42 protein-coding genes and 2 tRNA genes (2 of these 44 cut by a window edge) are annotated in these 57,671 nt (G+C 71.3%); 22 read left to right on the forward strand and 22 right to left on the reverse strand.

Going from position 1 to position 57,671, the window contains the following annotated elements; genetic code table 11:
* Nucleotides 1–1,140, reverse strand: the 5' portion of a protein-coding gene (gene galK / locus QNO26_RS01795; protein ID WP_257531862.1) for a galactokinase. The gene continues 69 nt to the left of window position 1, outside the view; only the first 1,140 of its 1,209 coding nucleotides appear in the window; its start codon is at nt 1,138–1,140; its stop codon lies off the left edge, out of view.
* Nucleotides 1,137–2,321 carry a galactose-1-phosphate uridylyltransferase gene (gene galT / locus QNO26_RS01800; RefSeq protein ID WP_257531864.1) on the reverse strand — a complete coding sequence of 395 codons (1,185 nt, stop codon included), beginning with the start codon at nt 2,319–2,321 and terminating at the stop codon, nt 1,137–1,139. Before galT ends, galK begins: the two co-directional genes overlap by 4 nt.
* A 207-nt stretch (nt 2,322–2,528) precedes the next feature.
* On the opposite strand from galT, the gene QNO26_RS01805 reads away from it, so the two are divergent.
* Complete coding sequence (locus QNO26_RS01805; RefSeq protein ID WP_257638724.1) at nt 2,529–3,497, forward strand: LacI family DNA-binding transcriptional regulator; 969 nt, start codon at nt 2,529–2,531, stop codon at nt 3,495–3,497.
* Nucleotides 3,498–3,568: 71 nt separating this feature from the next.
* Here QNO26_RS01805 and galE read toward each other — a convergent pair whose 3' ends face one another.
* Both galE and QNO26_RS01815 read right to left on the reverse strand, forming a co-directional pair.
* Nucleotides 3,569–4,546 carry a UDP-glucose 4-epimerase GalE gene (gene galE, locus QNO26_RS01810; RefSeq protein ID WP_257531866.1) on the reverse strand — a complete coding sequence of 326 codons (978 nt, stop codon included), beginning with the start codon at nt 4,544–4,546 and terminating at the stop codon, nt 3,569–3,571.
* Between the two features lie 90 nt (nt 4,547–4,636).
* The gene (locus QNO26_RS01815) at nt 4,637–5,479 is read right to left on the reverse strand and encodes a DUF1295 domain-containing protein (RefSeq protein WP_257638695.1); all 843 of its coding nucleotides are present in this window, start codon (nt 5,477–5,479) and stop codon (nt 4,637–4,639) included.
* 169 nt (nt 5,480–5,648) lie between these two features.
* On the opposite strand from QNO26_RS01815, the gene QNO26_RS01820 reads away from it, so the two are divergent.
* Complete coding sequence (locus tag QNO26_RS01820; RefSeq protein WP_257532387.1) at nt 5,649–6,761, forward strand: glycerate kinase; 1,113 nt, start codon at nt 5,649–5,651, stop codon at nt 6,759–6,761.
* Between the two features lie 13 nt (nt 6,762–6,774).
* Here the strand turns inward: QNO26_RS01820 and QNO26_RS01825 are convergent, their stop codons facing one another.
* From QNO26_RS01825 to QNO26_RS01845, 5 genes are all read right to left on the reverse strand, one after another.
* On the reverse strand, nt 6,775–7,773 hold the full coding sequence (locus QNO26_RS01825) for a magnesium and cobalt transport protein CorA (protein WP_257531870.1): 999 nt from the start codon (nt 7,771–7,773) through the stop codon (nt 6,775–6,777).
* Between the two features lie 91 nt (nt 7,774–7,864).
* Nucleotides 7,865–9,376 (reverse strand): arabinosylfuranosidase ArfA, encoded by a 1,512-nt coding sequence (gene arfA, locus QNO26_RS01830; protein WP_257531872.1) that lies wholly within the window; start codon nt 9,374–9,376, stop codon nt 7,865–7,867.
* A gap of 52 nt (nt 9,377–9,428) precedes the next feature.
* Nucleotides 9,429–10,313 (reverse strand): carbohydrate ABC transporter permease, encoded by an 885-nt coding sequence (locus QNO26_RS01835; protein WP_257531874.1) that lies wholly within the window; start codon nt 10,311–10,313, stop codon nt 9,429–9,431.
* Nucleotides 10,310–11,254: a carbohydrate ABC transporter permease gene (locus QNO26_RS01840; RefSeq protein ID WP_257531876.1), complete on the reverse strand. Its 945-nt coding sequence runs from the start codon at nt 11,252–11,254 to the stop codon at nt 10,310–10,312. Before QNO26_RS01840 ends, QNO26_RS01835 begins: the two co-directional genes overlap by 4 nt.
* A gap of 76 nt (nt 11,255–11,330) precedes the next feature.
* On the reverse strand, nt 11,331–12,686 hold the full coding sequence (locus QNO26_RS01845) for an ABC transporter substrate-binding protein (RefSeq protein WP_285181715.1): 1,356 nt from the start codon (nt 12,684–12,686) through the stop codon (nt 11,331–11,333).
* 230 nt (nt 12,687–12,916) lie between these two features.
* Here QNO26_RS01845 and QNO26_RS01850 point away from each other — a divergent pair, with 230 nt between their 5' ends.
* Nucleotides 12,917–13,918 (forward strand): LacI family DNA-binding transcriptional regulator, encoded by a 1,002-nt coding sequence (locus QNO26_RS01850; protein WP_257526324.1) that lies wholly within the window; start codon nt 12,917–12,919, stop codon nt 13,916–13,918.
* 172 nt (nt 13,919–14,090) lie between these two features.
* On the opposite strand, the gene QNO26_RS01855 is transcribed toward QNO26_RS01850, so the two are convergent.
* From QNO26_RS01855 to pgm, 3 genes are all read right to left on the reverse strand, one after another.
* Nucleotides 14,091–15,308, reverse strand: a complete 1,218-nt coding sequence (locus tag QNO26_RS01855) for a COG1470 family protein (RefSeq protein WP_257526323.1) — start codon at nt 15,306–15,308, stop codon at nt 14,091–14,093.
* A gap of 67 nt (nt 15,309–15,375) precedes the next feature.
* On the reverse strand, nt 15,376–18,012 hold the full coding sequence (locus tag QNO26_RS01860; protein ID WP_285181716.1) for an alpha/beta hydrolase: 2,637 nt from the start codon (nt 18,010–18,012) through the stop codon (nt 15,376–15,378).
* Nucleotides 18,013–18,481: 469 nt separating this feature from the next.
* Nucleotides 18,482–20,122 (reverse strand): phosphoglucomutase (alpha-D-glucose-1,6-bisphosphate-dependent), encoded by a 1,641-nt coding sequence (gene pgm / locus QNO26_RS01865; protein WP_257526321.1) that lies wholly within the window; start codon nt 20,120–20,122, stop codon nt 18,482–18,484.
* 78 nt (nt 20,123–20,200) lie between these two features.
* Here pgm and pheA point away from each other — a divergent pair, with 78 nt between their 5' ends.
* Nucleotides 20,201–21,157, forward strand: a complete 957-nt coding sequence (pheA, locus tag QNO26_RS01870; protein ID WP_257526320.1) for a prephenate dehydratase — start codon at nt 20,201–20,203, stop codon at nt 21,155–21,157.
* A 27-nt stretch (nt 21,158–21,184) separates the two neighbouring features.
* Here the strand turns inward: pheA and QNO26_RS01875 are convergent, their stop codons facing one another.
* Together QNO26_RS01875 and QNO26_RS01880 are read right to left on the reverse strand one after the other, a co-directional pair.
* On the reverse strand, nt 21,185–22,243 hold the full coding sequence (locus QNO26_RS01875) for an LLM class flavin-dependent oxidoreductase (protein ID WP_257526319.1): 1,059 nt from the start codon (nt 22,241–22,243) through the stop codon (nt 21,185–21,187).
* 45 nt (nt 22,244–22,288) lie between these two features.
* On the reverse strand, nt 22,289–23,305 hold the full coding sequence (locus tag QNO26_RS01880; protein ID WP_257526318.1) for a LacI family DNA-binding transcriptional regulator: 1,017 nt from the start codon (nt 23,303–23,305) through the stop codon (nt 22,289–22,291).
* Between the two features lie 144 nt (nt 23,306–23,449).
* On the opposite strand from QNO26_RS01880, the gene QNO26_RS01885 reads away from it, so the two are divergent.
* From QNO26_RS01885 to QNO26_RS01900, 4 genes are read left to right on the forward strand one after another with little or no spacing between them, the layout of a single operon-like run.
* Nucleotides 23,450–25,468, forward strand: coding sequence for a beta-galactosidase (locus QNO26_RS01885; RefSeq protein WP_257526317.1), 2,019 nt, complete (start codon nt 23,450–23,452; stop codon nt 25,466–25,468).
* Nucleotides 25,465–26,403, forward strand: coding sequence for a carbohydrate ABC transporter permease (locus QNO26_RS01890; RefSeq protein WP_257526316.1), 939 nt, complete (start codon nt 25,465–25,467; stop codon nt 26,401–26,403). The genes QNO26_RS01885 and QNO26_RS01890 overlap by 4 nt, the downstream gene beginning before the upstream one ends.
* Nucleotides 26,400–27,305, forward strand: a complete 906-nt coding sequence (locus QNO26_RS01895; RefSeq protein ID WP_257526315.1) for a carbohydrate ABC transporter permease — start codon at nt 26,400–26,402, stop codon at nt 27,303–27,305. Before QNO26_RS01890 ends, QNO26_RS01895 begins: the two co-directional genes overlap by 4 nt.
* 59 nt (nt 27,306–27,364) lie before the next feature.
* Complete coding sequence (locus tag QNO26_RS01900; protein WP_257526314.1) at nt 27,365–28,696, forward strand: ABC transporter substrate-binding protein; 1,332 nt, start codon at nt 27,365–27,367, stop codon at nt 28,694–28,696.
* A 49-nt stretch (nt 28,697–28,745) separates the two neighbouring features.
* Here the strand turns inward: QNO26_RS01900 and QNO26_RS01905 are convergent, their stop codons facing one another.
* Nucleotides 28,746–30,083 (reverse strand): cryptochrome/photolyase family protein, encoded by a 1,338-nt coding sequence (locus tag QNO26_RS01905; RefSeq protein ID WP_257526313.1) that lies wholly within the window; start codon nt 30,081–30,083, stop codon nt 28,746–28,748.
* A gap of 65 nt (nt 30,084–30,148) precedes the next feature.
* Complete coding sequence (locus QNO26_RS01910; RefSeq protein ID WP_257526312.1) at nt 30,149–31,165, reverse strand: diacylglycerol/lipid kinase family protein; 1,017 nt, start codon at nt 31,163–31,165, stop codon at nt 30,149–30,151.
* A 51-nt stretch (nt 31,166–31,216) separates the two neighbouring features.
* Between QNO26_RS01910 and serS the strand changes: the two genes are divergently transcribed.
* From serS to QNO26_RS01940, 6 genes are all read left to right on the forward strand, one after another.
* Complete coding sequence (serS, locus tag QNO26_RS01915; RefSeq protein WP_257526311.1) at nt 31,217–32,482, forward strand: serine--tRNA ligase; 1,266 nt, start codon at nt 31,217–31,219, stop codon at nt 32,480–32,482.
* The gene (locus QNO26_RS01920) at nt 32,479–33,387 is read left to right on the forward strand and encodes an HAD family hydrolase (protein ID WP_257526310.1); all 909 of its coding nucleotides are present in this window, start codon (nt 32,479–32,481) and stop codon (nt 33,385–33,387) included. Before serS ends, QNO26_RS01920 begins: the two co-directional genes overlap by 4 nt.
* A 133-nt stretch (nt 33,388–33,520) precedes the next feature.
* Nucleotides 33,521–33,605, forward strand: a tRNA-Ser gene (locus tag QNO26_RS01925).
* A 51-nt stretch (nt 33,606–33,656) separates the two neighbouring features.
* A complete protein-coding gene (locus tag QNO26_RS01930; RefSeq protein ID WP_257526309.1) occupies nt 33,657–34,967 on the forward strand; it encodes an LCP family protein in 1,311 nt (436 codons plus the stop codon).
* Nucleotides 34,964–36,277: an LCP family protein gene (locus QNO26_RS01935; protein WP_257526308.1), complete on the forward strand. Its 1,314-nt coding sequence runs from the start codon at nt 34,964–34,966 to the stop codon at nt 36,275–36,277. Before QNO26_RS01930 ends, QNO26_RS01935 begins: the two co-directional genes overlap by 4 nt.
* A gap of 71 nt (nt 36,278–36,348) precedes the next feature.
* Nucleotides 36,349–36,437: transfer RNA gene (locus QNO26_RS01940), tRNA-Ser, on the forward strand.
* Between the two features lie 96 nt (nt 36,438–36,533).
* Here QNO26_RS01940 and QNO26_RS01945 read toward each other — a convergent pair.
* On the reverse strand, nt 36,534–37,994 hold the full coding sequence (locus tag QNO26_RS01945; protein ID WP_257526307.1) for a LuxR C-terminal-related transcriptional regulator: 1,461 nt from the start codon (nt 37,992–37,994) through the stop codon (nt 36,534–36,536).
* Between the two features lie 314 nt (nt 37,995–38,308).
* On the opposite strand from QNO26_RS01945, the gene QNO26_RS01950 reads away from it, so the two are divergent.
* Nucleotides 38,309–47,053 carry an isopeptide-forming domain-containing fimbrial protein gene (locus QNO26_RS01950; RefSeq protein ID WP_257526306.1) on the forward strand — a complete coding sequence of 2,915 codons (8,745 nt, stop codon included), beginning with the start codon at nt 38,309–38,311 and terminating at the stop codon, nt 47,051–47,053.
* 234 nt (nt 47,054–47,287) lie between these two features.
* On the forward strand, nt 47,288–48,049 hold the full coding sequence (locus QNO26_RS01955; RefSeq protein ID WP_257526305.1) for an SDR family NAD(P)-dependent oxidoreductase: 762 nt from the start codon (nt 47,288–47,290) through the stop codon (nt 48,047–48,049).
* Nucleotides 48,050–48,089: 40 nt separating this feature from the next.
* On the opposite strand, the gene QNO26_RS01960 is transcribed toward QNO26_RS01955, so the two are convergent.
* A complete protein-coding gene (locus QNO26_RS01960; RefSeq protein WP_257526304.1) occupies nt 48,090–49,295 on the reverse strand; it encodes an NAD(P)/FAD-dependent oxidoreductase in 1,206 nt (401 codons plus the stop codon).
* 61 nt (nt 49,296–49,356) lie between these two features.
* Nucleotides 49,357–49,947 carry a TetR/AcrR family transcriptional regulator gene (locus QNO26_RS01965; protein WP_257526303.1) on the reverse strand — a complete coding sequence of 197 codons (591 nt, stop codon included), beginning with the start codon at nt 49,945–49,947 and terminating at the stop codon, nt 49,357–49,359.
* Nucleotides 49,948–50,072: 125 nt separating this feature from the next.
* Between QNO26_RS01965 and QNO26_RS01970 the strand changes: the two genes are divergently transcribed.
* Nucleotides 50,073–50,807 carry an SDR family NAD(P)-dependent oxidoreductase gene (locus QNO26_RS01970; protein ID WP_257526302.1) on the forward strand — a complete coding sequence of 245 codons (735 nt, stop codon included), beginning with the start codon at nt 50,073–50,075 and terminating at the stop codon, nt 50,805–50,807.
* A 3-nt stretch (nt 50,808–50,810) separates the two neighbouring features.
* On the opposite strand, the gene QNO26_RS01975 is transcribed toward QNO26_RS01970, so the two are convergent.
* A complete protein-coding gene (locus QNO26_RS01975) occupies nt 50,811–51,593 on the reverse strand; it encodes an EI24 domain-containing protein (protein WP_257526301.1) in 783 nt (260 codons plus the stop codon).
* 145 nt (nt 51,594–51,738) lie between these two features.
* Between QNO26_RS01975 and QNO26_RS01980 the strand changes: the two genes are divergently transcribed.
* Nucleotides 51,739–52,824 (forward strand): YihY/virulence factor BrkB family protein, encoded by a 1,086-nt coding sequence (locus QNO26_RS01980; RefSeq protein WP_374679342.1) that lies wholly within the window; start codon nt 51,739–51,741, stop codon nt 52,822–52,824.
* Nucleotides 52,825–53,209: 385 nt separating this feature from the next.
* Nucleotides 53,210–53,602 carry a DUF7882 family protein gene (locus tag QNO26_RS01985; RefSeq protein ID WP_257526299.1) on the forward strand — a complete coding sequence of 131 codons (393 nt, stop codon included), beginning with the start codon at nt 53,210–53,212 and terminating at the stop codon, nt 53,600–53,602.
* A gap of 5 nt (nt 53,603–53,607) precedes the next feature.
* Here the strand turns inward: QNO26_RS01985 and QNO26_RS01990 are convergent, their stop codons facing one another.
* Entirely contained in the window at nt 53,608–53,961 is a 354-nt protein-coding gene (locus QNO26_RS01990) for a hypothetical protein (RefSeq protein WP_257526298.1), read from the reverse strand.
* A 113-nt stretch (nt 53,962–54,074) separates the two neighbouring features.
* Between QNO26_RS01990 and QNO26_RS01995 the strand changes: the two genes are divergently transcribed.
* Nucleotides 54,075–54,407: a DUF7882 family protein gene (locus tag QNO26_RS01995; protein ID WP_257526297.1), complete on the forward strand. Its 333-nt coding sequence runs from the start codon at nt 54,075–54,077 to the stop codon at nt 54,405–54,407.
* A complete protein-coding gene (locus tag QNO26_RS02000) occupies nt 54,394–54,618 on the forward strand; it encodes a hypothetical protein (RefSeq protein WP_257526296.1) in 225 nt (74 codons plus the stop codon). Before QNO26_RS01995 ends, QNO26_RS02000 begins: the two co-directional genes overlap by 14 nt.
* Nucleotides 54,619–54,637: 19 nt before the next feature.
* On the opposite strand, the gene QNO26_RS02005 is transcribed toward QNO26_RS02000, so the two are convergent.
* Nucleotides 54,638–56,167, reverse strand: a complete 1,530-nt coding sequence (locus QNO26_RS02005; RefSeq protein WP_257526295.1) for a beta-N-acetylhexosaminidase — start codon at nt 56,165–56,167, stop codon at nt 54,638–54,640.
* A 229-nt stretch (nt 56,168–56,396) separates the two neighbouring features.
* Here QNO26_RS02005 and QNO26_RS02010 point away from each other — a divergent pair, with 229 nt between their 5' ends.
* Nucleotides 56,397–57,671: the 5' portion of an ABC transporter substrate-binding protein gene (locus QNO26_RS02010; protein ID WP_257526294.1), read on the forward strand. It continues 45 nt past the right edge of the window; 1,275 of the gene's 1,320 nt are visible here — the first part of the coding sequence; the start codon lies at nt 56,397–56,399; its stop codon lies off the right edge, out of view.

The following is a 57,671-nucleotide window of genomic DNA, read 5'->3' on the forward strand; positions in this document are numbered from 1 at the left end:
GGCGAAGGCGGCCGTCACGGCATCCGTCACCGCGCCGACCTTGTCGTGGTCGACCAGCGCGATGGCCGCGCCGCCGAACCCGCCGCCGGTCATGCGGGCGCCGATCGCTCCGGCGGCCACAGCGGTCTCGACCGCCGTGTCGAGCTCGGGGACAGAGATCTCGAAGTCGTCGCGCATCGAGGCGTGCGAGGCGTCGAGCAGGCCGCCGATCGCGCGCGGGCCCTCGCTGTCGAGCGTCGCGACGGTGTCGAGCACCCGCTGGTTCTCGGTGACGACGTGGCGCACGCGGCGGAACGTCACATCGTCCATCAGCGCCTGGGCCCGGTCGAGGTCGGCGACCGCGACGTCGCGCAGCGACGGCACGCCCATGATCTCGGCGCCGCGCTCGCACGCCGCACGCCGCTCGCCGTAGCCGCCGGTGGAGTGGGCGTGCTTCACGCGGGTGTCGATGACGACGAGTTCGAGGCCGGCCGCGGCGAAGCCGAGATCGACGATGCGGGTCTCGAGCGTACGGCAGTCGAGGAAGGTGGCGGCATCTGTCTGTCCGAGCATGGACGCCATCTGGTCCATGATCCCGGTGGGGGCGCCGACGGCCTCGTTCTCGGCGCGGCGGCCGATCTGGGCCAGGGTCACCCGATCGAGCGGCGTGCCCCAGGTGTCGGCGAGCGCCGTGGCGGTGGCCCCCTCGATGGCGGCGGACGATGAGAGACCGGCGCCCACGGGGACGTCGGAGGCGAACGCGAGGTCGACGCCGGTGACGTCGCCGGCGCTCAGGCCCGCCGCGTGCAGCAGCGCCCACGCCACCCCGAGGGGATACGCCGACCACTCCGGCACGCGCAGGGCGCCTTCGCTCGGGAAGAGGGCGTCGAGGTCGGCCAGCGGAACCTCGACGGGGACCGGGTCGAACGTCGAGACCACGCGGATGCGGCCGTCGTCGCGCGTGCCCAGCGCCACATGGGTGCGGTGGGGCGTGGCGAAGGGCAGCACGAAGCCGTCGTTGTAGTCGGTGTGCTCGCCGATGAGGTTCACGCGACCGGGTGCCGACCAGGTGCCGATCGGCTCGTGGCCGGTGAGCGTGGCGAACAGGTCGCGCGCGGCGGCGGCGGTCGCGGCGGAGCCGGGAGCGGCGGGGGTGGTCACAGGGTCACTCCTTCGACGGCGGCGCGCAGCCGTTCGGCGGCGGCCTCGGGGGTCACATCGCCGATCCAGGCGCCCATGGCGGCCTCGCTGCCGGCGAGGAACTTGAGCTTGTCGGCGGCGCGGCGGGGGCTGGTGAGCTGCAGGTTCAGGCGCACGGTGTCGCGCCCGTGGCGCACCGGAGCCTGGTGCCAGGCGGCGATGTAGGGGGTGGGCGAGTCGTAGAGCGCGTCGACGCCGCGCAGCAGGCGCAGGTAGAGGGGTGCGAGCTCGTCGCGCTCGGCATCGGTCGTCTCGGCGAAGTCGGCGACCTGGCGGTGGGGGAGCAGGTGCACCTCGATCGGCCAGCGCGCCGCGAAGGGCACGAAGGCCGTCCAGTGCTCGCCGGAGAGGATGACGCGCGGGCCGGAGCGCTCGAAGTCGAGGATGCGCTCGAACAGGTCGGGGGCGGTGCGATCGATCGAGTCCAGCAGGCGGGTCGTGCGGGGTGTGATGTACGGGTAGGCGTAGATCTGGCCGTGCGGATGCGGCAGGGTGACGCCGATGGCCTCGCCCCGGTTCTCGAACGGGAAGACCTGCTCCACGCCCGGCAGCGCCGAGAGAGCGGCGGTGCGGTCGGCCCACGCCTCGATGACGGTGCGGGCGCGGGTGACGCTCAGCGTGCCGAACGACCCGGCGTGCTCGGGGCTGAAGCAGACCACCTCGCAGCGGCCGACCGAGGTGCGTGTGCGGCCGAGGCCCAGGTGCTCGAGGTCTTCGACGCCGCGGGGCGGGTCGCCGGCGGCAGGCGCATCACCGAAGGCCTCGGCGAGGGCGGGACCGAACGAGGGCGACTTGTTCTCGAAGACCGCGACGTCGTAGCGCGACGGGATCTCCGACGGGTTGGTGGGCGTCTGCGGCGCGAGCGGGTCGAGCTCCGCCGGCGGCAGGAAGGCGCGGTTCTGCCGCGCTGCCGCGATGGAGATCCAGTCGCCGGTCAGCACGTCCTGCCGCATCGTGGCCGTCGCGGGGCGAGGGTCGAGCGTGCGCGCGTCGACGGCGCGCTCCGCGCCGAGCGTCGTGTCGGGGTCGTCGAAGTAGAACAGCTCGCGGCCGTCGGCCAGGCGTGTGGAGCGCTTCACGACGCCGGCGCCGAGGGTGACGGGTTCGGGGGTTTCGGGTGTACCGAACTCAGCAATGTTCACGTCAACATGGTACGGCCGTGCTGTGTTATCGTCAACACGGCCGCCGGGATGAGGAGGAAGCGGATGGCTCGCGACCCCATGAACCACCTCGACCGGCTCGAGCGCGGCGGCGCCTCCGACTCCCCCGCCGAGGCGGACGCTCGCGCTGCCCCGGCCCCTGCCCCTGCCCCTGCCCCGGCCCCTGCCCCTGGGGCGAAGCGTGTGTCGATGCTCGACGTCGCCGCCCGCGCCGGGGTCTCCGGGCAGACGGTGTCGCGCGTGGTCAACGGCAGCCCGCGGGTCGACCCGGTCACGCGCGCACGGGTCGAAGAGGCGATGGCGCAGCTCGGCTATCGCCCCCACCGCGCGGCCCGCGCGTTGCGCACCGGACGCACCCACACGATCGGACTCGTCGCCACGACGCTGGCCACCATCGGCAACTCCCGCATGCTGCAGGCCGTCGTCGATGCGGCCACCGTCCGCGGCTACGCCGTGGTGGTGGTGACGCTGGATGCGGCATCCGGCATCGCCGACGCCTTCGCCCGGCTGCGCGACCAGGGGGTGGACGGCGCCATCGTGCTGAACGAGGCGACGGCGGTGGTGCGTGACGCCGTCGCGCCGGCCGGTCTCGCGCTCGTCGTGGTGGACTCGCCCCCCGACGAGCGCTTCGCCGTCGTGCAGACCGACCACGCCGCGGGTGCCCGCGCGGCGACCGAGCACCTGCTGGGCCTCGGTCACGCCGCCGTCTGGCACCTCGCCGGTCCCGAGGGCTCGTTCGCCGCCGCAGAGCGTGAGCGTGGGTGGCGCGCCGCGCTGGTCGAGGCGGGGCGGCAGGTGCCGGCACCCGTGCGCGGCGACTGGACCGCGGCATCCGGTCACGCGCTCGCCGGTGCCCTGCCGAGCGAGGCGACGGCCGTGTTCGCCGCGAACGACCAGATGGCCCTGGGCGCTCTGCGCGCCCTCGCCGACGCCGGTCGGCGGGTGCCCGAGGACGTCAGCGTGGTCGGCTTCGACGACGTGACGGATGCCGCCGACTACCGGCCTCCGCTGACCACCGTGCGGCAGGACTTCGATGCGCTGGGAGCCGCGGCCCTCGCCGCGCTCGTCGCCGCGATCGAGGGTGATGACCAGCGGCCCGTGCTGCTGCCGGCGCCGCTGGTCATGCGCGCCAGCACCGGGCCTGCCCCGCGCGCGTAGCCCGACGGCGGAGCACCCCCGCCGTCCGTTGCGCGCTGCCCGTTGCGTGCTGCCCTTGCCCGCTGCGCGGGTCAGCCCGCGGCGCGGCGGGCCTCCCACCCGGTGCGCACCATCTCGTCGACGCTGTAGCGGTTCTCCCACTGCAGGTCGCGGGCGGCGAGTTCGCCGGTCGCCACGATGCGGTCGGGGTCGCCGGCGCGGCGCGGTCCGATCTCGGGCGTGAAGTCGACGCCGGTGACGCGGGCCATGGCATCCATGATCTGCCGCACCGACAGGCCGTTCTGGGAACCGAGGTTGTATGCCGGCTCCACGGGCTCGCCGGCGGTCAGCCGCTGCGCGGCCACGACGTGGGCCGCGGCGATGTCCGCCACGTGCACGTAGTCGCGCACGTTGGTGCCGTCGGGGGTGGCGTAGTCGTCGCCGTTGATGCGGGGCGTCCGGCCCTCGATGAGCGCCTCGAACACCAGCGGGAACAGGTTGTGCGGGCTGCTGTCGTACACGGCGAGGTCGCCCGACCCCACGACGTTGAAGTACCGCAGCGACGTGTGGCGCAGCGGCGCCGCGGCGTCGGCCGTCGCGACCGCCTGGTCGCGGATCAGCCACTCGCCGATCAGCTTGGACTCGCCATAGGGCGACGCCGGGCGCTTGGGGAGATCCTCGGTGACGAGCTCGACGTCGGGGGTGCCGTACACGGCGGCCGACGAGGAGAAGACCAGCTTGTCCACACCGGCATCCGCCATCGCCTGCAGCACCACGCGGGTGCCCTCGACGTTCTGCTCGTACGTGTGCAGGGGCCGCGTCACCGACACCCCGGCGTACTTGAAGCCGGCGACGTGGATGACGCCCTCCACGGCGTGCTCGCGCAGCGTCTGCTCCACCAGTGCGCGGTCCAGGATCGTCCCCTGCACGAAGGGCACCCCCTCGGGCACGAACGACGCATGGCCGCTGGAGAGGTCGTCGATCACGACGGGGCTGAGCCCCGCGGAGCCGAGTGCGCGGACGATGTGGGCGCCGATGTAGCCGGCGCCGCCGGTGACAAGCCAGGACATGTCTCCATCCTGCCTGATGCGCGATGGTGAGCCGACGGGGGCAGGCCTCGTGCCCGCATCCTCAGGGCAGGCGGTCGCCTGACGGAGCGGTCAGGCGCGACGGGGCGCCGCCGTGCGCCGCGGCGGCAGCGGCACGAGCATGGACGTGCGCCGCTGGTAGTCGGCGTAGGCGGGATACTTCGACGAGCTGATCGACTCGGTGAAGATCGTGGAGCCGATGAACAGCACCGTCAGCAGCACGGCGCCCACGATCGTCGGGTTGATCAGGCCGCCCCAGAAGCCGAGACCCGCCGAGACCGCGGCGACGGCGCCGATGAAGTAGAACACCCACCACTGGGCTTGCTCGAAGAAGAAGTTCGGATGCCGGCTGAGGCGGAACAGCCCCGTCATGGCGAAGCCCGGCTCGAGCGTGCCGCCGGCACGCTTCTTGGCCTGGTGGAAGTCCCACTGCTCCTGGTCGGCGACGGTCTCCCCGACGAGGAACGCCAGGAACAGGGCGGCCAGAGCGATGTCCCAGCCGGTGAGCGGTGTGGGGTGCTCCCACGCCATGAGGGCAGGCAGGCTGATGAGCACGAGCAGGGCGTTCTGGTACAGCACGATGAAGAACAGGTTGAATAGCTGGAACTGCACGGGACTCATCCGCCTGCGCAGGATCGCCCAGCGGTAGTCCTCCATGCCCGAGTAGCCGCCCTTGCGGGCGAAGTTGAAGGTCAGACGCGCGCCCCAGAGCGTGACGAGCGCCGCCATCAGTACGGAGCGCGCGGCGTCACCGCCGGAGGTGATCACGGCGATCGCGAAGATCCAGGTGTAGGCGATGGGCACGATCGACCAGATCCGGTCGACCCACGAGGTGTCCTTCGTGACGAGCGAGAGGATCCAGCAGGCCGCGGATGTCACGGCCGCCAGCAGCAGGACGAGCAGCACGGGGTCCATGGGGCTCAGGTTAGCGAGGTGACAGCCGCTGTCCAGGGGGTGATCGGCGTGCCCGGCGCCGACGGCGGGTCGAACGGCCGGCCCGCCTAGACTCTGGATCGTGACCGGAGCCAACGAAGGCCGGCTGTCCCTCGCGGGTGCACCCGCGAGTGCGCACGCCGCCGGCGACATGACCGTCGTCGTCGCGCTCGACAGCTTCAAAGGCTCGATCGGCGCCGCCGACGCCGCACGGGCGCTCGCCGCGGGGTGGCGCGACGCCGACCCGGGGGCTGCGGTCGAGCTTCGCCCCATGGCCGATGGCGGGGAAGGCACCCTCGAGGCGTTCGCCGCCGCGGTCGCGGGAGCCGCGAGGATGCCGGTGCAGGTGACCGGGCCCGACGGCGCCGCGGTCGATGCGTCGTGGCTGCTGCTGCCGCCGACCTCCGACGCGCCCGACGGCACGGGGGTGGTCGAGCTGGCCTCCACCTCGGGGATCGAGCTGCTCGGCGACCGCCGGCTGCCGTGGGACGCCGACACCACGGGGTTCGGCCAGGCCATCGCCGCGGCGCTCGATCACGGCGTCTCGCGCCTCGTGCTCGGCATCGGATCCAGCGCCTCCACCGACGGCGGGGTGGGGATGCTCCGCGCGCTCGGCGCGGTGGTCACCGATATCGCCGGGCTGCCGATCGCCGCGGGGGCCCGGGGGCTGGCCGCGGCCGTTGGTATCGACCTCTCGCGGCTTCGGCCGCCGCCGCCGGCGGGCGCCCTCGTGCTGACCGATGTCACGAATCCGCTTCTCGGCCCCACCGGGGCCGCAGCCGTCTTCGGCCCGCAGAAGGGGTTGGATGCCGCCGGCGTCGTGAGCGCCGATGCCGGACTTGCGTGCCTGGCCGCGCTGGTCGACGCCGATCCCACCACGTCGGGCACGGGGGCTGCGGGCGGCACCGGCTTCGGTCTCGTCGTCTGGGGCGCGCACCTCGTGCCCGGGGCGCCGGAGGTGGCCGAGCTGATCGGGCTGCGCGAAGCGATCGCCGCCGCCGATCTCGTCGTGACCGGGGAGGGCTCGTTCGACGGGCAGTCCGCCGCCGGCAAGGTGCCCACGTTCGTCTCGGCGGTCGCCGCGGAGGCGGGCGTGCCGGTGGCGCTGGTCGCCGGCCGGATCGCTGCCGACGCCGACGCCGGCGCGTTCGCGGCATCCGTCTCGCTCACCGATCTCGCGGGGAGCCCGGAGGCCTCCTTTGCCGAGCCTGCCCGCTGGCTGCGTGCTGCCGGCGCTGCGCTCGCCCGCCGCAGCGCGCCCTAGGGGCGCGCGGTGGTCACATCCAGCGCCGGGATTTGAAGACGAGGTACAGCACGCCGGAGGTCGCCGCCATCGCGAGCAGTGCGAGCGGGTAGCCCCACTGCCATTCCAGTTCCGGCATATAGCGGAAGTTCATTCCATAGATGGTGCCGACCAGGGTCGGCCCGAACAGGATCGCCGCCCAGCCGGAGATCTTCTTGACCTGCTCGCTCTGCTCGAGCGCGGCGTCGGTCTGGCGGTGGGTGACGAGGGTGGCGTTGACGGTGAGTGCGTTCTCGAGGATGGCGCGCAGCGCCGCGATCTTCTCCGTCATGCGGATGACGTGGTCCTGCACATTGCGCAGCTCGCGCTGCAGCTCGATGTCCACGCCGTACTTCCCGGCGCCCCGCAGCACGGCGTCGAGCATCTCGGTCAACGGCTCCGTGGCCCGCTGGAAGAGGATGACCTCGCGGGAAAGCTCGTAGATGCGGCGGGACAGTTCAGAGCCGCTCTCGCTGAACAGCGCGTCCTCGATCTCGTCCACGTCGTTCTGCAGGCCGGCGGTGACGGGCGCGTAGTCGTCCACGACCTCATCGAGGATGGCGGCGAGCACGACGTGGGGACCCTTCGCCAGCGTGGCCGGCTGCTGCTCGAGGCGGCGACGGACCACCGCGAGGTCGGGGACGTCGGCGTGGCGGATCGTGACGACGAAGTCGGGTCCGACGAACACGTGCAGTTCGCCGAACTCCACCGTCTCGGTCCCGTCGTTGTAGCGGGCCGGGCGCAGCACGGTGAACAGGATCTCGCCGTAGCGTTCGATCTTCGGCCGCTGGTGCCCGGTGAAGGCGTCTTCGACGGCCAGCGGATGCAGCGAGAACTCGGCCGCCACCTGCTGCAACTCCTCGGGGGTCGGCCGCAGCAGCCCGATCCAGGCCATCCCGTGGTTGTCCTTCATGTGCTCGAAGGTCTGCTGAAGGGTGGCGGGGTCGCGGATCCGCTCCCCCTCCACGTACACGGCGTTGTCGATGATCGGCATCCCGCCAGTCTGCCCGTCCGCTCCGCCCGCCGCGCCGCCGCGCCGCCGCGCCGCCGAAACCGGCGGCGTCAGCGGCGGGCGTGCGCAAACGTCAGCGCAGCGAGAGCGCGGTCCAGGACACCGGCGGCAGTGTCACCGAGAGGATGCCGTCGGCGATCGTCGCCGAGTCGTTCGGACGCACCCCCACCCGCTCCGGGTTCTCGAGCGTGTTCGCGGCGTGCATGTCCTCGTCGTGCAGGAGGTGCGATTCCGCCACGACGACTGCGCCGAGGTGGGCGACATCGATCTCTACCGAGATCGGCTCGGTGAGGCTGCGATTGACCAGGAACACCGCGGTGCCGCCGGTGGCCGCGTCGTGCGTCGCGACGGCGTCGACGACGGGCACCGCGCCGAAGCGCTCGGTGTCGTACGTGGGCGACTCGACGGCGACCTCCAGGGCGACACCCTGCGCCAGGCGCGAGGTGATCGAGAACGGGAAGAACGTCGTCTGCCGCCAGGCGATGCCGCCGGGCTCGGTCATGATCGGCGCGATGACGTTGACCAGCTGGGCCAGGCTCGCGGCGGTCACCCGGTCGGCGTGGCGCAGCAGCGAGATCATGAGGCTGCCGAAGACGACGGCATCCACCACCGTGTATGCGTCCTCCAGCAGGCGCGGCGCGACCGGCCACACCTCGGGGTCGGTGATCTTGTCCACCTCGTTGTAGCGGGTCTGGTACCAGACGTTCCACTCGTCGAACGAGATCATCATCGTCTTGTCGCTGCGTCGCAGCGCCTTGACGTGGTCGGCCGTCGCGGCGACCGAATCGATGAACCGGTCCATGTCCACCGCCGAGGCGAGGAACCCGGCGTAGTCGTCGCCGTCGGGCTCGTAGTACGCATGGCACGAGATGAAGTCGACGTGGTCGTACGTCTCCGAGAGCACGACCCGCTCCCACTCGCCGAAGGTGGGCATGCCTGCCCCCGAGCTGCCGCAGACCACCAGCTCCAGGTCGGGGTCGACCTGCCGCATCGCGCTGGCGGTCTTGCGGGCCAGGCGGGCGTACTCGTCGGCGGTGCCGTGCCCGAGCTGCCAGGGGCCGTCCATCTCGTTGCCCAGGCACCACATGCGGATGCCGTGGGGCTCGGGGCTGCCGTTGGCCACGCGTGCGTCGGACAGTGCGGTGCCCGAGCGGTGGTTGGCGTACTCCAGCACGTCGAGCGCCTCCAGCACGCCGCGCGTGCCGAGGTTGACCGCGTACATCAGCTCTGCGCCCACCTCGCGCGACCAGTGGGCGAACTCGTCCAGTCCCACCTCGTTGGTCTCGGTGGAGTGCCAGGCCAGATCCAGCCGCCGCGGACGCTCCTCCCGCGGCCCGACGCCGTCTTCCCACCGATAGCCGGAGACGAAGTTGCCCCCGGGGTAGCGGATCGTGCTGACCCCGAGCTCGGTCACCAGGGCGGCGACGTCGCGACGGAACCCGTGCTCGTCGGCATCCGCGTGCGAGGGCTCGTAGATGCCGTCGTACACGCACCGGCCGAGGTGCTCCACGAAGGAGCCGAACAGGCGGCGGTGAACCGGGCCGATGGCCAGGCGGGGGTCGATGGTCAAGCGTGCGTTACTCATGGTCCTTCTCGGGTAGGCGTGCGGGTGGGGGAGGGGGCGGATGAGGGTCAGGTCACTTCAGGCTTCCGATCGAGAGTCCACCCTGCCAGTACCGCTGCAGGGTGAGGAAGGCGATCACCAGCGGGATCACGGAGACCAGGGAGCCGAGGATGATGATGCTCCACAGTGACGTGCCGCCGGCGTTGTTGGCCGATGCGATGCCCTGCCACAGGCCGATCCCCACCGTCACGGGGAAGAGCCGGTTGTCGGAGAGCATCGCCAGGGGCAGGAAGTAGTTGTTCCACGACGCGACGATCGACAGCAACAGCACCGTGACGATCGCCGGACGCAGCATCGGCAGCGCCACCTGCACGAAGATGCGGAACTCGCTCGCCCCGTCCACGCGCCCCGCGTCGAGCAGCTCGTCCGGAACGGCGTCCCGCGCGTACACGTGCATGAGGTACACGCCGAAGGGGTTGAGCAGTGTGGGGAGGATGACCGCCCAGATCGTGTTCGTGATGCCGAGCTCGGCGAACAGGATGAAGGTCGGGATCACCAGCGCCGTGGTGGGCACCATGACCGAGCCGAGCAGGATCGCGAAGCTCAGCTGGCGCCCGGCGAAGCGGTACTTCGCGAACCCGTAGCCGGCGGCGACGGCGAGGACGGTGGCGCCGAGCCCGCCGACGAAGGCGTACAGCGCGGAGTTGCCCAGCCACCGCAGGTAGATGCCGTCCTGGAACGTGAACAGCTGTGAGAAGTTGCCCACGTAGTCGACGACGTCGGCGAACCACAGTGCGCTGCCGCCGCCGAACAGTCCCGCAGCGGTCTTCGAGCTGTTGACGATGACCCACCAGAACGGGATGAGGAAGTAGACGACGAGGAAGCCGAGCAGGATCTGCATCGGCAGATACCGGCGCCGTGCGGCCGCGCGACGGGACCGGTCGAGGGCGACGGTCATGACAGGAAGCTCCCTCGCTTGCGCGTGATGAACAGGAAGATGTAGACGCACACGAAGACCACCGCGCCGAGGGCGAACGAGATCGCGCTGCCGTAGTTGTAGTTGGCCAGCGCGAAAGCCTGCTGATACGCGTACATGTTCGGTGTGAAGTCCGCCGGGATGGCGCCCGCGGCGAGATATCGCAGGATCTGGGGTTCGTTGAAGAACTGCAGGGTGCCGATCAGGGCGAACACGAGGATCAGCACGAGGGCCGGGGCGATGAGGGGGATCTTGATGCGCAGCACGATCTGCCACTGGCTCGCACCGTCGATGCGCGCCGCTTCGTACAGCGTCGGATCGATGCCCTGCAGCGCCGCGTACAGGATGATCATGTAGTACCCGGCCCACTGCCACGTCACGATGTTGAGCAGGCCGAAGAAGATCAGGTTGCGGCTGAGGAAGTCGGGCCCGACCAACCCGAACATCCCGAACAGCTCGGCGACGGGGCCGAAGCTCTTGCTGTACAGGAACCCCCACATGAGCGCCCCGATGACGGCGGGGATCGCATAGGGCAGGAAGATCATCAGCCGGGAGAAGCGCGCGAAGGCGCCGGTGACGACGTCGAGGATGAGCGCCACGGTGAGCGAGACGGCCATCTGCAGCGGGATCAGCACCAGCGAGAACCGCAGGACGAACCAGATTCCATCGAGGAAGTTGGGGTCGGTGAACGCCTTGGCGTAGTTGGCGATGCCGACGAAGCGGGTGCCGCCGATCAGCTGGTTCTGGAACAGGCTCAGGTACAGCGCGAACAGCAGCGGCGCGACGAGGAACGCCAGGAAGACGACGGCGAACGGGGCGACGAACCCCCAGCCCACGAGGCTCTGGCGGCGAGGGCTGCGGCGACGGCGGGGCGGGGGCGCGGCGGCGACGGCCGGGGCGCTCTGGGCGAGGTCAACGGTCATGGAATCCTCCGAGGAACGGGCGACGGATGCCGGGGAGCGTGGGCCGGTCCCCCCGGACCGGCCCACGCGGCGGGATTCACTCGACGGTGAAGCCCTGCTCCTCGGCGTAGGCGACCACGTCCGCCTGCAGTCGCTCGGCCGCCTCGGAGCCCGTGACCGAGCCCTCGTTGATGGCCGCCAGCTGCTCGGTGAAGGCATCGAAGTAGTACTGCCCGAACGGGGTGTAGGTCATGCCGGTGTAGGCGTTGGCCGCCGGGACGTACACCTCTTTGTTGGCCTGCTGCCCACCGAAGAACGGCACCTCGTAGTCGACGAAGTCCGTCGAGTTCAAGGCGGTGAGGTTCAGCGGGAAGATGACCTGGTTCTGCCAGCCGTCCAGCAGCGACGCGTCATCGGCGTACACGCCGAATGCGACCTTCGCGGCCAGCTCGGGATCGCTCGCCTGGCTCGTGACCGAGAACGCCGAGCCGCCCCAGTTGACCGACACGGGGTTCGCGGCATCCCACTGCGGCAGCGGGGCGACCTTCCACACTCCCGCGTCATCACCCTCGCCCACGCCGGCGCCGGTCAGATATCCCGGTGCCCACGCGGCGGAGATGTAGGTGGCGTAGTCGCCGCCGATGACGCCGGAGATGTACTCGGGGGTGAACTGGTCCTGCGTGCCCACGAGGCCCTTCTCCACCAGGCCCGCCCAGTAGTCGAGCACCTCCTTCGAAGCATTGTCGTCGAGCGCGATGCCGATCGACTCGGGGGTCGCCGAGTCGTAGGTGAAGGGCTGTGCGCCGTTCTGGTACTGCAGCGCCATCATGACCGCCGGCACGTTGGCGCCGAGGTCGCCGAACAGCGGCCCGCCCGCATCCTTCACCGTCTGGGCGGCCGTCTCGTACTCCGCCCAGGTGGTGGGCGGGGTGATCCCGTACTGCTCGAAGACGTCCGCGCGGTAGATCATGCCCATCGGGCCGCCGTCGACGGGAGCGCCGTACACGCCGTCTCCGACCGAGACGTCCTTCCACGCGCCCTCGCTGTAGTCGTCCTTGACGTCCTCGTAGCCGTAGTCGCTGATGTCGACGATCGCCTCCTGGATCTGGAAGGTCGGGATGCGGTCGGCCTCGATCATGATGACGTCGGGGGCGCCGGTGCCCGCGGTGATCGCCGTCTGGAACTTGTCGTACTCGTCGCCGCCCTGACCGACGTTGGTCCAGCACACCTGCACGTCGTCGCTCTGCTCGTTGAAGTTGTCGACGACCAGCTCCATGTTCGGGTACCAGGCCCACATGGTCACCACGGGCAGATCGGTCTTGGGGATGGTGTTGGTGCAGTTGGTGGCGTCGTTGCCTCCGGAGGCGGTGCCTCCCTGCTGCTCCGAGCACGACACGAGGGTGCCGGCCAGGACGATGGTCGCTGCCGCGGCCAAGACTTTCGTGGTCTTCACGGGGGTCTTCCTTTCGGTGCGGGACGGCTGTGTCGAATCGGCACCGCGGCGGGATTCCGCCGCACGATCCGCTGCTCATCATTGAGTCGTCGGGATGGGTGTACAACGTTGTATATCAACGTGTGGAAAGTAGCTTCCCAGCGCACTCCGGTGATGTCAACAGTCGGTTGGCCCGGCGCTAGAGTTGCGTGGCGGGCGGTGCGAGAACGGGGCAGGCGATGGGTTCGACGATGCACGACGTTGCCCGGCTCGCGGGGGTGTCGATCAAGACCGTCTCCAACGTCATCAACGATTATCCGCACGTGCGACCCGAGACCCGATCCCGCGTGCAGGCGGCGATCGACGAGCTCGACTATCACCCGAACCTGTCGGCGCGTGGACTGCGGTCGGGCAAGACCGGGGTCATCGGACTGGCGGTGCCGGCGCTGCGAGAGAACTACTTCGCCGAGCTCGCCGACGCCATCATCCGCGCGGCGGAGAAGCGCGGCCTGGGGGTCGTCGTGGAGCAGACCAGCGGCGACCGCGACACCGAGCTCGCCGCCGTTTCCGGTCGCCGCCAGCGGTTCATGGACGGGCTGTTGTTCAGCCCCGTCGCCCTCGGCCAGCAGGACGCGCACGTGCTCGACGCACCATTCCCGCTCGTGCTGCTGGGCGAGCGCATCTTCGGCGGTCCCACCGACCACGTCGCGATGCACAACGTCTCGGCAGCCGAGGCTGCGGTTGCGCATCTCATCGACACCGGGCGGCGCCGCATCGCCGTGGTGGGCGCGGCGGCCGAGGACGAGGACGGCGAGGCGAGTTCAGCGAGCCTGCGGCTGCGCGGCTACCGCCGGGCGCTCGAGGCGGCCGGCATCCCGTTCGACCGTCGGCTCGTGCGCCCGGCCGAGGGGTGGAACCGGCAGTCCGGAGCGGCGGCGCTGCACGGTCTCGTGGCCGACGGGGTGGCGTTCGACGCCGTGTTCGCGCTGAACGACACGCTCGGGCTGGGGGTGTTGCGGGCGCTCGGTGAGGAGCACATCGCCGTACCCGAGCACGTCGCCGTCATCGGATTCGACGACATCGACGAGGCGCGGTTCTCGGTGCCGTCGCTGTCGAGCGTCGAGACGGGCCGCGAGCAGATCGCCGAGATCGCGGTGCGGCTGCTCGTCGAGCGGATCGCCGAGAAGGACGACCGCCTGCCGCCCCGCACGATCAAGCCCGACTTCACGGTCGTTCGTCGCGAGTCGTCCTGACGCGGGTCGCGCGTCCCGTCGGTGTCCTTCCGCTGCAACCGCACCTGACCGCTGCGACCTCACCTCACGGCCGAGACCGCAGCTGACGGCCGAGACCGCAGCTGACGGTGAGACCTCATCTGAGGGCCGAGACCGTGGGTGAAATCCGCTGTCTCGGCCGCCGGCTGTCGTCTCACGGGCGGGGCGGGGCGGCGGCGGGCTCGGTGTCGGCAGCGACGTGCGCGGTGTCGGTGGCGGCGGCCGGCGCCGCATCGGCGTCCGCAGCCGGTGGGGCCGGCGTGCCCTCGGTGGCCTTCGCCGCGGCGACGGCGGCGTCGATGCGGGCCTGCACGCGCGCGGCAGACCGGGCCCGCAATGCGCGGATGGCGAAGAAACCGCCCACCAGCAGGGCGAGGAGCGCGAGCTGCGACCACGGGATGGTCCAGACGGTGAACTCCGCGGTGGTCGCGGCCAGCGCGGCATCCACCTCGTCTTCTCCGACGACCAGCGGGGTGGCCGTGACGGTGCCCCAGCTGAAGAACGTCGGCCACACCGGCACCTCCACCGTGGTGGACTGGGCCTGGCCGGGGAGGATCTCGCGGCTCTCGGTCGCAGCAGACGCGGCCAGGATGCCGAAGGGGCCGCTCACCGCGGTGTCGGTCTCGGCACCCAGCCGCACGTTGCCGTCGTTGGACAGCGCATAGGTCACCGTCACGGTGCCCGGAGCGAAGGGGTTCCAGGAGGGCGTGTAGGTGGCTGTCGTTCCGTCGGGAACGACGGATGCCACGATGTCGCCGCTGACCCGGAGGTGAGCGCGCACCCCCACCCGGGAGGCCAGCTGCACCGCGTCGGAGTCGGCGGGGACGAGTTCGGCCACGATACCGGCCGGGTGGTCGCCCGGGGTGGCGTTGGCGGGCACCTCGACGCGCACCGGGATCGTCACGGTGGTCTCGGCGGGGACCTCGAGCACGATGCCGCCACCGTCGCGCGCTGTCGCGCCGTCGACGCTTCCCACGGTGATCCAGGCGCCTCCGCCGGTCGCCGGCTCGTCGGCGGGAGCGAGGTCGAAATTGCCGTCGGCGCTGACGGTGCCGTCGCCTGGGTAGACGGCGTAGGTTGCCGGCTGCGGGCCGAAGTTGGTCAGCGCGACGAGGTCGTCCACGGCCGCCCCGCCGTCGATGGTGTGCCGCAGCGACACCCGGCCGTCGGGGCCTTCCGCGCCGGCGGGCTGCAGCGCCCACGTCGTGCCGGTCTCGCCGGTGGTGTCGTCTGCGGCCGCCGTGGCGACGGCGGCGGCGACCCCGGCCGTGCCAGTCGTCCCGGCGGATGTCACGGCGGTCGCCGCAGCCGCAGTGGGGGCGGCGACGAGGGCAGCGGCCACGGCGAGGGCGAGGGGCAGTCGGGAGGTCATGTGTCTCCTGAGGGTGGCGCGGCCGGCCGGTGTGTGTCGGCCGGCCGCGCCCGGGTCGGTCCTCGTCTCAGTCGACGGGGAACAGCGAGATGGTGAGTGTTCCGGTGTAGGTGCCGGGCTGGGTGTCCACGGGGACTTCCAGCACGAGTCCTGCGCCGAGTATGGCCGAACCGAACCGTCCTTCGGCAGTGGCCGAGGCCAGTTCACCGGGAGTGTCCAGGCCCGGGCCGCCGGCGAGCACGGTGGCGACGGGGTCGCCGGCGCTGAGCCCGGGGCGGGGGGTGAGCACGCGGGGTGTCCATCCGAAGTGGTCGGCGGTGACCGTTTGGCCGGCGGAGGTGAACGCGTCGGCGTGGCCGGAGACGGCCCAGCCTCCGACGCCTGCCTGCTGCGCGGTGCGGGAGTCGGTGACGGTCACCTCGGGCAGTTCGCCGGTGAACCGCAGGCGGTTTCCGGCGTTGTCCGGGCCGGCCAAGGCGATGCCGTCGCCGTAGTCGGCGACCGTCAGGGCCAGGGAGCCGTTCTCGCCTTCCGGGACGACAGCGGTGACGGGGATGCCATCACTGGTGTCCGCAGCGAACAGACGCGGCAGGAAATCGATCAGCGACTTCTGCCATACATCCCAGCTGTGCGGGCCAGGAATCAGGGGCGCGAACTCGTGCGCGATTCCCCGATCCTCCAGCGCGGCGATGAGGCCCAACGTCGGCTGGTAGGTGAAGTCCTGGATGTCGCCGCTGTAGATGCGCAGCAGCTTGGTCCCCGCGTTGATGGCTTCGACATCCGCGCTGGCGGGCGGCGCGCTGAACGCCGAGAACGCTCCGATATAGCCGAACTCGCCGGGGTGGGCGTAGAGCGTGCTCAACGCGTGCCCCGAACCCATCGAGAGACCTGCCAGTGCCCGCTGGTCGGGCTCGGCGCTGACGTTGTACTGCTCCTCGGCCGTCGGCGCGATGCGCTGGAGCATCTCGTTGGGGAAGTTCACCCCGTTGCCGTTGGCCATCACCACCACCATCGGCACGATCGTCCCGCGCAGGTAATGGTTGTCGAGGATCTGCGCGGCCCGACCGACCTCGATCCAGTCCGACCAGGTCTGCCCGCCGCCGTGCTGCAGATACAGCACGGGGTAGGCCTCCGCGCGCTCGGCGTCGAACCCCGGCGGGGTCCACACGTACGCGGAGCGGTCGGCTTCGCCGGCCGTGCTGCGGTAGGTCATCGTCGTGACGGCACCGCGATCCGCCTCGGGGACATCGCCGGTGTACTCGGCGCGCAGCCCCTCGCCGGCCACGTAGAACGTGCTCCAGTTCGGTTCGATCGTCACCTTCGTGGGGTTGCTGAGGTCCTTGTGGTCCACGCCGTCGACGACGAACTTGTAGTAGTACGAGCCGCCGTCGAGGGGCCCGACCGTCACCCGCCAGCGATCGCCCACCTTCGTCATCGGAAGGCGCGGCCAACTGCCGCCGGCGCCCCAGTTGCCCCAGACCGTCACGTTCTTCGCGTCGGCGAACTGGGTGCCGGTCTCGAAGGTGATGATGCCGTTGTCGTCGATCCAGGGGGTGGGGGTGGTGCCGGGTGCGGGCAGGGAGTGCGGTCCCTCGACGGGGAGGTGCCCGTTGCTCGGCCCGCCGTCGGTGGTGTCTTGGAACACGCGGGAGGCGAAGTCGCGCAGGTTCTCCTGCCAGCTCTCCCAGGTGCCGCCGCTGTCGGGGTTGGCGCCGTCCATCTCGTATTCGACGCCGGCCGCGCTCAACTTGTCCGCGAGGCTCACGGTCTGGTTGTACGCGCGGTCGGTGGTGTTGCCGACGTACAGGCGCACCAGGTCGGTGCCCGCGTTGATCTGCGCCGCCTTCGCGGCGCTGACCGATGCGGTCAGGCGCCCGGAGAACGACCCGACCTGGGAGAACTCCCCGGGGTCGGTGACCATGAGGGTCAGCGCCTGCGACGCGCCGCGGCCGATGCCGGCGATGGCCTGGTCGGCGGGGTCGGACGACACGTTGAAGCCGTCCCGGGCGGCGGGCAGGAGGTTGTCGAGTACCTCGGTGCGCGCTTCGGACGAGTCGCCATCACCCATGACGACCACCATCGGCTCCAGGTCGCCTTCGACGGCGAGGTTGTCGAGGATCTGCGCGGCGCGCCCAAGTTCGCTCCACTCGGCAGGGCTCTGCCCGGCATCCTGCAGCAGGTAGAGCACCGGGTACGGCTCGGCGCGGTCGGCGTCGTAGCCGGGCGGCGTCCACACGTACGCGGAGCGTTCCTCCTCGGCGACCGTGCTGTCGTAGGTCAGGGTCTCGATCTGCCCACCTGCGGGCACATCGGCCATCCAGGCGACCTCGTCACCGGGGACGAAGAACGTGTTCCACGCCGGCTTGGACGTCACCGCCTGCGGGCTGTCGGGGTTGCGGAACCCGACCTTTTCGCCGGAGGCCAGCGTCGCCGTGTACTGGTAGTAGTACAGACCGGGCTCCAGCGGGCCGATCGTCGAGGTCCAGCTGCCGCCGGAGAGTCCGGAGTTCAGCTGCGCCCACTGCTTGTTCTGCGCGAGGTTCCCCTCCACCGCGATCGCGGCGGGGGTGGCGCCCACGGCGGCATCCGCTGCGGCCGCCGGAACCGTGAAGCGATGCACGCCGTCCGCGGGCATCGAGAGCCACGGGTCTTCGCCCGGGGCGGCCATCGCGGGCTGCGCCACCAGCGCGCCGCCCAGTCCCACGGCCGCAGCGGTGCCGAGTGCGATCCACCTGCGGTGGCTTCGCTCGGCACCTCCCCGGCCTCTGATCGTCTTGCCTGACATCATCGTCGTCTCCGATCGCCGAGCGCACGGCAGCGTGCGCGGATGAGGCTCGAGGAACCAGCTGTCCAGCAGTGATCGGGGCGAGCCGTCGCGGAGCCCGATCACCCGTACGCCGCGCGCCCGGATGGGGTTTTACAACGTAGTAAAGCCTCCGCACGGATATGTTGTCGATCCCCCCAAGCCCTGTCAATACCCCGCGTGTTCCCGCGCCCCACTCGCCGCGGCATCCGCCGCTCCCTCGACGCTGAAACGAATGCCGACAGCCGAGACCATGGGGAATACCCACTGTCTCGGCGGTCAGGATTCGTCTCAGCGCTGACGCGGCGCCGACGCGGCGGCGCGGCGCGCGCCGGCGGCGGCGCCGGCGGCGGGCAGCGGCGCGCGCCGGTCAGTCGCCGAGAGCGGCGGCGACCACGGCGCGGGCCTCGGCCTGCACCTCGCGCAAGTGGTCCGGGCCGCGCAAAGACTCGGCGTAGAGCTTGTACACGTCTTCGGTGCCGGAGGGGCGGGCGGCGAACCACGCGTGCTCGGTCTGCACCTTCAGCCCGCCGATGGCGGCGCCGTTGCCCGGCGCATGCGACAGCTTCGCGGTGATGGGTTCGCCGGCCAGCTCGGTGGCCGTGACGGCCTCGGGCGACAGCTTGGCCAGCGTCGCCTTCTGCGCGGGCGTCGCGGGGGCGTCGACGCGCTCGTACGCCGACGCGCCGAACTCGGCCTCGAGCTCCGCATAGCGCTGCGACGGCGTCTTGCCCGTGACGGCCAGGATCTCGGCGGCCAGCAGGCACAGCAGGATGCCGTCCTTGTCGGTGGTCCAGACGGTGCCGTCCTTGCGCAGGAACGACGCCCCGGCCGACTCCTCGCCGCCGAAGGCGACCGACCCGTCGAGCAGCCCGGGGACGAACCACTTGAATCCGACCGGCACCTCCAGCAGACGCCGGCCCAGGGACTCGGCGACGCGGTCGATGATCATCGACGACACCAGCGTCTTGCCCACGGCGGCATCCGCCGGCCACCCCTCACGGTTGCGGAAGAGGTAGTCGATCGCGACGGCGAGGTAGTGGTTGGGGTTCATCAGCCCGGCGTCGGGGGTGACGATGCCGTGGCGGTCGGCGTCGGCGTCGTTGCCGGTGAGGATGTCGTACTGGTCGCGCCGGGCCACGAGCGAAGCCATCGCCGACGGCGACGACGGGTCCATGCGGATCTTCTCGTCCCAGTCGAGCGTCATGAAGCGCCAGGTCGGGTCGACGTCGGGGTTCACGACGGTGAGGTCGAGACCGTACACCTCGGCGATGAGCGCCCAGTATTCCACCGAGGCCCCGCCGAGCGGGTCGGCGCCGATGCGCACACCGGCGGAGCGGATCGCGTCGATGTCGATGATGCTCGCGAGGTCGCGCACATACGCGTCGCGGAAGTCGTAGCTGCCCAGCGCGTCGGCGTCGATGTCGGCGAACCGGGTGCGGCGCACCCCGTCGAGGCCCGCGGCGATGAGGGCGTTGGCGCGCTCGGCGATCCACCCGGTCGCATCGGTGTCGGCGGGTCCGCCGTGGGGCGGGTTGTACTTGAAGCCGCCGTCGCGCGGCGGGTTGTGCGAGGGCGTGACGACGATGCCGTCGGCGCGGCCGGGGTCACCGGCATCCCTGCCCCGGTTGTGGGTGAGGATCGCCAGGCTCAGCGCCGGCGTCGGCACCCAGGCGTCACGGGAGTCCACCCGCACGTCCACGCCGTTGCCGACGAGCACCTCGATGGCGCTGCGTTCGGCCGGGCGCGAGAGGCCGTGGGTGTCGCGGCCGAGGAAGAGCGGACCGGTGATGCCCTGCGCGGCGCGGTAATCGACGATCGCCTGCGTGGTGGCGAGGATGTGGTCTTCGTTGAAGCTCGTCGACAGCGACGAGCCTCGATGGCCGCTCGTGCCGAACGCGACGCGCTGCTCGGGGATCGAGGCGTCGGGCTTGCGGTCGTAGTAGGCGTTGACCAGTTCGTCGATGTCGACGAGGTCGGAGGCTTCGGCGGGCTGTCCTGCGCGGCTCATTCGCTCAGTCTGTCACTTGATCCGCCCGCGTGCCCAGGCATCGGGACGCGGCGGGACACGCGACTAGGCTTGCTCCCCGTGACCACCGATCCGTCCACCACCCGCCGCACCTACAGCTATCTGGGTCCGGCAGGCACCTTCACCGAGGCGGCGCTGGCGCAGGTGCCCGAGGCCCGTGACCAGGTGTGGCGCCCGGTGCGCAACGTCGGCGAGGCGCTCTCCGACGTCGTCGACGGGCGCTCGGATGCCGCGATGATCGCGATCGAGAACTCCGTCGACGGCGGTGTCTCCACCGCGCAGGACGCCCTGGCCACCATGCCGGGCCTGCGCATCGTGGGCGAATACCTCGTGCCGGTGAACTTCGTGCTCGTCGGCCGCCCCGGCACCCGGATCGAGGACGTCTCCCTGGTCGCCGCCCACCCCGTCGCCTACGCCCAGTGCCTGCGGTGGCTCTCGGGGGCGCTCCCGGCGCACGCGCACCTGCCGGCCGCCAGCAACGTCGCCGCGGCGGTGGACATGCTCGACGGCACCAGTCGAGCCGATGCCGCCATCGCCCCTCCCGGCATCCTGGAGCACCACGATCTCGAGCTGCTCGCCGAGTCGATCGGAGACAACCCCAACGCCGTGACGCGGTTCGTGCTGGTGAGCCGGCCGGGCACGCCGCCCACCCCGACCGGCGCCGACAAGACTTCGCTGGTCGCCGAGCTGCCCGAGGACCACCCCGGGGCGCTGCTGGAGCTGCTGGAGCAGTTCTCGACCCGGGGGATCAATCTGTCGCTCATCGAATCGCGCCCGATCGGCGACGCGCTGGGCCGCTACCGTTTCGTCATCGACGCCGACGGCCACATCCAGGACGAGCGCATGGCCGACGCCCTCATGGGGCTGCGCCGCTTCAGCCCGCGCGTCATCTTCCTCGGCTCGTACCCCCGGGCCGATCGCGCCATCGTGCGCTACCCCGACCGCTACTCCGACGAGGTGTTCGTCGAGGCGCGCGACTGGCTGCGGGGGCTGCTGTCGGGCGAGCCCGCCGACTGACCGCCGCCTCCCCGCGGGCGCGGCCGGTCAGCCGGCGATGGCGGCGGCCAGCAGCTCCAGCGTGCGGTCGCGACCGGTGGGGGCATCCATCGGCTCGTCCTCGCGGGCGGCCGCGATGGGGGAGACCATGATCTCGTCGACGTCGTGGGTGCGTGCGAGGGTGCGCAGGTCGGATGCCGCCTGCTCGCCCGTGCCGATGATCCAGCGTTCCCGCATCGCCTGGATGAGCGGCGTCATCGCGTCATCGGGCGCGGCCGCGAGTGCCGCCTCGACCGTCTCCATCGGTCCCATCGGGCGGTTCAGCCGAAGGCGGGCCATCGCCCGCAGCTGGGGGAGTGCGCGCGCCTCGGCCTCGTCGGCGGTGTCGGCGGCGACGACGTTGGCGGTGAGGAATGTCACCGGCTCCGGGTGCGCCTCGCTCGGGCGGTACTGCCCGCGGTACAGCCCCAGCGCCCGCTCGAGCCCTTCGCCGGAGAAGTGGTTCGCGAAGACGTAGGGCAGGCCGAGGGATGCCGCCAGCTGCGCCGAGTAGTCGCTCGACCCCAGCAGCCACACCTGCGGCGTGCCGGTGGCCGCGGGCGTCGCGTGCACGTCGTAGGTGCCGCCCGAGGTGAACTGCAGCGTCGCCCCCTCGGGGGAGACGAGCGCGAGGATGTCCTGCACGTGCTGCGGGAAGCGCTCGACGTCGCTGGAGGTGCCCGACATGCGCAGCAGCTGCGTGATGACGGGGTCGCTGCCGGGCGCACGGCCAATGCCCAGGTCGACGCGGCCCGGTGCCAGCGCTTCGAGCGCGGCGAACTGCTCGGCCACGACGAGCGGGGAGTGGTTGGGGAGCATCACGCCGCCGGAGCCGACGCGGATGCGGGACGTGCGTGCTGCGGCGGCGGCGATGAGCACGGGGGGAGTGGTCGAGCCCACCGACGGCATGTTGTGGTGCTCGGCGAACCAGTACCGCCGCAGTCCCAGTCGGTCGGCGGTCTCGGCCAGCGACAGCGCTGCTGCGACGGCTTGGGCGCTGCTCTGCCCGGTGCGGACCGGGACGAGGTCGAGGACGGAGAGGGCCGGGGCGGGGGTGGGGGTGCTCATCACTTCGTGCAACCGGACGCGGGCTCCAGGCATTCCAGCCGACGGCTACGCCGAATCGCGCCAGACGATCGGGCACTCCAGCAGCTGCCGACCGCCATCGCCCTCGCCGCGCAGCTGGCGCAGCACGGCCTCGGCGGCGGCGCGGCCGAGTTCCGTGGCGGGCTGGTGCACGGTCGACAGCGGCGGGTCGCACCGCAGCGCCCACGAGCTGTCGTCGAAGCCGACGACCCCGACGTCGCCGGGAACGGAGCGTCCGGCCGCCTGCAGAACGTCGAGGGCGCCGGCGGCGACGGCGTCGCTCGAGGCGAACACACCGTCGATGTCGGGGTGGCGCTCCAGCAGGGCCCGCATGCCGTCCTGGCCGCACGAGAACGAGTAGAGCGGGACGCTCTGCACGAGCTGCGGGTCGAACCGGTGCCCGAGTGCGTCGACGAAGCCCGCGAGGCGGTCCGATCCGGAGTCGCGGTCCAGCGCCGCCGCGATCATCCCGATGCGACGGCGCCCCGTCGCGGCCAGCCGAGTGGTGATCTCGCGGGCAGCGGCCCGGTTGTCGATCGCGACGTAGGCGGCATCGCCGATGTCGCGCGGGTGCCCCACGAACGCCGCCGGCAGCTGCAATTGCGCCACGGCGCGCGTGATGGGGTCGCCGACCCGCGCGGAGACGATGATGACGCCGTCGATGAGTCCGGCGCCCAGGTAGTGCGACAGGCGCTCGATGTCGCGGGGGGAGTCGGCGATGAGGCAGGCCATCTGGTAGTCCGCCTCGGAGAGGGCGGCATTGGCGCCCAGCAGGATCGACCCGATGTTGGGGTCCTCCACGAACAGTGAATGCGGCTCGTGCACGATGAGCCCGATCGCCTGGGAGCTCTGGACCACGAGGCTGCGCGCGGCTCGATTCGGCACGAATCCGACTTTCGTGATGGCGGCGTCGATCGCCGCACGCGCCTCGGCGGAGACGTAGGGCTGACCGTTGAGCACGCGGCTGACCGTGCCGCGGGACACCCCGGCCTCGAGTGCCACGTCCTTGACCGTTGCCCGGCGTCGTCGCCCCGTCGCTTCCACGCTCACATCGTATGTGCACGCGCACACCCCGGGGTGCACGTGTTGACAGCGATGGGTGCCGCTCATAATGTGTTCACGTTCACAGGTTCTCAATGCGGAGAAAAGTCGCATCGGGCTGTGCACGTTCACAGATCCGAGGAGACAATGACGCCCCCCGCCCGCCGACCCTTCGCGCACGACGGCATCGCGTTCGGCTGCGATTACAACCCCGAGCAATGGACGCCCGACGTCTGGGACGAGGACATCGCCCTCATGGCCGAGGCGAAGGTCGATCTCGTCGCGATCAACATCTTCGGCTGGTCGCACATCGAGCCGCGCGCGGGGGAGTACGACTTCACCCGCCTCGACGACATCGTCGCGCGGCTGCACGCCGCCGGCATCCGCATCAACCTCGGCACCGGCACCGCGTCGCCGCCCGCCTGGCTCACCCGCAGCCACCCCGAGATGCTGCCGATGGCCGCGGACGGCACGCGCCGGTACCCGGGCGGCCGGCAGGCGTTCTGCCCGAGCTCGCCTGTCTTCCGCGAGGCCGCCGTGCGCCTGACGACCGAGGTCGCGCGCCGCTACGGCGACCACCCCGCGGTGGCCCTGTGGCACGTGTCGAACGAGCTGGGATGCCACAACGCGCTGTGCTACTGCGACGTCAGCGCCGGCGCCTTCCGCCGCTGGCTGCGCGAGCGCTACGCCACGATCGACGCGCTCAACACCGCGTGGGGCACCGCGTTCTGGAGCCAGAGCTACCGCGACTGGGACGAGATCCTGCCGCCGCGCACGACCCTCTCGACGGGCAACCCGTCGCAGATGCTCGATTTCCACCGCTTCAGCTCCGACGAGCTGCGCGGGCTGTACCGGGCCGAGGCCGATGCCATCCGGGCCCTCAGCGACCGGTCCGTCACCACGAACTTCATGGTCACGGCCCACATCGAGAACATGGACTACTGGTCGTGGGCCGCCGACATGGACGTGATCGCGAACGACCACTACCTGGACGGACGGCTGGCCGACCCGGTCTCGGAGCTCGCCTTCGCCGCCGACCTCTCACGGGGCCTCGGCGACGGGGCGCCGTGGCTGCTGATGGAGCACTCCACCGGCGCGGTCAACTGGCAGCCGCTGAACACCCCGAAGGCGCCCGGCCAGATCATCCGCAATTCGCTCACCCATGTCGCCCGCGGCGCGGACGGCGTGTGCTTCTTCCAGTGGCGCGCCTCAGTGCAGGGCAGCGAGAAGTTCCACTCCGCGATGCTGCCGCACGCGGGCACCGACTCCGCGCTGTGGCGCGAGGTGACCGAGCTGGGCGGGATCGTCGAGCGCATCTCCGAGGTCGCCGGATCCCGCGTGGTCGCCGATGTCGCGGTGGTGTTCTCGTGGGAGGCGTGGTGGGCGACGCAGACGGAGTCCCGACCCAGCCAGGCGCTCGGCTACCTCGACCAGGTGCACGCCGCCTACGGGGCGGCCCATGCCCTCGGCCTCACCGTCGACGTCGTGCGGCCGGGGGCCGACCTATCGGGTCACCGGCTGGTCATCGTGCCCGGTCTGCACCTCGTGCGTGCCGACGAGGCCGCCGCGATCACCGACTGGGTGGCGGCGGGCGGCACTGCGCTGGTCACGTTCAACAGCGGCATCGTCGACGCCGAGGACCGGGTGTGGACGGGCGGCTACACCGGCCCCTTCCGTGAGGCGCTGGGCGTGCGCATCGAGGAGTTCGCTCCTGTCGCCGCCGACGACGTCATGCATCTCACCGACGGCACGACGGCACGGCTGTGGAGCGAGCGGGGACAGGCCGACACGGCCGAGGTCGTGGCATCCTTCGCCGCCGGGCCCGCCGCCGGGCACCCCGCGCTCACCCGCAACGCCTGGGGCGACGGTGTCGCCTGGTATCTGGCGACGCTGCCCGACGAGGCCGCCTACCGGGACCTCATCGCGCGCCTCGCCGCCGACGCGGGCGTGCGCCCGCCCGCGCACGTGCACGGCGATCTCGCCCAGCTCGAACTGGTGCGCCGCCGGGGGCCGCAGGCGTCGTATCTGTTCATCGTCAACCACGCGACGGATGCCGCGAGCGTCGAGGCCGACGGCGTCGAACTCATCACGGGCGACCCGGTGCGCGGTCGCGTCGACGTTCCCGGCGGTGCGGTGCGCATCGTCAGAGAGGAGGCGGCAGCATGACCGCCACAGAGGCCATCACCCGCGCCCCCGACGCCGCACGCCGCTCCCGGCCGCGTCGCGGCGAGCGCCGCAAGGTGCAGCACAAGGGCGCGATCGCGATCTTCACCGGCCCGTTCGGGGTGCTGTTCCTGCTGTTCTACCTGATCCCCATCGGCTACGCGGTGTGGAAGTCGCTCCAGGTGGTCCAGCGCGAGGGCACGTACGGGGCGCCGCAGGAGGTCTTCGGAGGGCTGACGCAGTATGCGCTGGTGTTCCAGAACGGCCCTTTCTGGGAGTCCGTCGGCCGCGTGCTGCTGTTCGGCGTGGTGCAGGTGCCGATCATGCTCGGGCTGGCGCTGCTGTTCGCGCTGCTGCTGGATTCGCCCGCGTTGAAGGGCAAGCGGTTCTTCCGCCTCGCCTTCTTCGCCCCCTATGCCGTCCCCGGTGTCATCGCTGCGATCATGTGGGGCTTCCTCTACTCCCCGAACCTGTCGCCGTTCACCGATGTGACGCGCACGATCAACTTCCTCTCGCCCGAGATGGTGCTGTGGTCCATCGCGAACGTCGTGACCTGGGTGTTCGTCGGCTACAACATGCTCATCATCTACTCGGCCCTGCTGGCGATCCCGTCGGAGGTGTACGAGGCGGCGCGCCTGGACGGCGCCGGGCAGATCCGCATCGCGTGGTCGATCAAGATCCCGATGGTCGCCCCGGCGATCGTGCTCACGGCGGTCTTCTCCATCATCGGCACGCTGCAGCTGCTGGCAGAGCCTCAGGTGTTCCGCTCCTTCAGCTCCGCGGTCTCGTCCGGGTTCACCCCGAACATGCTCATCTACGCCACCAGCTCCGTCCCCAACACCCAGCTGGCGGCGGCGTTCTCGGTCGTGCTCGCGCTGGCGACGTTCGCCCTGTCGTTCACGTTCCTCAAGTCCACCCAGCGGAAGGCAGCGCAATGAGCATGCTCACCCGTACCCGCGGAGCCACCGCGGACGATCTCGCCCCCGCCCGTTCGCGCGGTGCGCGCGAGAGCATCTTCTCCCGGGGCGCGGCACTGCTGGTGATGGGGGTCTTCACCCTCTACTTCCTGGTGCCCATCTGGTGGCTGTTCATCGCATCCACCAAGGACCGCGGCGACCTGCTCACCACGCCCGCCCTCTGGTTCGCGGAGTGGAACTTCTTCACCAACGTCGGCGACCTCATCTCCTACGGCGACGGGATCTACTTCCGCTGGCTGCTCAACAGCATCGGCTACGCCGTCGTCGGCGCGCTGCTGGCGACCGTGTTCGCGGGCATGTGCGGCTACGCGCTGGCCAAGTACCGCTTCCCCGGCAGGGAGCTGTTCTTCAACGTGGTGCTCGGCGGCGTGCTGGTGCCGGCGACCGCGCTCGCGCTGCCGCTGTTCCTGCTGTTCAGCCAGGTGAACCTGACCAACACCTACTGGGCCGTGCTGCTGCCGAGCATCGTGAGCCCGTTCGGCGTCTACCTGAGTCGCATCTACGCCGCGTCGTCGGTGCCCGACGAGCTCATCGAAGCCGGGCGCATCGACGGGGCCGGCGAGGTGCGCACTTTCTTCACCGTGTCGGTGCGACTGATGACCCCGGCGCTGGTGACGGTGTTCCTGTTCCAGTTCGTGTCGATCTGGAACAACTTCTTCCTGCCGCTGATCATGCTGCGCAGCGCGGAGCTGTTCCCGATCACGTACGGGCTCTACTCCTGGAACACCCAGCTCAATCAGATCCCCGAACTGCGCACCTACGTGCTCACCGGCTCGTTCCTGTCGATCGTGCCGCTCATCGTCGCTTTCCTGCTGCTCCAGCGGTTCTGGCGCAACGGACTGGGCAGCGGCTCGGTCAAATGACCTCCGGAGGGCTGCGGCCCTCCGGTTCCCTGTAACACCACCACCGAGTAAGGAAGATCATGCAGCACAACAAGAGGGCAGTCGCCACCGGCGTCGCACTGCTCAGCGCGATCGCGCTGGCCGGATGCTCCGCGGGAGGCACCACTGACAGCGGCACGGATGCCGCCGCCTGCGCGCCGTCGGAGGGTGACGTCACGCTGGAGTTCACGTCGTGGATCCCGGGCATCGAAGACGTCGTCGACATGTGGAACGAGGAGAACCCCGACATCCAGGTCGCGGTGCAGACCGGGCCCAACGGCAACTCCGGCACGTACAAGAGCTTCTTCAGCCAGCTCGAGGCGGGCAACGCCCCCGACCTCGGTCAGATCGAGTACGACGCGCTGTCGAGCTTCCGCGTGCAGGACGGCCTCGAGAACCTCGCCGCGTGCGAGGACGTCGTCGCCGCCGAGGCCGACTTCATCCCGTGGACCTGGGGTCAGGTGACGCTGGGCACGTCCGACGGCGTCTTCGGCATTCCGCAGGACTCCGGGCCCATGGCGCTGTTCTACCGCTCCGACCTGTTCGAGCAGAACGGCATCGAGGTTCCGACCACGTGGGAGGAGTTCAAGGAGGCCGCGGTGAAGGTGCGCGAGGCCGGCGGCTACATCACCAACTTCTCCACCGGTGACATCAACCAGTTCGCGGGCTTCGTGTGGCAGGCCAACGGCGACTGGTTCACCAATGACGGCGATGCCTGGACGGTCGACCTCACCGCAGGCCCGTCGACGCAGGTCGCCGACTACTGGCAGGAGCTGCTCGACGAGGATCTCGTCTCGACCTACCCGGCGTGGACCGAGGAGTGGAACAACGCCTACAACTCCGGCGCGGTGTGGGGATGGAACTCCGCGGTCTGGGGTGCCAACTCCATCTCGAGCGGCGCCCCTGACACGGCCGGCAAGTGGTCGGTCGCGCCCGCCCCGCAGTGGGAGGCCGGCGGGCAGAGCTCGGGCAACTGGGGCGGCTCGTCGATCGCGGTGTTCAAGGGCACCGACCACCTCTACGAGGCGACGAAGTTCGCCCTGTGGCTGAACACCTCGGAAGAGGCGCTGACGGCGCTGAACACGTCGGCGAACATCTACCCGGCCACGACCGAGGGGCTGTCGCTGCCGTCGCTGCAGGAGGGCGTGGAGTTCTACGGCGGGCAGAAGATCTACGACGTGTTCGCCGAGGCGGCCGAGCAGGTCAACCCCGACTTCGTGTGGGGGCCGACCATGACGCAGACCTACGCCGACGTCTCCGACGGCTTCCAGAAAGCCGTGACCGGTCAGGGCACCCTGCTCGAGGCGCTCGAGAAGGCGCAGGCGTCGACCATCTCCACGCTCGAGGCTCAGGGCATCCCCGTCGCCGAATGATGACCGCGGCGTGAGCCGCCGTGACCCCGTGCGCTGCGTGCGCGCGGGGTCACGCGCGTTTCACGGACTCGAAGGCGTCGAGCGCCGCCTGGCGCGACAGCTTGAGATCGACCAGCGGCTCGCGGGCACCGGCATCCGGCGCCCATCGGCCGGAGTAGGTGCCGTCGGGGTCGAACTTCTCGCGCTGCAGCTCGGGGTTGAAGATGCGGAAGTACGGCGCCGCGTCGGCGCCGGAGCCGGCGACCCACTGCCAGTTGAACGGATTGCTGGCGTCGTCGGCGTCGACGAGGGTGTCCCAGAACCACTGCTCGCCGTGCCGCCAGTCGATGAGCAGGTTCTTCACCAGGAACGACGCCGTCACCATGCGCACGCGGTTGTGCATGTACCCGGTGCGCCACAGTTCCATCATTCCGGCGTCGACGAGGGGGATGCCGGTGCGCCCGCGCTGCCACGCCTGCAGGTGCGCCCCGTTCAGCCGGGGCCAGGGGAAGGCGTCGAACTGGGGGCGCAGGTTCTTCGTGGCGAGGTCGGGGAAGTGGAACAGGGTGTGCCAGGCGAACTCGCGCCAGCCCAGCTCGGAGAGGAATCTGCCGGCGCCGGACGTCTGCGTGGCCGCGTGCCACACCATGAACGGGCTGATCTCACCCCACCGCAGCCGCGGCGACAGTCGAGAGGTCGCCCCCGCCGCGGGGGAGTCGCGGGCGCGGTCGTAGCGCCCGAGATCGTCGGCGAGGAACTCCCGCAGCCGCGCGCGGGCTCCCGGCTCGCCCGGCTCCCACGTCTCGCGCAGACCGCCCGCCCAGTCCGGCCGGGTGGGCAGCAGGTCCCAGTCGCCGAGCGCGTCGGATGCCGCGGCGCGCTTGGCGGCGGTGAGCCTGCGCGGTTCGGGGAGCGGCGCGCGGGGAGCGGGGAGCGAGAGGCACGCCCGCCAGAACGGTGAGAACACCGAGAACGGGGTGCCGCCGCCGGTCCGCACCGTCCACGGCTCGAACAGCAGCGACCCCGCGAACGAGGCCACCTCCACGCCGTCGGCGCGCAGCGCGGTCTTCAGCTGCGCATCCACCTCCCGCGCCGCGCCACCGTAGCGGCGGTTCCAGAACACCGCCCCGGCGCCGACATCGCTCACCGCCTCGCGCACGACACGGTCTGCCGGTCCTCGGCGCAGCAGCAGGGTGCCGCCGCGCTCGGCGAGGCGTTCGGACAGCGAGGCGAGGCTGTGATGCAGCCACCAGCGGGCGGCGCCGCCGTGGGGGCGCAGCCCCGGCGACTCCTCGTCGAGCACGTACAGCGCGATGACCGGCTCGTCGCGGTCCACCGCCGCGCGCAGCGCCGGATTGTCCGCCAGACGGAGGTCGTCGCGCAACCAGACCAGCGAGGGTGAGCCCATCACCCCATGCTGAAGGCGCGGTCGCCGCCCCGCGCGGGCTTGACAGCAGGCATCCGCCGCCGGCGTCAGCCCCGCGTCCGCCGCCGCGGCGGCGGCGGGGTGAGGGTGTGGCCCGTCGGCACCGCCACCAGCAGCGACCCCTTCTCGACGCGGGCGCGCACGTGCACCGCCTCGCCGAACTCGTCGCCGTCCAGCTGCACCGGCTGCGGGCCGGCCGGGGCCAGCTCCAGTGCAGGGCCGCGGGCGTAGCGCACCGCGGTGTCCGGGGTGCGCAGGGCCAGCACGTCGCGGCCGGCGCGGAACCGGCGCAGCACGCTGTTGTCCCACGCGACCCGCCGCCACACGAACAGCCACCCGAACGGTCCCTTGGGCTGGAAGACGACGATGTCCAGCAGCCCGTCGGCCACCGACGCCTCGGGGATCAGCTCCAACCCGGCCGGCAGCGAGCCGCAGTTGGCGAACAGCACGCTGTGCGCCCGAGCCGAATGCATGCGGTGTCCGGCCACCTGGTAGACCACGCGGTACGGCTTGGCGCCCACGAGGGAGCGTGCGGCCCCGTCGACGTAGGCGATCCAGCCCACCGATCGCTTCAGCTGGGGGCTGGTCCGCGCGATCATCGCAGCATCCAGCCCCATGCCGCCCATCACGACGAACGCGTGCTCATCGACGTCGCCCTCCGGGCGGCGCAGCTGCACGAAGCCGACGTCGATTGCGTGCCGCTCGCCGGTGAAGGTGGCGCGGATCATGGCCTCGGGGTCGGTCAGCGGCAGGCGCAGATTGCGCGCCAGCAGGTTGCCCGTGCCGACGGGGACGATCGTCAGCGGCACGCCGCTGCCGCTGACCGCGCCGGCGACGGCGCGCACGGTGCCGTCGCCGCCGGCCACGAGCACGGCGTCGACCCCCAGTCCCAGCGCCTCGCGGGCGGCCACGTCGCCCAGGTCGTCGAGGGTGGTGCCGAACAGCAGCGGCTCGTCCCACCCCGCCTCCGCCGACAGTCGCTGCACGGCCGTGCGCAGCGCGGCGGCATCGGTCTTGATGGGGTTGTAGACCAGGGCGGCGCGCGGCGCGGCGGACGAGGTCATGCCCTCACGATAGCCGGGGCCCGGTGGTGGCTCCTGTGCGAGGATTGTGGGGTGATCGATCCCTCCCTCCTTCGCGACCAGCCCGACCTGGTGAAGCGCTCGCAGCAGGCCCGCGGCGAGTCGCCCGAGACGGTCGACGCCGCCGTCGCGGCCGACCGCGATCGGCGCGCCGCGATCACCGCGTTCGAGGAGCTGCGCGCCGCGCAGAACGCCCACGGAAAGCGGGTCGCGCAGGCGCCCAAGGAGGAGAAGGCCGAGCTCGTCGCGCAGGCCAAGCAGCTCAGCGAGCAGGTCAAGGCCGCCCAGCGCGCCGTCGTCGAGTCCGAAGCCGCCGCCGAGGCCGCGTTCGCCCGGCTCGAGAACATCGTGCTCGACGGTGTGCCCGCCGGCGGCGAGGAGAACTTCGTCACCCTGCGCACGAACGGCGAGATCCCGACCTTCGATTTCGAGCCCCGCGACCACCTCGCCCTCGGCGAGATGCTCGGAGCCATCGACATGGAGCGCGGCACCAAGGTGTCCGGTGCCCGGTTCTACTTCCTCACCGGCATCGGCGCCCGGCTCGAGCTGGCGCTCATGACGCTGGGACTCGACCGCGCGCTGCAGGCCGGGTTCACCCCGATCATCCCCCCGACCCTCGTGCGTCCCGAGGTCATGCGCGGCACCGGATTCCTCGGCCAGCACGCCGACGAGGTCTACCACCTCGCCGAGGAGGACCTCTACCTCGTCGGCACCAGCGAGGTGCCGCTGGCCGGCTACCACATGGACGAGATCCTCGATCTCTCCGCCGGCCCCAAGCGCTACGCCGGCTGGTCCACGTGCTACCGCAGCGAGGCGGGCTCGCACGGCAAGGACACCCGCGGCATCATCCGCGTGCACCAGTTCAACAAGCTGGAGATGTTCGTCTACACGACCCCCGAGGACTCCGAGCGCGAGCACGAGCGGCTCGTGGAGATGCAGGAGGGGATGCTGCGCGAACTGGGCCTGAGCTATCGCGTCATCGACGTCGCCGCCGGCGACCTGGGATCCTCCGCCGCGCGCAAGTACGACATCGAGGCGTGGGTGCCCACGCAGGACGCCTATCGCGAGCTCACCAGCACGAGCAACTGCACGACCTATCAGGCGCGGCGACTGAACATCCGTCACCGCCCGGACGGCGGCAAGACCACACCCGTGGCGACCCTCAACGGCACGCTGGCGACCACCCGCTGGATCGTCGCGCTGCTGGAGACCCACCAGCGCGCCGACGGTTCGGTGGCGGTGCCCGAGGTGCTGCGGCCGTACCTCGGCGGGCTCGAGATCCTGGAGCCGATCGCGTGAGCCGTGCCCATCTGCCCCCCGCCGGAGAGGTGGAGGTCACCGACCCCGCCGACGCCGCCGAGATCGTCGAGGACATCGCAGCGGATGCCGAGAACCCCGCGGTCCGCACTGAACGTCTGCTGATCGTGCTCGACATCGACGGCACCATCCTGCTCGAGGACGAATCGCTCAGCCCCGGCGTGGTCGAGGCCGTCGCCCACGCGCAGCAGGCCGGGCATGAGGTCATGCTCGCGACCGGACGCAGCTGGGAGAGCACGAGGGGCATCCTGCGCGTGCTGGAGATCTCCCCGACGTATGTGGTGTGCTCCAACGGCGCCGTCATCATGAAGCGGGTCAAGGGCGATGAGGTGCGCTACGAGCGCTTCCACACCGAGACGTTCGACCCCGCCGAGGTGCTGACGCTGCTGCGCGAGCACCTGCCGAACGCCCGCTACATGGTCGAGCTTCCCGACGGCCGACGGCTGTACACCGAGGAGCTCGACGACTGGAACCTGCAGGGTGCCCGCCGGGTGTCGTTCGAGGAGCTCTCGGCCCAGCCGGCCTCCCGCGTCGTCGTGGTCTCCCCCGACGAGACCGAGCAGGACTTCGTCGACCTCGTCGCGCGCATCGGCCTGAATGAGGTGTCGTACGCGGTCGGATGGACCGCCTGGCTCGACATCGCCCCCCGCGGCGTCGACAAGTCCAGTGCGCTGGCGCTGGTCTGCGACTGGCTCGGCGTCGAGCCGTCGCATGTGATCGTCATCGGCGACGGACGCAATGACATCGGAATGTTCCGGTGGGCGCGGGAGAACGGCGGTCGCGCGGTCGCGATGGCACAGGGCGTCGACGAAGTGCGCTCGGTGGCCGGCGAGACCACGGGCTCGGTGCAGGCCGGCGGTGTCGCCGAGGTGCTGCGGGCCCTCTGACACACCCGCCGTCGCCGGTCATCACGGTGCTGCGCGCCGTACAGCGGCTGCCCAGCCGTCCCGGCGAGAATGGGCACTGGCGCCGTCGACTAGACTCGGGGCCTGTTCGACGGATGCCGTGAGGCGTTCGCCGGGAGGGTTGTCCGAGCGGCCGATGGACCTGGTCTTGAAAACCAGTGGGCAGCAATGTCCCGTGGGTTCGAATCCCACACCCTCCGCAGACGCGTCCCGGGTGTGGCGGCACGGCCCGCCCCACCGAGAGGACACCCGTGACCGACGCACCCGAACCCGGCCGCGCGCCCACCGCGCGCTCCGGTCGGCGTCCGCTGGCGCGCCACGGCGTGCAATCATCGCCCGGTCCCGTCGCGCAGCTGATGAAGGCGGTCGCGATCGTGCTGGCCGTCGTGCTCGTGTCGGGGGTCGGTGTCGCGGCCTACACCTGGTTCACGCTGGCGTCCACGTTCGCCGACGGCTCGGTCGATCTCGATGGGCAGGAATCGGTGCCGCCGGACATCGGCGCGATCGAGGGCGGAGTGAACCTGCTGCTGGCGGGCACCGACGCCTGCGAGCCCGAGTACGCGCAGTATTTCGGCGACCGGTGCACCGGAGCGGATGCCGAGGCCGAGCTCAACGACGTCAACATGCTCGTGCACATCTCGGATGAGCCCCGGCGCGTCACCGTCATCTCCTTCCCGCGCGACCTGATGGTCCCGATCCCGTCGTGCACGCACTCCGACGGCACGGTGACCTCCGCGATGAGCAAGCGCCCGCTGAACTCCGCCTACACGAACGGCGGCGACGCCGGCCTGGCCTGCGTCGTCTCGACGATCGCCGCGCTCACCGGCCAGGACATCCCGTTCGCCGCCAAAGTGACGTGGGGCGGGGTGATCGAGGTGACCAACGCCGTGGGCGGCGTGGAGGTGTGCATCGCCAACGGCATCCGCGACCACCACACCGGAATCGACTGGGAGGCGGGCAACCGCACCATCGCCGGGCTCGAGGCCTTGCAGTTCCTGCGCACCCGCCACGGCGTCGGCAACGGCGGCGACCTCGGGCGTATCTCCAACCAGCAGCAGTACATGTCGCGGCTGGCCCGCAAGCTCATCAGCGACGAGGTGCTGACCAACCCGGCGACCCTGTACTCGCTGGCGTCGACCGCGGTCGAGAACGTCACGCCCAGCAAGAGCCTCACGAACCCCCTGACGCTCATGCAGATCGCTCTGGCGGTGAAGGACGTTCCCTTCGAGGAGATCGTGTTCCTGCAGTACCCCGTGGTGGAGGACCCCGACGACCCGAACAAGGTCGTCCCCGACGAGGCGGCCGCGGCGGCGCTGTGGGCGGCTCTCGAGGCGAACCAGCCGATCATGCTGAGCGGCGAGGCCAGCCAGGGCGACGGCGTGGTCGTTGTCGAGCCGGAGACCCCGCAGGAGGCCACGCCCGAGGAGCCGGCGACCCCGGCGGACCCCGGCGAGACCGCCGCGCCGGGGGAGACCCCGGGCACCGTGACGACGCTGCCGGAATCGATCACCGGGCAGACCGCTGCGCAGGAGACCTGCTCGAACGGTAACCTCGGAGGATGACCTCGCGCGGCACCCGGACGCACGGGCGACGCCTTCCGGTGGCACGCCACGGAAAACTGCGTTCCCCGCACCCCCTCACCCAGGCCCTGACCGTCCTCGGCGTCATCGTGGCGGTCGTCGCGGTGTCGGGCGCGACGGTCGCCGGCTACGCCGCCGTCGGCCTCGTCTCGGACTTCGCCCAGAACTCGGTCGCACTCGATGACGCCCCGGCGCAGCCGCCCAGCCTCGGCCCGCTCGACGGTCCGATCACGATGGTGGTGACGGGCACCGACGAGTGCGAGGCAGAGATCGCGGAGTGGTTCGGCGATCGTTGCACGGGCAAGGATGCCGGTGGCCAGCTGAACGACGTCAACATGCTGCTGCACATCTCCGACGCCCCCCGTCGGGTCACGGTCGTGTCGTTCCCGCGCGACCTGATGGTGCCGATCCCTTCGTGCACGGGCGAGGACGGCCGCCAGACGTGGGCCATGAGCAAGCAGCCCCTGAACTCGGCGTACTCCTACGGGGGCCTCGGCTGCGTCGTGAACACGCTGTCGGATCTCAGCGGCATGAGCGTGCCCTACGCCGCGAAGGTCAGCTTCGGCAACGTCATCAACATCACCGACGCGATCGGCGGCGTGGAGGTCTGCATCGCCGGCGGCATCCGCGACCCCTACACCGGCATCGACTGGCCGGCCGGCACGCGCACCGTCGCGGGCTACGACGCGCTGCAGTTCCTGCGCACCCGGCACGGCGTCGGCGACGGCTCGGACCTCGGGCGCATCAGCAACCAGCAGCAGTACATGTCGCGTCTCGTGAAGAAGCTCGTCAGCGAAGAGGTGCTCACCGACGTCGGCACGCTGGGCTCGCTCGCGGGCACCGCGGTGAAGAACGTCACGCCCAGCGAGTCGCTCACCAACCCGATGCGCATGGTGCAGATCGCCCTCGCGGCCAAGGATGTCGCGTTCGAGGACATCACCTTCCTGCAGTACCCGACCCTCACCGACCCGTACGACGTCAACAAGGTCGTCCCCGACCACGCTGCAGCCGACCTGATGTGGGACGCGCTGCGCGCGAACCAGCCGCTCGAGCTGAGCGGCGAGGCCGGCAAGAACGACGCCGTCGTCGTTGTCGAGCCGCCGGCGGATGCCGCGCCGGCCGATCCCGCGGCGCCGGCCGCGCCGCCCGTGGGCGAGGGGGAGGGCCCTGCGGAGACCGAGGCCCCGGTCGAAGACGCCACCGTCTCCGACGGCACCGTGGTGCTGCCGCGGTCGATCACGGGCTCCACCGCCGCCCAGGAGACCTGCTCGGTCGGCAACGTCCGCGGGTGAGCGTGTTCTTCGGAGGGCCCGCGACCAGGTTATGATGGCTGAGCGCATCCGTCGCTCGTCGTCGGATGCCTGGAGACGTCGCATAGTCAGGCCTAGTGCACCACCCTGCTAAGGTGGAGTCCCCTTATGGGGACCGAGGGTTCAAATCCCTCCGTCTCCGCTCCAATAATGACTCGATCAGACGTGCAGTCGGGTCTTCAATCCGCAGATCTGCGTCCGACCACGCGTGCGCATGGAGCATTGCCGGAACGCACGGTCAGAGGAGACCGCGCACGTGGGCTTCGCTGAGGAAGTCGTCGCGGCTGGTCGCACGGAACTTGCGGTAGATGCTCGAGATCTGCGTCTTGACGGTGTTCTCCGAGACGAACAGGCGCTGCGCGATGTCGCGGCGGGGCAGGCCCTCCAAGAGCAGCGGGAGCAGCTCGCGTTCGCGCGCGGTCAGCGCGCCGGCCTGCGCGAGGACAGGCCAATCGGCGACCATCGCGCCCGCGGATGCGGCGGGGCCGACAGGCGCGGCTACCGCGAGGTCGAACGCCGGAAGGCCGTGCGCGAGCGCATGGGCGCGGTCTCCGGCGCGCTGCGCGGCCTCGGGTTCGTCGAGCGCGCGGTGCGCGAGGGCGAGGAGCGTGAGGCGCCACATCTCCGCTTGACGCAGCCCCGCAGTGTGCGGTGCGAGGCGCAGCGCGATCGTGCGGGCGCGTCCGGGCTCGCCTGCGGCGAGCGCGAGCGCAACCGCGAGGAGGCGGTTGAGCGGTGCCTGGGCGTCCGCGGTCGGCAGGGTGTCGCGCGGGACCGCGACGTGTCCGCGCGAGAGCGCGAGGGCGGCCTCGGCCAGATCGAACACCGCGCCGGGCAGGCCGTCGCCGTCCGCGCCGGGTGGGTCGGCCGCGCGCAGGTTCGCGAGGAGGCCGTCGATCCCCGCCGACGGGTCGGCGAGCGCGATGCGCGTGAGCGCGAGGACGTAGAACGGCCACATCTCGCCGATGTCCGGCCGTGGGATCGCGCGCACGCGCTCGAGGCGTGTGGTGGCATCGGTGTCGTCGACGAGCGCCGCGGCGATGCCCGCGGACGCGTCGACGACGTGCTCGGCCCAGCTCGCGGTGCGCTCGACGGCTGCGGCATCCGCGAGTTCGCGGCGTGCGTCTTCGGGATCTCCCAGGACGGCATGGATGATGGCCGACTTCACGTGCGCGTCACGCACGAGGAAGCGCAGCTCGGCGGGCGGGCGGGTCCACTTGGCGCGCTCGAAGTCGGCGAGCGCGGCGCGGTACCGGCCCGCGAGCATGCGCGTGATGCCGGCCTGCACGGCCAGGAAGATCCCGGAGACGGAGGCCGCGTCCGCGAAGAGGTTGCGCGCACCCGCCCGGGAGCCGCCGCCGGACAGCAGTGCGAGCGCGGTGCGGTGCTGCCCCGTGACGCGCGCGCCGAGCACCGCGAGCGCGAGCGTGGCGGGGTCGCGGCGCAGTGCCTCGGCGCCTGCGCTCGCGCGATCGACGTCATCCATGAGCGGGACGTGCTCGCCGCGCAAGAACGCGAGCACGTGCGTCGACACGACCGATGAGCGCAGCGCGTCGTCGGGCGCGGCCTCGAGGATCTCGCGGACCTCGGCGGGGGGCAGCCCGAACCACGCTTCGATCGCGGAGTCAGCGAACACCGCGGGGATCTGCTCGCGCGGACCGGCGCTCCGCAACGTCCGCAGCCGATCGACGACACTCATGGCGCGCGCACTTCCGATCTGGCGAAGGCGTTGCACTCGGGTGGGTGCGCGGGGTCGCGTCGCCAGTCCCAGCCCCGCGGATCACTGTCCAGGATACCCGCGGCCCGCCCCGATCCCCGCCGCGGAGGCGGCACGGGTGAACCGGCGGGTGAAATCGCCCGCAAACAGCCGGGCGCGCCGAGTCGCGTGAAGAAGAGTGGTGCATGCGGCGCGAGCCGCCCCGCAGCTGTGCTTGCACTGCGTCCCCTCAGCGTCCACCCGAAGGACCGACGGGCGCGCGTGCGCACGCGCGTCCGTGGAACCAGGGGGGAACCATGCCCGAAACCCGTGTCGCCGATACGCGCCGATCCCGGCGCGTCGCCCGTCGCCGCATCCGTTCGCGCGTGGTCGCGTTCGTCCTGGCTCCCGCGCTCGCGCTCGGCGCCGTCGGCGCGGGTGCGCTGACCGTGACCAGCGCGTCGGCGGCCGCCCTGCCGGCCCCCACAGCCGGCATCGCGCTGCGCGACACGGGCGGCGCGCACGGCGACGCCGACGCCAAGCCGTTCATCCTCGCGGGTGAGGACGCCGTGCTCGACGTGTCGCTGACCAACAGCGCGCCCGCCGACGGATTCAACATCGCGTTCTCGCTCGCGCTGCCCGAGGGCATCGCTTTCGTCTCGAGCGGTCTGGGGACCCCCGTGCGCTACGGGCCGGGGGAGACGCTGCCCAACAGCGCCAAGACCCCGCCCGCAGCGGCCGTCCCGGCGGGCATGCAGCTGTGGGTGTTCGAGGACGTCGCCGACCTCCCCGGTGGCGCGACGTACGACGCGAGCATCATCGTGCGGCCCGACGCCGCCGTGTTCCCCGTGGGTGCATCCCCCGACTTCGCCGTCGCCGGGCACGTGTCGTCGGCTGCCCCGTTGCGCCCGATGTTCGACGGGTCGACCGGTGTGGGCGGCGCCGAGGCGCTGCGGCACTCCTCTTCGGGCACGGACGTGCAGAGCGTGCCGGTGCAGGCACTGCGCCTCACGAAGCACGAGCCGAGCCCCGAGGAAGAACTCCTGCGCGGCGTGCACGACAACCACACGACGTACACCGTCACGATCGAGAACACGCCGCAGGGCACGACCGACGACGTCGTCGTCGTCGACTACCTGCCGGCGGGCCTGGAGTTCCTCGCGTGCGCCGACACCGACAACACGCAGGCCTCCCCGCTACTGTATGACGGCGTCGGTGCGCTCGGTGGCACGCGCGAATACCCCGGCGCCGGCCCGATCACCTCGACGGCGCCCGCCGACTGCGTGCAGCCGGTGCGCGTCGAGACGGTCGACTCCGACCTGCCTGCCGGCCTGCCTGCGGGCGTCTATACGAAGGTCACATGGGAGCTGCCCGCGCTGTCGGGTGCGACCGCGCAGGCGTTCCCGGACACCGCGGGAACGCCGGGCGTCACCACCCTGCGCTACCGCGCCGCGGTGCCGCTGTTCGAGAACACGATGACGTTCACGACGGCCGTCGGCGACGCGACGCCCGATGCGCAGACGGTCGCGCAGGCCGCGAATCTCAACAACAACACCGGCGCGTCGACGCGTCACGGCCTCGGCTCGGGTCACGACGACGGGCGGCAGTTCCGCAACGCGGCGACCGTGAGCGGCACCTACACGTCAGCGACTCCCGCATCCGCGCCGGTGCCGGCGAGCGACAGCGACACCGAGCGCATCATCGCGATGGACCTGCGCATCCTGAAGTCCGTCGCGACGAGCGCCGGCACCGACTTCGTCACGGGCGAACTCGCGACCTTCACGCTTGACCTGGCGACGAGCGAATACGCGGGCGCCGACCGGATGCGGATCACCGACGTCCTGCCGAACGGTCTGTGCCCCGCGCTGCCCGCGTCGACCGCCGTACTGACCGGCGACCCGTGGCCGGGACACTGCGCGCATCCGTCCACCGCGCCCGGCGCACAGGTCACGGGGGCCGACGTCGCCGGCATCTCCTACGACCAGGGCTTGGGCGAATTCACGGTGACGTTCGAGCCGGATCCCGACGCCCTCGCGGCGAAGCAGACGCACCAGATCGTCTACACCGCGCTCATGCGTCCGTCGTACACCGACCACCATCCGTTCGTGGGCAGCACGACCTCGGGCGATCGGCTCGTCAACGAGGTCGAGATCGAAGGCGTCACGCTCTCCATCGACGCGCTCGACGGTGTCGCCTCAGTCGCGGGCGCGCCGGCCTTCGGGGAGCAGGACGTGTGGGACGACTCGTCCGCATCGCTCGGCTCCCAGTTCTCCGCGATCGGCAAGCGCGTCCTCGCGCGCGACGCGGTCATCGAAACCGCACCCGCGGCGCCGACCGCCGCGACCGCGTGCCCGGTGGATGCCACGAACGCCGCATGGGCGGACGACGTGACGGGCCCCACCCACGTGCCCTTCGTGCCCGGTGACGTGGTCTGCTACGAGCTGACCGTCCGCTTCGCGAACCAGCTGGACGTGCGCAACGCGCGCGTGACCGACTTCCTCCCCGCGGGCGTCGCGTACGTCGATTCCGCGGTCGCGGCCGGTACGACGCCCGGGCTCGAGGTGTCGGCGCCGTCGCGCGACGGTCAGCGCGTCGACTGGCGCGTGGGCACCGAGGGCGCCGACGGCGCTCGCTTCGTGCCGCTCGGCTCCACGCTCGTGCTGCACGTACTGGGCGCCGTCACGTCGTGGACCCCCAACGATGCGGCCGACCTCGACAAGCCCGCGAATCTCATGAAGTACCGCCAGGAGAACGTGCACGGCGACGTCTTCTTCCTGCGCGACGAAGCTGTGATCGCGACCGGGCGCGGTCCCGCGCTGATCAAGGGCGTCCACTCGGTCGACGGCGACCCCCGCCGCACGGCGCGCACGCAGCGCGACGGTGACGGCGACACGTTCGCGTCGAACCGCGACGGCATCCACGTGCGCCAGGGTGAGATCGTGCGCTACCGCATCGACCTCACCGGCGGCACGAATGCGGTCACCGACCTGCACGTGTGGGATGCGCTGCCTCCCGGCGTACGCGCCGTGGACGTGGACGTGGACGTGGACGTCGACCCGAGCTGGGCGCACGGCACGGTGCTCGATCCCGGTGCCCCCGGCTATCCCACGTCACTCCCGGCCGCGCTCGCCGACCGCTCGGTGATCGTGTGGGACGGCATCGGCCTCGCGGCGGGAGCAGAGCGCACGCTCATGTACGAGATCACGGTGCCCGACGGCACGCTCGTGAACACGACGCTGCCCAACACCGCCGCGATCCCGCGATACGACCTTCCGCTGAACACCGGCGGCACCGCGACCGTGTACCCGACGGGTTCCCTCGATGAGACGCCGCGCGATCCGGTGGTCACCGTGCCGGGCGCGGGCACGCGCGACGACTCCGCGGTGCACACACCGCCCGCGGCCGTGCGCAAAGACCTCGTCGGCTCCGAGATCAGTCCCGCGACCGCCGACCGCGACCCTGCGGACGGCCCCGCCGACGTCGTGCAGGGCGAGATCATGACGTTCAGCTATGCGGTCACCGTTCCCGCCGGCACGTCCGTGCGCGACGGTGTCCTCGCCGATCGGGGCACCCTCACTCCCGGCGCCGTGCCGTTCATCGTGACGGGCGGATCGTGGGCGGCCTCCGCGCTCACGGGTGCGACGGCATCCGACTTCACGTTCGCCGAGACGCCGCCGGCCGGCACCCAGCGCGGGGTGCTGACCTTCCCGACGACCTACACGAACAGCTCGGCCGTCGACCAGGTGTTCACGGTGACCCTGACAGGTTACGTGGGGGACGCGGGCGCGAACGGCACGACGCTGAGCAACCGCGCGTCGTTCACCTCGGCGTCGTGGAACGGCACGGACGACGCACGCGTGACGTACCGCGAGCCGGCGCCGGAGATCGACAAGACCGCGTCGAAGACGACCGACGTGAGCAGCAGCGACGTCATCACGTACACGCTCACGGTCGGCAACGCGTCCGGCCGCGTGCACAGCTACGACAACGTTGTGACCGACACGGTTCCCGCGGGCCTGCGCGTGGACGTCGCAGGGATCACGCCGCAGCCGGTGTCGGTGGATGCCGGCGTGAGCACGGGCGTGGGCGGCGACATCGTGTGGCATCTGGCGACGCTGTCGCCGACCGCGACGATCACGTACAGCGCGCGCATCGACCCGAGCACGGGTGCGGGCGGCGCGTTCACCAACGTCGCCGACGTGCGCGGCTATACGCTGCCCGCGACCCTCGCCCCGGACGCGGACGACCGCCGTGGCGAACGCGCCGCCGACGACGACGCGACCGTGACGGCGGTCACCGCCGATCTCGCCAAGGGTGTGCGCATCGCCGGCACGACGGCCGCGTTCGCGGAAAGCGCGAGCGCGCCCATCGGCCAGACCGTCGAGTACGAGATCGTCGCGACGCTGCACGCCGACATCAACTACTACGGCGCGCGCATCCAGGACGACCTGCCCGCCGGCGCGCAGCTCATCGAGTCGTCGATCTCCGGACCGGCCGTGGCACCGCTGGCGCTTCCCGGAGCGTGGACGCGCACGCACGACGCCGCGACGAACACGTGGACGTGGGCGTACGGCGACATTCCGTCGGCGGGCGTCGACCGGACGCTCACGCTGCGTTACCGCGTGCTGCTCTCCGACGACATCGCGAACTCGATCGCGTCGCTGCCGAACACCGCGGCGCTGTCGTGGACGACGGCCGCGGGCGACGAGTCCACGCGGACGCCGGTCGACGACACGGCGACCGTCACCGTGCTCGACCCGCGCCCCGCGATCACCAAGACCGTGGACGACACGACCCCCGCACCCGGGCAGCGCTTCACATACACGCTCGAGGTCACGAACGCCGGCGCGACCCCCGGGTACCGCCTCATCGTGACCGACACGGTGCCCGACGGCGTCGTCGTCGACCCCGCGTCGATCTCGACGGGTGGCGCGCTCTCCGGCGCGACCGCGACCGGTGGCGGGGTCATCACGTGGGATGCCGCGGACCTGCCCGGCCCGCTGCATCCGTCGGCCTCGTCCGCGTCGCCGACCGCGATCACGCTCACATACGACGCGGTCCTCGCGGCGTCCGCGACCATCGGTGACGATGACGAGTTCGAGAACACCGCACGCGTCACGAGTGTGGAGTCCTTCCCGGACGGCGGCCGTGCGCTCACGCCCGCCGACGTGCAGGACACCGCGATCGTCGACCCCGCGTTCCCGCACGTCGTGCTCCACAAGACCGCCGCCAATGGCACGACTGCGTACGCCGGCGAGCCGTTCGCGTGGACGCTGACCTTGCGCAACACCGGCGACGGCGACGCGACCACGATCGCGGTGACCGACGTGCTGCCGCAGCACTGGAGCTACGACATGGGATCCGCGACGATCCGCGTCGGCACGGACGCGCCGCGCGCGCTCGCCGACCCGAGCGTCGCCGCGGCAGGCGACGTGCAGACGCTCGTCTGGAACGCCGCCGCGATTTCCGCCGCCGCGCCCGCGCTGCCCGGAACCGCGAGCGGCGCGTACGAGGCCGCACGCACGATCGTGATCGGGTTCACGGCGACCCCCGCGGTCGCCGCGCTCACCGCCGCGGGCGCCACGACCGACTCGGGCGTGCGCGTGCCGCACACCAACACCCTCTCGGCGACGACGACCGACCCCACCGGCGCGACCGGCAACGCCGATGGTCCGTACACGGCCGCCGACGACACCGCCGACGCGTACCTGCACGCCGCCGACCTGCGCCTCGACAAGGTCGCGGGCCCGGGCCTGGTCGCGGGCGCCGCGCCCGCCGTCGCGTGGACGATCACGGTGCGCAACACCGGACCCGACACCGCGGTCGGACCGTTCACCGTGACCGACGAGTGGGGCACGCTGCCGGACGGGTTCACCGTGACCGGTGTCGCGGGCGACGGCTGGACGTGCGACGCGCCGACCGCCGTCGGCGTCACGTGCACGCGCAGCGACGCCACCGAGACGCTCGCGAAGGACGCGGCGTTCCCGGCGCTGTCGATCACCGCCGCCGCGGCCTCGAGCTTCGACCTCGCCGACGCGCCCGTTTCGAACAGCGCGACCGTCACGGCGCGCACGTTCGACCCGGATGCGGACGACAACACCGACTCCGCCGAGGTGCCGGTCACGGCATCCGCCGACCTCGCCGTGGGCAAGACCGGACCGGCCACGCCCCCCAACGCGGGCGATGCGCTCACGTGGACGATCACCGTCACCAACTCCGGGCCCAGCGACTCGGTGAGCACGACCGCGAAGCCGATCACCGTCGCCGACACGATTCCCGCGGGGATCGAGGGCGTGGTGCTCGGCGCGTTGCCGGCGGGATGGAGCGCGAACACCGCGGCGGCTCTGGACGCCGGCGATGAGCTCACGCTCACGCTCGCGGACGGCGCACGGCTCGTGAGCGGTGCGGCCGTGACGTTCACGCTGACCGGTACTGTGTCGCCGTCGCTCGCGCCGGGCACCACGATCGCGAACACCGCGACCGTCACTCCGGGTGCGACCGACGACCCCGTGCTGGCCAACAACACGAGCACGACCACGACGATGCCGGCGACGGACACGACGATCGGGGTCAGCAAGACGCGGCAGGTGCTCGAGGGCGGGACGTGGCGTGACGCGACCGCCGACGACGCGCCGGTCGCCGGTGCACCTGTGTCGTACCTCGTCGCCGTCGCGAACACGGGAACCGCGGATGCGCGCGGCGTGAGCGTCACCGACGCCGTCGCGGACTATCTCACGTACGCGTCGTTCGTGAGCGTCGAGGGAAGCTGGACGCGCACGTCGACCACCGCGACCGCGGGCGACGACCAGGCCTTCGCACTCGCGGGTGCCCTCGTCCCGGGTGCGACCGCCGCGTTGCGGCTCACGTTCGATCTCGCGGCGGGCCACACCGGCGACGTGGTGAACGCCGTCGTGGCCGGCGCGGAGAACGCACCCGACGCGAGCGACGACGACGGACACGGCGCGGCGCGCTTTGCGAACCTGTCGATCGCGAAGACGCACACGGGGGACGCCGTGGCCGGCGAGAGCATGCCGTACACGCTCACCGTCACCAACCACGGGCCTTCCGACGCCTCCGGGCCGCTCGTGGTCACCGACACGCTGCCCGCAGGGTTCGCGTACGCCGCGGGCTCCGCGACCGTGCGGGTCGACGGTGGCGCGGCTGCCGCGCTCGAACCGACGGCGCGGGACGGCGTGCTGACGTGGACGATCGGCACCGCCGCATCCACCTTCGCCGTGGGCAGCACCGTGACCGTCGCGTTCACGGCCGATGTCGACGCAGACGTGACCGCCGGCACGTACACGAATGTCGCGACCGTAGACGGTCCGCACGACACGGATCCCAGTGACGACGTCGCGCACGACCCCACGATCGTCACGACCTCGGCCGACCTCTCGGTCGTCAAGACCGCCGCGGCCGGATCGCACGTCGCCGGCACCGACGTCGCGTTCACGCTGCGCGTCACGAACGCGGGCCCCTCGGTCGCGCGCGACGTCGCCGTGATCGACGCCGTGCCGTCCGGCATGACCGTGACCGCACTGAGCGGGGCGGGCTTCACGTGCGACGTCGCGAGCGCGACGTGCGTCCGTGCGATCCTGCCCGTCGGCACGTTCGACATCGCCGTGACCGCGCGCGTCGCATCCGCCGTCGCGGACGCGACCGACCTCACGAACACCGTGACCGTCACGAGCTCGACGCCCGACCCGGACGGCCCGGCTACCGACGACGAGACGGTGCGCGTGAACGCGCTCGCGGATCTCGCCCTCACGAAGACGGCCGTAGACGACGCGCTTGTGCCGCGCACGACCGCGGACGCGGGGGCGACCGTGCGCTACCTGCTCGAGGTCACGAACGAGGGCGCATCCGATGCCGTGGGGCCGCTGCGCATCACCGACACGCTGCCCGCGGGCATGACGTTCATCGCGGTCGCGGACGGCGGCGCCGCGTGGACGTGTGCCGCGGACGCCGGTGCACCCCGCCTCGTCGAGTGCGTGCACGCGGGCGGGCTGCCTGCCGGCGCACACGCGAGCGCCCTCGTGATCCATGTTTCGCTGGATCCGGGAATGCCGACCGGTCCCGCCGTCAACGTCGCGAGCGTGTCGTCGGCGACGCCGGATCCCGAGCCCGCGAACGACACCGACGACGCGCTCGTCGAGGTCACGCACGCGACCGACCTGTCGATCACGAAGACGCACGACCCGGCATCCGTGCGGATCGGCGATGCGCTCACGTTCGGTCTCGTCGTGCGCAACGACGGGCCGTCCGTCGCGACCGGCATCGAGGTCGTCGACACGCTGCCGGCGGGCCTGGAGTACCTCGACGCGGGCGCGACGGCCCCGGAGTGGTCCGTCACCGCGGTGCCCGCGGCCGACGGCACGACGGTGCTCACCGCTGCGCTCGCGACGGCCCTCGCGCCGGGTGCGTCCGCTCCGGTGCTCGAGGTGGCCGCGCGCGTGCACGCCGCTGCGTATCCCGCTGTCGTCAACGTCGCGCAGGTGAGCGGCGCGCAGCCCGATCGGGACCCCTCCGACAACATCGCCGAAGACCCCGTCGATGTGCCCGCGCAGGCCGCCCTGGTGCTCGAGAAGCTCGCGCACGGCGCGTTCGAGGTCGGGGGGACGGGCAGCTATACGGTCACGCTCACCAACCGCGGTCCCACCGAGGATCCGGGTCCGGTGGTCATCACCGACGACCTGCCCGCGGGCCTCGACGTCCGTGGCGTGACCGGGCACGGCATGACGTGCGCCGACGCGTCCGGGACGGTGACGTGCACGGTGAACGGGCCGCTCGCGGTCGGAGCATCCGCGACCGCGCGCGTGAGCGTCGCGATCGGCGTCGCCGCGTTCCCCGAGGTGGTCAACACGGCCGTGGTCGACTCGCCCACCGAGCAGACGCCGGACGCGCGGCTGAGCGCGTCGGCGACGACGTCCGTGTCCGCGCAGCCGCTGCCTGCGACCGGGGGCACGCCGTCGCTGTGGCTCGGCGCCACCGCTCTGCTGCTCGCACTCGCGGGTGCCGCGCTGCTGATCGTGCGGCGCCGCGGCGCCGTGCGCCGGGCGTGAGTCGCCCTCCGGGACGGAACTGCGCGCGGTGCCGCGAGTTCCGTCCCGGAGAGTGAGCATCGCGCACGCGAGCATCCCCAGTCAGGCCTCGTGCACCACCCTGCTAGGGTGGGGTCCCCTGAGGGGGCCGAGGTTCGATTCCTCCGTCTCCGCCATTTCTTCTCGCCTCTCGCCCTTCTCGGCAGCGAGGCCCGGGCCCGGCGCTCGTCAGAGCACCGTCGGAGGTGAGGTGTCATGAACACGATCCTCGTCACGGGAGCCTCCGGGGGCATCGGTGCCGCCGTGGCGCGACGGTTCGCCGCCGCGGGCTCCCGCGTCGCCGTGCATTACGCCACCGACCGGGCCGGCGCGGAGGAGACCCTTCGCTCCCTCGACGGCACCGGGCACGCGATCGTGACCGGCGACCTGGGAGCTGCAGAGGGGGGACTGCGCACCGTCGAGTCGGCGCTCGAGGCGGTCGGACCGCTTGACGTGCTCGTCTGCAACGCGGCCGTCGCTCCGGTCGCCTCCCGCCGGCATGTGATCGGCGAGACCTCCTATGAGGACTGGAACGCCGTCTTCCAGCAGATGGTGAGCGTCAACCTGGTGGGTGCCGCGAATCTCGCGTGGGCGTTCGCCGACCACCTCATCGGTCGCGGTGCACCCGGCGCCATCGTCAACGTCGGGTCGCGCGGCGCGTTCCGCGGCGAACCCGACTTCCCCGCATACGCGGCCAGCAAAGCCGGCCTCCACGCCCTCGGTCAGTCGCTCGCGGTGGCTCTGGCCCCCCACGGCATCTCCGTCACCTCCGTCGCGCCCGGGTTCGTCGCGACGCCGCGCCAGCTGTCGAAGCTCGACGGCGCCGAGGGCGACGCGCTGAGAGCCCAGAGCCCATTCGGCCGGGTCGGCACGCCGGAGGAGATCGCCGCGGCGGTCTTCTGGCTCGCCTCGCCCGAGGCGGCCTGGTCGTCGGGGACGATCCTCGACGCCAACGGCGCGTCCTATCTCCGGCCGTAGCAGCGCCGGTCGCGCCCCGCGCGTGCCCGGTCTCCTCCCGTCACGCGCGTCCCTTGAGGATCATGTGCCAATAGACCCACGGCAGCACGTAGCGGTCCATGATCCAGGTCAGCCGATTCTCGCGCATCGACCCCTTCCACCACGGCAGCGTCGGCTCCGGGCGCCCGAGCCGGTCGAACTCGGCGAAGACCACGGTGTGCCGCGAGACGGTGAACGGGCACACCGAGTACCCGTCGTAACGCGCCGCGGGTGCCTCGCCGTCGAGGGCGGCGAGCAGGTTCTGCACCAGCACCTTGCTTTGCGTGCGGATCGCGCCTCCTGAACGCGGCGTCTGCGTCTCGGCGACGTCCCCGAGCGACCACACCGACGGCACCCGGCGGTGGCGCAGCGTCTCCGGGTCGATCTCGACGTAGCCCCGCGCATCGGTGAGCCCGGAGGAGGCGAGCCACTCGGCCGGCGCCTGCGGCGGCTCGGCGTGCAGCAGATCGTAGGCCAGCGCCTCCTCGCCGCCCTCGCGGCCGAGGGTGATGGTGCGGGCGTCGGCATCCACCGCCCGCAGTTCGGTGGCGCGGCGCACCTCGATGCCGTACTCGGCGACCTTGCGCCGCAGCTCGGCATCGACCTCGGCCACGTGGAAGAGCGCCGGCTCCGGAGTGACGAAGACGACGCGGATGCCGGGGAGCACGCCGCGCGCCCGCCACCAGTCGCACGCGAGGTACATCGGCTTCTGCGCGGCTGCGGCGCAGGATGCCGGGCTGGGCGACTGCACGAAGACCACCGTGCCTCCCGTGACATCGCGCAATGCCGGCGACGCCTTGCGGGCCAGGTCGAGATCGTAGTTCGACACCCCTGCCTCGGTCGACATCGCCTCGGCGAGGCCGGGCACGGCGTCCCAGCGCATGCGGATGCCGGGGCAGATGACGAGGTCGTCGTACGGCATCTGCGCGCCCGATGTCACGGTCACGATGCGCCGGTCGGGATCGATCCCGGTGGCGGCATCCTGCACCCAGGTCACGCCCGGCGGGGTGACCTTCTGCTGCGGCCGCACGGCGTCGGCCACCCGCGCCCGACCGCCGGCGATGTGTGACTGCAGTGGGGCGAACACGTGGGTCGTTCGCGGTTCGATCACGGTGACATCGCGCACCCCCGCCCGGCGCAGGCGTCCGGCGACGCTCAGGCCGGCGTTGCCGCCGCCGATCACCACCACCCGATGTGCTGCTCTGGTTCTGCGCGCTGCGGTCGTCATCGCCCCAGTAGCCCTCACCCGGCGCGGCCGGGCAAGGTCTTGTCCTGTCGCAGATGATCGCCTAGGCGGTCGCTGGGGCGTCCCCCGTCGCGGGGCCGGTCAGCAGGCGCTGCAGGCTGGCGCCGTAGAGCGCCAGGACACGGTCGGCTTCGACCGTCTGCAAGAACCGGTCGTCGTAGACCTCGAGGGCGCACAGGATTCCGACGAGCTGGGCGGCGAACAGGTGCGCCCTCACCTCGGCATCCGGCAGTGTGATGCGCGCCTTCAGCGGATCGACGAAGATGTCGGCCACGATTCCGGCCAGGTGTGCACGCACGTCCGTCCGCCCCGATGCGCGCACCGTCGCCGCGAAGATCCGCTGGCCCGGTCGACCGCGCTCCTGCATGACCACGCGCACCACCTCGTGGCCGAGCCGATCCAGCGGTCCGTTCAGAAGGTGGGTCAGCGACTCCGCGGCATCCACCGAGGTGAGGAACAGGCGCTCCTTCGACTCGAAGTGCCGGATGACGATGGCCGGATTCACGGCGGCGTCGGCGGCGATGTCACGGATGCCCGTGCTGTCGAAGCCGCGCTCGGTGAACAGCTCCCGCGCCGACCGGAGGATCGCCTGCTTGACGTCGTGTGAGCGGTCGGCGCCGGGGGTGGGGGTCATGTCTGCGCTCTCCTCGGGTTCGGTGCCGCCGGATTCCTGCTTGTAAACGCCGTTTACTCTCGATAGGTTTCGGACAACAGTCGATCGGGGCCGCTGGCCCCAACCATGTCAGGAGAATCATGTCATTGGATGGAAGAGTCGCCGTCGTCACGGGTGGCGGCCGCGGTATCGGCCGCGCGATAGCGACGGTGCTGGCCGGCAAGGGTGCCGCCGTAGCCGTGTGGGACCTCGATGCAGAGGGTGCAGAAGCGACGGCCGACAGCATCCGAGCGGCAGGCGGAACCGCGATCGCGTGCGCCGGCGATGCCGCGGACGCCGAGGCTGTCGCAGCGGCGGCGGCGCGGACCAGGGAAGAACTCGGTCCGGTCGGCATCCTCGTCAACAATGCGGGCATCAGCGCTTTCGAGCCGTTCCTCGCGATCACCGAGGACTCCTGGGAGCGCGTCATGCGCATCAACCTCAAGGGACCGTTCCTCTGCACGCAGTCGCTGCTGCCCGACATGCTCACCGCAGGCTGGGGGCGCATCGTCAACATCTCGTCGTCGTCGGCGCAGACCGGTGCTCCGGCGATGGGGCACTATGCGGCGTCGAAGGGCGGCGTCATCGGCTTCACGAAGGCGCTCGCGGTCGAGTTCGCCTCCCAGGGGATCACGGTCAACAACGTCCCGCCCGGGTTCGTGGACACCCCGATGCTGCGGGAGTCGCCGGTCGACGTCGACCAGCACGCGCGCGAGACGATGATGGGTCGCGCGGGGACTCCCGACGACATCGCGTACGCAGTCGCCTACCTGGCCTCGGACGAGGCGGGATACGTCACTGGCCAGACCCTCAGCGTCAACGGCGGCCGCTACCTGGTCTGACGCTCAGTCCGCCCCCGGCTCCGCGCCGCCGGGGGCGGATACCCCCACCGGCTGAGCGGGCCGCTCCCCGAGCAGCGAGTGCGCGAGCATGGTCGAGCCCACGACCGCGGCCGGCATGACCGCGACCGCACCGAGCGGGACGAGGAAGCACAGCTGCGTCGCCACGCCGAACCCGAGCGATCGGCCGCGACTGCGCCGCAGCAGCCGCCGCCTCTCCGCTGCGCCGATCCCGCGCGCGGCGAGCGCACGTGCGGTGAGTTCTTCGGCCAGCAGCCATCCGGTCAGCAACACGCCGACGACGGCGCCGAGTGCGCCGCCGACGAGCGGCACGAGCCCCAGCAGCGCCGCAAGCGCCGCGATGACGGCACCGCGGGCGAGAAGCGCCAGCGCGTCGCGCACCGACCGCCAGAACCCGTAGTCCGCCTCGGCCCGTCCGTGGCCGGTCTCCGTCTCGGCGGCCTTCCAGATGCGGTCGTAGAACGGCTCGCCGACCACGAGCGTGAGCGCAGTGAACGACACCGCGGCGACGACGAGCGCTGCTCCGAGCACGGCCGTGCCGACGGCGAGGCGCACCACCGTCGCCCACATCACCGGCCACGCGTCGGCGAAGGGGGTGAGGGAGTCGGCGATGTCGGGGAGGAAGGTGCCGAGCGTCACCAGCCCCGCAAGCAGCAGACCGGCCACGATCGCGGCCGGCAGCAGGCCCAGGGCCATGAGGCCGGGGCGCCGCGACCAGAACGCGAAGCCCCGCACCAGCAGCCGCATACCCCGGAAGAACTCGCGCATGGGATCCGAGCCTAGATCCTGGCGCGCCTCCGGCGACGCAGAGCACATGCCGGCGGCCTTGGCAACCGCCTGCGCGGCGGCGCCGCTTCTTCGGATACTGGCTTGTCGATGACCCACCCCGGGGCGATCCGCACGGCAGAGGACGATGACGATGAGTCAGCAGCAGAACACCAGCACCAACCCGCCGCACCCCGAGCAGCCCGGCAAGCCGGACGCGCCCACCCAGATCAGCAAGAGGTCGTGGAAGTACGTCCTCGGCAAGACCGTGCGGGAGTTCACCGCCGACGGCTGCGTGGATGCCGCGGCGGGCCTGACCTACTACGCCGTGCTGGCGATCTTCCCGGCGCTCATCGCGATCTTCTCGCTGCTCGGCGTCGTCGGTCAGAGCGGCGCCGCCGCCGACGCGGTGCTGGGAATCGTCGAAGACGTCGCCCCCGGCGACACCGCTGACGCGCTGAGCGGTCCGATCGAGCAACTCTCGCAGGCTCCTGGCGCCGGCCTCGCACTGATCACCGGCATTCTGCTGGCGCTGTGGTCGGCGTCCGGCTACGTCGGCGCCTTCAGCCGCGCCATGAACCGCATCTATGAGATCGAGGAAGGGCGGCCCTTCTGGAAGCTGCGGCCGATGCAGCTGATCGTCACGATCATCGCCGTGGTGTCGCTGGCCGTCGTCGCGGTCGGCCTGGTCGTGTCGGGCGATGTCGCCGACGCGGTGGGCGGCGCACTCGGGGTGGGCGAGGGCGTGCGGCTGGCCTGGGAGATCGCCAAATGGCCGGTGCTGCTGCTGATCGTCGTCTTCCTCGTGGCGGTGCTCTACTACGCCACCCCGAACGCCAAACAGCCGAAGTTCCGCTGGATCAGCGTCGGCGCCCTGCTGGCGATCGTCGTGCTGGCGCTGGGAACGCTCGGGTTCGGCCTGTACGTGGCGAACTTCTCCAACTACGACCGCACCTACGGGTCGCTGGCCGGCGTCATCGTCTTCCTGCTGTGGCTCTGGATCGCCAACCTCGCCCTGCTGTTCGGCGCGGAGTTCGACGCCGAACTCGAGCGTGGCCGCCAGCTGCAGGGAGGGATGGCGGCGGAGCAGGACATCCAGCTGCCCGCCCGCGACACACGCAAGAGCGACAAGCGTGCGAAGAAGGAGCGCGAGGACATCATCGAGGGGCGCCGCATCCGGGTGGAGGCCGCCGCGCACAGCGACGCGTCAGAGGGCGACACGGACACGCGCTGACGCTGGATCTTCCAGTCCGTAGAGGATCTTGTCGTGCAGCTCTTCGGCGAGCTTCATCTCCGCCCGCCCGAACCAGATCGGCAGCGGGATGCTACGCGCAGGCGGCGGGCATGCTCGAGGAAGGACATGGGCCACACATACGGCCGGGCGGGCGCGCCGCCTCCGAGGCTGCATCCGCCTCCGCGACCTGAACTGCACATGAGCAACTCCTCACGTGGCAGGGAGGTTTCACGGCTCTTGCACAGTCTGCGGCGTCGTAGTGTGAGAGACCAGGTCCCGCAGACGACGCTCAGTCATCGTCCCCGCAGCAACCCGAATCGCTCGTAGCAGTCCTTCTCTTTGAACACTCTCCGCGACCTGGTCCCGCTAGGCAAAGGAGAGCGCCATGGGCACGTTGTATTACGGATCCGCCACCTCACCCATTCACATCCAGGATGAGATGCTGGCCCACCTCAAGGTCGTGATGGCCACCAAGCTGCGTCGCGGCGAGAGCTTCACCGTCACGTGGCGCCACGACGAGAACAGCCCCGCCGGGCGCACGACGCTGTGGATCGAGCCGAGCATCCCGCTGCGGTTCACTTTCGACTCGGCCGACCCGGCCGTGCTCGATCCCGCGCTGCTGCGGGAGTTGGCCGACGAGGTCAGCCGCGGCGGAAGTCTCACCCTCCCGCCCCTGTGGACACCGTCCGCCGACGCCGCCCGCACCGGAAGGCACCTCGCTGGCCCTCGGCGCTCGCGGGTGCCCGTCGCCGTCGATCTGGCGGCCGAGACCGCCTGACGGGGTCAGAACCCGTCGGCATAGGGCGCACCGTCCGGGTCCTGCGGATCGGGCGCGCCCGAGGTCTGCGGGGCGGGGCTGCGTTCGTCGCGCACCCGTGCCGCCAGCATGTTCAGCCGCTCGACCAGCTCGGCATCGACGATCTCGTCGTGAGGGGAGCCCTCCGAATCGGAGATCAGCTGACTCGCCGGTCCGATCAGCACCTCAGAGCGCCCCCGGGTGCCGTCGTCTCGGAGGGTCGGGATCGACACGGTCGCCGACGACTCCGCCTCCGCCAGCGCCTGGGCGTAGCCGAGCAGAGCGTGCGCGATGTCGGTGCCGGTGACGATCGAGTTGCCGGCGTAGTGCAGTCGGTCCATCAGGCCTGTCTATCCGCGCCGTCCGCGGGCGGATAGGGGCTTCCGCCCGCGGGGCAGGTGGGCGAGGATGAAGCGTCGGCCGTGTCGGCGGGGGGAAGTGGAGAGGTGCCACGATGGGCAAGTTCATCTTCGAAGGCCAGCTGAAAGCGGACTTCGAGGACCGGCTGCTCTCACACCTGCAGCTGGTCATCGGGAACAAGCTCCGCCGCGGCGAGTCCTTCCACTTCACCTGGCGCGACGACGCGAGCGTCGGCGACGGACGCACCTCCATCTGGGTGCACCCTCGCAGCGTGATCGTCTACAAGTACTACGGCAGCCGTCGCGCCGCGCTGAATCCGGCGTGGCTGGGAGCGCTCGCCTACACAGCCAACTCCCCACAGGGGCTGTACGTGGTGCCCGAACCCGCCCCCGACACCGCGACTGCGAGCTTCGATGAAGCGGATTGACATCGCCTACGGCGCCAACTCCTACTCGGTCGGCGGTCGCGACCTCGATGAGCTGCGCGCGCAGATCATGGCGAGCGTCGAGGGGGCCGCGCCGCCGTTCTGGCTCGAGGTCAACCACGGCGAAGGCCAGCCCCGGCCGACGTCGCTCCTGATCAGCCCCGCCACCCAGCTCGCGCTGACACCCATTCCGGGAGATGACGAGCTGCTCTGACGCCCCGGCCGCGGACGTGTCAGCGGTCGTCGCCCGCGGCGCCCGCCCAGGGCACCTCGGGGACGCGCGCGTAGCGGATGCCGGCGGCATCCCATGCCGGCCCGAGGGCGGCGACACGAGCGACGAAGTCCTCCGCGTCGCGCTCGCCGGCCGGCGACCAGCCGATCTCGGCCAGCGCCGCGACGCGGGGGAAGACCAGGTACTCGACGTCGGCCATCGTGTGGGTGGTCTCCGCCCAGAGGGGTCCCTCGACGCCCAGGATGTCGGCCTCGGAGATGCCGTCGACGATCGCCGTCGGCTCCCAGCCGTATGCCTGTGCCAGTGAGGTCGCGCCGTCGGCCCAGTCGAGCCCCAGCGGGCGGCCGCCGGGGGTGGCGGGCGGCTCGGGGTAGGCCATGTCGAGGTAGGCCGCATCCGCGGGCGACATGATCACCTGTCCGCCCTGGGCGACGACGGCCCGCACGTTGTCGGCAGAGTCGCCGACCGGACTCACGTAGCTCCAGTACTGCGCGACCGTCCCCGCGGGCAGGTCTTCGGACGCGCCGATCTCATGCCACCCGATGACGCGCTTGCCGGTGGCCGCCGCCGTCGCGGTGATGCGCCGCACCAGGTCGCGATAGTCCTCGGCAGGTGTCGACCACGACTCATCCCCACCGATGTGCAGCCACGGTCCCGGAGTCAGCGCGGCGACCTCCCCCAGCACATCCCGCAGGAACCGGTCGGTGGCCTCGGCGCGCTCCGGAGCGGCGCTGAGGGACGAGAAGCCGACCTCGACGCCGTGGTAGGGCTCGCGGGCGACGCCGTCGGCGTTGAGCTCCGGGTAGGCGGAGAGGGCGGCGTTCGTGTGGCCGGGCAGGTCGATCTCGGGCACGACCGTGATGTATCGCTCCGCCGCGTAGGCGATGATGCGGCGGAGGTCGTCCTTCGTGTAGAAGCCGCCGGGAGCATCGTCGACCGCCCCGCGGGCGCCCACGCTCGTCAGACGCGGCCACGAGTCGATCTCGATGCGCCACCCCTGGTCGTCGGTGAGGTGGAGATGCAGGTGGTTGATCTTCAGGAGGGCGAGCGCGTCGATGAGGCCGAGCACCTCATCGACGGCGAAGAAGTGCCGCACGACGTCGAGCATCACGCCGCGGTAGGCGAACCGGGGGGAATCCTCGACATGCACCGCGTCGACCGCCACCGCACCGGAGAGGTCCGGCGGCAGCAGCTGCAGCAGGGTCTGTGAGCCGCGGAAGAGGCCGGCGGGAGTCGGAGCGGTCAGCTCCACCCCGGCCGAGGTCACGTCGAGGGTGTACGCCTCCTCCGGCGCCGAGGTCGCGGTCGCACTCGGCTCGGCGGGCTGCTGACGCAGCGCGATGCGGGTCGCCGGGCCGTCGACCTCCGTGGTCGTGACGCGCCGGCCGCGCGCGCGGAGAGACGCCGCCAGCAGCTCGGCGACCGCGGCGGCACCGGGTTCGGCCTCGATGCGCAGAGTCTCGGACAGGTGCAGCGGAGTCTCCCCGGCCGGTGCCTGCTGCACGCGGGGGAGCGGGACGATCGATGTCATGTTCTCTCCTCTGGGCACCGCTGCGCCGCGCCGCCGGAGGCCGGTGTTCGCGGTGAGCAAGTGATGTCGGTGGGACGTGCTTGCGACTTGAGCATACGCGGAGTCGCGGTATTGTGAACGCAAACATCCATCTCATCGACGAAGATGGCGAACGCACAGCTCGCAGAAGTCGCCGATGGGCAAAACGCCGCGCGACATCGTTGCGGCATCCTCGAAGGGGAGCGATCACATGACAACGAAGTTCCGCGCCGGACGTCCCGCCGCCGTCACAGCCCTGGCGGCTTTTTCCGCGGTCGCGTTGGCGGCATGCAGCACCGGGGGAACCGGTACCGAGCCGGCGGCATCCTCGGATGATGTCGTGGAACTCAGCTATGTCCACCGCCTTCCCGACGGCGAGGGCATGACGGCGGTCTCCGACATCGTCGACCGCTGGAACGCGGACAACCCCGGCATCCAGGTCACCGCCACCAAGTTCGACGGCGCGGCCAGCGACCTGATCCTGAAGCTCGAGACCGACGTCAAGGCCGGCAACGGCCCGTGCCTGGCGCAGGTGGGGTACTCCGAGGTGCCGCAGCTGTTCGTCAAGGGTCTGCTGCAGGATGTCGCCGAGCACGCCGGCGACTACAAGGGCGACTTCGGCGCCGGAGCCTACGCGATGATGACCGTGGGCGACGCCGTCGTCGGTCTGCCCCAGGACACCGGCCCGCTGGTCTACTACTACAACGCGGCCGAGTTCGAGAAGCTGGGCCTCACCGTCCCCGCCACGGTGGAGGAGCTGGCCGCCGGTGCGGCGATCGCCGCGGATGCCGGCAAGTACGTCGCCGCGTTCACCCCGGATGAGGCCCTCAACTGGCTGTCCGCGCAGTCCGCCGCCGCGGGCGACGCCTGGTTCGACACCTCCGGCGACGCGTGGAGCGTCCAGGCGGAAGGGCCCGGAAGCCAGAAGGTCGCTGCGTTCTGGCAGGGACTGATCGACGGTCAGGACGCACTGGTCACCGAGCGCTGGGGCGAGGGCTTCACGCAGGCGGTCAACTCCAGCTCCCTCATCGGCCACATCGGCGCCGCCTGGGAGGCGGGCTTCATGCTCGACTCGCTGGACGGCACTCCCGCCGAGGGTCAGTGGCGCGTGGCGCAGCTGCCCGACTTCGGCGCCGGTGAGCTCTCCGGCCCCGACGGCGGCTCGGGCGTGGCCGTGCTCGACGGTTGCGAGTACCCGGCCGAGGCCATGGCCTTCAACGGCTGGTTCAACACGCAGATCGACGACCTGGCCTCCCAGGGCCTCGTCGTGGCCGCCAACGGCACCCCGGAGACCAGTGAGAAGATGCTGCGCCAGTTCGGCGGACAGGACGTGCTGGCCGAGCTCGCCACCGCTTCCGCTCGCATGAACCCGGAGTTCGTCTACGCGCCGGGCTTCGCCTCGCTCACCACGATGAACGAGACCGCTTCCGGCGTCGGCGCGGGCAAGACCACGGTCGCCGACATCTTCACCACGGCTCAGAACGAC

This window comes from Microbacterium sp. zg-Y1090 (assembly GCF_030246945.1).
Lineage (GTDB): Bacteria > Actinomycetota > Actinomycetes > Actinomycetales > Microbacteriaceae > Microbacterium > Microbacterium wangruii.

Excerpts from the sequence above, each read along its gene's own strand:
- QNO26_RS01805 (WP_257638724.1), top strand. The coding sequence starts at position 2,529 with ATGCTCGACGTCGCCGCCCGCGCCGGGGTCTCCGGGCAGACGGTGTCG.
- galE (WP_257531866.1), bottom strand. The coding sequence starts at position 4,546 with ATGTCCTGGCTTGTCACCGGCGGCGCCGGCTACATCGGCGCCCACATC.
- QNO26_RS01815 (WP_257638695.1), bottom strand. The coding sequence starts at position 5,479 with ATGGACCCCGTGCTGCTCGTCCTGCTGCTGGCGGCCGTGACATCCGCG.
- QNO26_RS01820 (WP_257532387.1), top strand. The coding sequence starts at position 5,649 with ATGACCGTCGTCGTCGCGCTCGACAGCTTCAAAGGCTCGATCGGCGCC.
- QNO26_RS01825 (WP_257531870.1), bottom strand. The coding sequence starts at position 7,773 with ATGCCGATCATCGACAACGCCGTGTACGTGGAGGGGGAGCGGATCCGC.
- arfA (WP_257531872.1), bottom strand. The coding sequence starts at position 9,376 with ATGAGTAACGCACGCTTGACCATCGACCCCCGCCTGGCCATCGGCCCG.
- QNO26_RS01835 (WP_257531874.1), bottom strand. The coding sequence starts at position 10,313 with ATGACCGTCGCCCTCGACCGGTCCCGTCGCGCGGCCGCACGGCGCCGG.
- QNO26_RS01840 (WP_257531876.1), bottom strand. The coding sequence starts at position 11,254 with ATGACCGTTGACCTCGCCCAGAGCGCCCCGGCCGTCGCCGCCGCGCCC.
- QNO26_RS01850 (WP_257526324.1), top strand. The coding sequence starts at position 12,917 with ATGCACGACGTTGCCCGGCTCGCGGGGGTGTCGATCAAGACCGTCTCC.
- QNO26_RS01855 (WP_257526323.1), bottom strand. The coding sequence starts at position 15,308 with ATGACCTCCCGACTGCCCCTCGCCCTCGCCGTGGCCGCTGCCCTCGTC.
- pgm (WP_257526321.1), bottom strand. The coding sequence starts at position 20,122 with ATGAGCCGCGCAGGACAGCCCGCCGAAGCCTCCGACCTCGTCGACATC.
- QNO26_RS01875 (WP_257526319.1), bottom strand. The coding sequence starts at position 22,243 with ATGAGCACCCCCACCCCCGCCCCGGCCCTCTCCGTCCTCGACCTCGTC.
- QNO26_RS01885 (WP_257526317.1), top strand. The coding sequence starts at position 23,450 with ATGACGCCCCCCGCCCGCCGACCCTTCGCGCACGACGGCATCGCGTTC.
- QNO26_RS01890 (WP_257526316.1), top strand. The coding sequence starts at position 25,465 with ATGACCGCCACAGAGGCCATCACCCGCGCCCCCGACGCCGCACGCCGC.
- QNO26_RS01895 (WP_257526315.1), top strand. The coding sequence starts at position 26,400 with ATGAGCATGCTCACCCGTACCCGCGGAGCCACCGCGGACGATCTCGCC.
- QNO26_RS01900 (WP_257526314.1), top strand. The coding sequence starts at position 27,365 with ATGCAGCACAACAAGAGGGCAGTCGCCACCGGCGTCGCACTGCTCAGC.
- QNO26_RS01905 (WP_257526313.1), bottom strand. The coding sequence starts at position 30,083 with ATGGGCTCACCCTCGCTGGTCTGGTTGCGCGACGACCTCCGTCTGGCG.
- QNO26_RS01910 (WP_257526312.1), bottom strand. The coding sequence starts at position 31,165 with ATGACCTCGTCCGCCGCGCCGCGCGCCGCCCTGGTCTACAACCCCATC.
- QNO26_RS01935 (WP_257526308.1), top strand. The coding sequence starts at position 34,964 with ATGACCTCGCGCGGCACCCGGACGCACGGGCGACGCCTTCCGGTGGCA.
- QNO26_RS01945 (WP_257526307.1), bottom strand. The coding sequence starts at position 37,994 with ATGAGTGTCGTCGATCGGCTGCGGACGTTGCGGAGCGCCGGTCCGCGC.
- QNO26_RS01950 (WP_257526306.1), top strand. The coding sequence starts at position 38,309 with ATGCCCGAAACCCGTGTCGCCGATACGCGCCGATCCCGGCGCGTCGCC.
- QNO26_RS01955 (WP_257526305.1), top strand. The coding sequence starts at position 47,288 with ATGAACACGATCCTCGTCACGGGAGCCTCCGGGGGCATCGGTGCCGCC.
- QNO26_RS01960 (WP_257526304.1), bottom strand. The coding sequence starts at position 49,295 with ATGACGACCGCAGCGCGCAGAACCAGAGCAGCACATCGGGTGGTGGTG.
- QNO26_RS01965 (WP_257526303.1), bottom strand. The coding sequence starts at position 49,947 with ATGACCCCCACCCCCGGCGCCGACCGCTCACACGACGTCAAGCAGGCG.
- QNO26_RS01975 (WP_257526301.1), bottom strand. The coding sequence starts at position 51,593 with ATGCGCGAGTTCTTCCGGGGTATGCGGCTGCTGGTGCGGGGCTTCGCG.
- QNO26_RS01980 (WP_374679342.1), top strand. The coding sequence starts at position 51,739 with ATGACGATGAGTCAGCAGCAGAACACCAGCACCAACCCGCCGCACCCC.
- QNO26_RS01985 (WP_257526299.1), top strand. The coding sequence starts at position 53,210 with ATGGGCACGTTGTATTACGGATCCGCCACCTCACCCATTCACATCCAG.
- QNO26_RS01990 (WP_257526298.1), bottom strand. The coding sequence starts at position 53,961 with ATGGACCGACTGCACTACGCCGGCAACTCGATCGTCACCGGCACCGAC.
- QNO26_RS01995 (WP_257526297.1), top strand. The coding sequence starts at position 54,075 with ATGGGCAAGTTCATCTTCGAAGGCCAGCTGAAAGCGGACTTCGAGGAC.
- QNO26_RS02000 (WP_257526296.1), top strand. The coding sequence starts at position 54,394 with ATGAAGCGGATTGACATCGCCTACGGCGCCAACTCCTACTCGGTCGGC.
- QNO26_RS02005 (WP_257526295.1), bottom strand. The coding sequence starts at position 56,167 with ATGACATCGATCGTCCCGCTCCCCCGCGTGCAGCAGGCACCGGCCGGG.